Source organism: Klebsiella sp. JN_Kp126, from assembly GCF_033843325.1.
Classification (GTDB): Bacteria; Pseudomonadota; Gammaproteobacteria; order Enterobacterales; family Enterobacteriaceae; genus Klebsiella; species Klebsiella michiganensis.
The window spans coordinates 1-55426 of the sequence record NZ_JAWXQV010000077.1 but is presented as its reverse complement, the minus strand read 5'-3'; the positions used below and the strand labels follow the sequence as shown (position 1 = coordinate 55426).

Genomic DNA, 55426 nt, shown 5'->3' with positions numbered 1-55426 from the left:
CGGGGTATCCCCGGGTTGCGGCGTAAACGCCTTACCCGGGCTACCGCCCGCAGACCGCACAACCCCGTAGCCCGGCTAAGCGCAGCGCGAGCCGGGGAGAAACCGCGTCGATATATATATCCCGGGGTATCCCCGGGTTGCGGCGTAAACGCCTTACCCGGGCTACCGCCCGCAGACTGCACACCCCGTAGCCCGGCTAAGCGCAGCGCGAGCCGGGGGGCAACCGCGTCGATGTATAAATCCCGGGGTATCCCCGGGTTGCGGCGTAAACGCCTTAGCCGGGCTACACAGCCCGCAGACCGCACAACCCTGTAGCGCATCGCCTCCGGTTTTTTATCAGCCAAATACCGGCAGCAGCAGATAGAGCTTAATCACCAGCGCGTTAACGATATCGATAAAGAACGCGCCCACCATCGGCACCACCAGAAACGCCATGTGCGACGGACCGAAACGGTCGGTAATCGCCTGCATGTTGGCAATCGCCGTCGGCGTCGCGCCGAGGCCGAAACCACAGTGGCCGGCTGCCAGCACCGCGGCATCGTAGTTTTTGCCCATCATCCGGTAGGTTACAAACACCGCATACAGCGCCATAGCCACTGCCTGAACCGCCAGAATAATAATCATCGGCAGCGCCAGCGACGCCAGCTCCCACAGCTTCAGGCTCATCAGGGCCATCGCCAGGAATAGCGACAGGCTGACGTTACCCAGCACCGACACCGCGCGGTCGAACACGCGGTACAGGCCCAGCGCCGACAGGCTATTGCTCAGGATCACGCCGATAAACAGCACGCAAACGAAGGTGGGCAGTTCAAATACGGTTCCCGCCAGCAGTTGCGCAACGATCTTCCCTACCGTCAAACAGATGGCGATCAGCGCGATGCTCTCAATCAGCACCAGCGATGTGATCATGCGCCCCATATCCGGCTTTTCAAACGCGGTCGGCGCGAGCTGATCGTCCGGCGTACCGTCCGGGGAGGAAGAGTGCTTAACCAGATAGCGCGCCACCGGTCCGCCGATCAGGCCGCCCAGGACGAGGCCGAAGGTTGCGCAAGCCATGGCCACTTCGGTAGCGTTGGCAAAGCCATAGCGTTCAACAAACAATTTACTCCACGCCGCGCCGGTACCGTGGCCGCCGGAAAGGGTAATCGAACCGGCCAGCAGCCCCATCAGCGGGTCGAGGCCAAGCAGCTTCGCCATGCCGATTCCGAGCGCGTTTTGCAGCAGCAGCAGCCCCACCACCACAATCAGGAACGTCCCCAGCACTTTGCCGCCGGAGCGCAGGCTGGCGAGGTTGGCGTTCAGGCCGATAGTGGCAAAGAAAGCCAGCATCAGCGGATCTTTGAGGCTCATATCGAAATCGATTTCGATATCCATGCTTTTCTTTAATACCAGCAGCGCCAGCGCGACCAGCAGGCCGCCCGCAACGGGTTCAGGAATGGTGTATTTCTTCAGGAAAGGGACGGTTTGAACGAGTTTTCTACCCAGTAGCAACACGAGTGTTGCGGCAACGAGCGTCGATAAGGTATCGAGATGAAACATAAAAAAGAGCTCCTTATAGGCGCATGATCCATTCACACGCGACGGTATTCCCGGTGTCGATTGCTTCTCATCATGAGTAATCGGGAAGGGATTTTAAGCAGAAGTACGGAAAAAAGGACAGGAAAAGATATTTTGTAGGGATAATGATGCGATCAAGCATACAAAATGTTAATAAATATTTGACACTTATTCCCTGCTTAAATATTTGCCGCTAAAGAGTGGCAAACGTTTGCTTTTGGTCTACAGTCCGATAAAATCCCCGCTTTGCCACCTTTGGGATTGTTGTGATGTCCGTTAACACCGCAGAATCAGAAAATGCGCAACCGGTTGCGCATAAGCAAACCAGCGAATTAATCTACCGCCTTGAAGACCGCCCGCCGCTACCGCAAACCCTGTTCGCCGCTTTCCAGCACCTGCTGGCGATGTTTGTCGCGGTCATCACTCCGGCGCTGTTAATTTGCCAGGCTCTGGGCCTTCCGGCTCAGGATACGCAACACATCATCAGCATGTCCCTGTTCGCCTCCGGCGTGGCCTCCATCATTCAAATTAAAGCCTGGGGCCCGGTGGGGTCTGGTCTGCTCTCGATTCAGGGCACCAGTTTTAACTTCGTCGCGCCGCTGATTATGGGCGGGACCGCCTTGAAAACCGGCGGCGCCGATGTTCCGACCATGATGGCCGCGCTGTTCGGCACCCTGATGCTGGCCAGCTGCACAGAGATGGTTCTCTCCCGCGTTCTGCATCTCGCCCGCCGCATTATTACCCCGCTGGTCTCCGGTGTGGTGGTGATGATTATCGGCCTGTCGCTGATTCAGGTTGGTCTGACCTCCATCGGCGGCGGCTATGCCGCCATGGCCGACCACACCTTCGGCGCGCCAAAAAACCTGCTGCTGGCAGGGATCGTGCTGGCGCTGATTATTATCCTTAACCGCCAGCGCAACCCGTACCTGCGCATCGCTTCGCTGGTTATCGCGATGGCGGCCGGCTACCTGGCGGCATGGCTACTCGATATGCTGCCGGCCAATACCGCGCCGACGGAAAGCAGCCTGATTATGGTACCCACGCCGCTGTACTACGGGCTGGGCATCGACTGGAATCTGCTGCTGCCGCTGATGCTGGTGTTTATGATTACCTCGCTGGAAACCATCGGCGATATTACCGCCACCTCTGACGTCTCCGAGCAGCCGGTTTCCGGCCCGCTATATATGAAGCGTCTGAAGGGCGGCGTGCTGGCCAACGGTCTGAACTCGTTTGTTTCGGCGGTATTCAACACCTTCCCGAACTCCTGCTTTGGCCAGAACAACGGCGTGATACAGCTGACCGGCGTCGCCAGCCGCTATGTCGGTTTCGTGGTCGCGCTGATGCTGATCGTACTCGGTCTGTTCCCGGCGGTAAGCGGCTTCGTGCAGCATATTCCTGAGCCGGTGCTCGGCGGCGCGACGCTGGTGATGTTCGGCACCATTGCCGCCTCCGGCGTGCGTATCGTCTCCCGCGAGCCGCTGAACCGCCGCGCGATCCTGATTATCGCCCTGTCGCTGGCCGTCGGCCTCGGCGTTTCCCAGCAGCCGCTGATCCTGCAGTTCGCCCCTGACTGGCTGAAGAATCTGCTCTCCTCCGGCATCGCTGCTGGCGGCATCACGGCGATTATTCTGAATCTGATTTTCCCGCCAGAGAAAAACTGATCCTTTCTGACGCTCCGGCCACGCGATGCTGGCCGGAGCGTCAGCATCATCAACCTCACATCATCTCATTACACAATTCCTGTCTTGAGGATTGCGCATAATTCGGGCATAACAGCCTTATGTGCCTCGCTCAGGATCGAAGACCATGAAATTTCTCAGAAAGCTGATTCTCTGGCTGCTGATTGCCCTGCTGGTGGTGATTATTGCCGCTTACTTCCTGCTGCAAACCCAGTGGGGCGGGCGCCAGGCCAGCGCCTGGCTAAGCGACGGTACCGGCTGGAAGGTCTCTTTCAACAAGATGGACCATAATTTCTCCTCGCCACTGCACCTGCAGCTGCAAAACGTCACCCTCGGACGCGACGGCAAACCCGCCACGCTGGTGGCGCAAACGGTGGATATCGGGTTTAGCAGCCGCCAGTTTAGCGACCCGCTGCATGCTGACGAAATCGTCCTCAGCGACGGCACGCTGAACTTCTCCCCTTCTTCCGCGGCGCTGCCATTCGCCGCCGACCGTCTCCAGTTGCGCAATATGGCGTTCAACAGCCCGGAGAGCGACTGGGATCTGAGCGCGCAGCGCGTCACCGGCGGCGTCAGCCCGTGGGCGCCGGAAGCGGGCAACGTGCTCGGCAAGAAAACGCAGATTCAGATGAGCGCCGGGTCGATGACGCTCAACGGTATTGAAGCCAGCAACGTGCTGATTCAGGGGAATATTGATAACGGCGAAGTGTCCCTCTCGACCATTGGCGCGGACGTCGCCCGCGGTACGCTCACCGGCACGGCGAAACGCAGCGCCGACGGCGGCTGGCAGGTCGATAATTTGCGGCTCAACGAGATTCGCCTGCAAAGCGATAAATCACTCGCCGACTTTTTCGCGCCGCTGACCACCCTGCCGTCACTACAGATTGGCCGCCTTGATGTGACCGACGCCAGCCTGCAGGGGCCTGACTGGGCGATCGCCGGCCTCGATCTTAACCTGCGCAACCTCACCCTGAGCCGCGGCGACTGGCAAAGCCAGGAGGGTACGCTGTCGATGAACGCTAACGAATTTATTTACGGCTCGCTGCACTTCCTCGACCCGATCCTTAACGCCGGATTCTCGCCGCAGGGCATCGCGTTGCGCCAGTTCACCTCACGCTGGGAGGGCGGCATGGTGCGCACGTCCGGCAACTGGCTGCGCGCCGGCCATGCGCTGGTGCTGGATGACGCGGCGTTCGCCGGGCTGGAATATACGCTGCCAACCAACTGGAAGCAGCTGTGGATGGCGCCGCTGCCCGACTGGCTGCAAAGCCTGACGCTGAGAAAGTTCAGCGCCAGCCGCAACCTGATTATCGATATTGAACCGGCGTTCCCGTGGCAAATCACCGCGCTCGACGGCTACGGCGGCGAGCTGCAGCTGGTGAAAAACCGCAGCTGGGGCGTGTGGAGCGGTAGCGCGACGCTGAACGCCGCCGCCGCGACCTTTAATCGTATTGATGTCCGCCGCCCGTCGCTGAAGCTGAGCGCCAATGCCTCCACGGTAAACGTTAACGAGCTCAGCGCCTTTACCGAGCGAGGGATCCTGCAAGCCACCGCGGCGGTGTCGCAGCTCCCGCAGCGCCTGGTCAACCTGAGCCTCAACGGTCGCGGCGTGCCGCTGAATATTTTGCAGGCCTGGGGATGGCCCGCGCTGCCGGTTTCCGGCGACGGTAACCTTCAGCTGACGGCGACCGGCAGCGTGCTGGCGGATGCGCCGCTGAAGCCGACCGTCAACGGCCAGCTGAGCGCGATAAATATGGAGAAACAGCAGGTGGCGCAGGTGATGCGCAACGGGGAGGTCACCAGCACCCAGCCCCCTTCAGCGCCGGCGACAACGACTCCCTGACTTCTCCTCTCCCTCTCCCCCCACGGGAGAGGGGCCTGTTCCCTTCGCGAAACCTGTTGCCATTAAGCGGCTGTTTGTACCTATTTCCCGCAACCTGTTCCTTTCAAATAGCGGACTTGCTATAACAAAAATACTGGAAGTTAAAAAAATAATTAAAGTCCCTGAACCTACAAAAATAAAGGAACGACCATGTCTGTAATACGTCAACGTATTCTGGAGAATATGCAAAAATTCTCCAGAGCAATGATCGGTGCAGTATTGTTCTTGCCGGTCATCGGCTTAATTTTGGCACTCAGTTCAGTCTTAACCAACCCAACATTAATTTCGGAGACCAGCTTTTTACACCAGCTCGGCCAGCTGCTCGGCGATACCTTCTGGCCTTTATTCGGCAATCTGGGATTACTTTTTTGCGTCGGCATCAGCTATGGCCTGGCAAAAGATAAAAAAACCGAAGTGGCGCTGGTGTCGGTGATGTGTTTTATCATGTTTCTTGGCGCCAACCACTCGTGGCTGGAGCATACCCACGGACTCGCGGAAAAAATTAACGGCGAATATTACGGTACCGGGCAGACTCAGCTGCTGGGGTTTGTGGTAGTCGATATGGGGGTCTTCCTCGGGATTATTCTCGGCTGCACCATCGCCTGGGTGCATAACAAAGTGTCGACGATTGAACTACCCGGCGCGCTTTCCATGTACGGCGGAGCCAAGCTGACGCTGGTGGCGATGACCCCGGTCGTCATTTTCTACGCCATCGCCTTTACCTGGATCTGGCCGTTTATGACCCACGGCATCGCGGCGCTGACCGGCTTTATGAAAAACGCCGGCGTGGCGGGGGTCTTCGTCTACGGCTTCTTTGAAAAATTCCTCATCCCCACCGGCCTGCACCACTTCGTCTGGTCGCCGTTCCAGCTCACGCAAATCGGCGGTACGCTGAACGTCGACGGCCAGGTCGTCTCCGGCACCCAGGCGATTTTCCTCGCCTATATGCGCCACCCGGATTTAACCCCGGTGATGAACGAGGCGCTGCGTTTCTCGCAGCAGGGGATGACCACTATCTTCGGCCTGGCCGGCGCCTCGCTGGCGTTCTACCACACGGCGAAACCGGAGAAAAAAATGATGGCCAAAGCGATTCTGCTACCGGCCATTATCACCTCTATGCTCACCGGCATCACCGAGCCGATTGAGTTTACCTTCCTGTTCGTTTCGCCGCTGCTGTGGGTGATCCACGCCACGTTAACCGCGGCCTCGCAGGCGATTTGCGACATCTTTACCGTGCGTCCCTGGGGCGCTTCCGGGCTGATTGAGTTCCTGATTTACAACCTGCCGCTGCCGGTCTCCCTGACCCGCTGGCCCGGCTACGTGCTTATCGGGATTGGTCAGTTCGCCGTTTACTACGTTATCTTCCGCACGCTGGTCGTTAAGTTGAATCTTAAAACGCCGGGTCGTGAAGACGATGAAAATGTGAAGTTATATAGCAAAGCTGATTACCGAAAAAAAATGGGCGAACCGCAGTCGGTGACCAACGAGATTATTAATGGTCTGGGTGGTAAAGAGAACATTATTTCCGTCGACAACTGTTTTACCCGCCTGCGCGTCGCTATTCATAATATGGATCTGGTTGACGATTCGATATTAAAAAGCACCGGCGCAAACGGCGTAGTACGAAATCGAAATGAAGTTCAGGTTATTTACGGCGTCAAAGTGGGACAGGTTCGTTCCCGGGTTGATAGCTGGCTAGCAGAAAATTAATTGGGAGTGATTTATGAAATTAACCGTATTAGGCGGGGGCGGCGTTCGCTCTGCGTTTCTGGCAAAATCTCTGGCATATAACGCGCATCGCATTGGTTTAACGGAAGTGGTCTTTCTCGACAGCTCCGCGGAGAATCTGACAATATTCGGCGAGATCGCCCGCTATGTGTTTAATGCCATTCGCCCGGATATTCATTTCAGCGTAACCAGCGACCCGGTGCCGGCGCTAAAAAATAGCCACTATGTGATAACCACCCTGCGGGTGGGCGGCGATGAGAGCCGGATCCGCGACGAGCGTATCGCCCTGGCGCACAACACGCTGGGCCAGGAGACCACCGGCGCGGGCGGTTTCGCCATGGCGATGCGTTCCATTCCGGCGATTCTTCACTACTGCCGCCTGATTGAAGAGCACGCCGCCGAAGATGCCATTCTGTTTAACTTCACCAACCCGTCAGGGCTGGTCACCGAGGCGATTATCAAATCCGGCTTTAAGCGTCGGGTGTACGGCATCTGCGATGCCCCGTCGGAGCTGATTCGCGAGCTGCCCGAGATCCTCGGCTGCGACGAGCGCGATCTCGGCGTCGAGTGCTACGGGCTGAACCACTTCTCCTGGTTTACCCATTTCACCGTGCGCGGCGAGGATGTCACCGAGCGCCTGATCGCCAGCCCGGACCTGTATCGCAAGACGGCGATGCAGTACTTTTCGCCGGAGCTGGTTCAGCTATGCGATAAGCAGCTGCTTAATGAATATCTTTACTACTACTACTATCGCGAAGTGGCTTTGAAAGCGATTCAGAACGCGCCGGAAACCCGCGGCGAGCAAATTGCCCGCATCAATCACGATATGCGCGAAGCGCTGCTGACCGTTGATGTCAAAGCCAACCCGGAAGCGGCGTTTACCATCTGGATGAAGCACTATCTGCGCCGGGAAAATAGCTATATGCAGAACGAGTCGCAGCAGGAAAAATTCCATACCCGCGAGCCGTTGACCTTAAAGCAGTTTATCGAGGAGCCGGATACCGGCGGCTACGCGGGCGTGGCGCTGGATATTCTGGAGGCGGTCAACAGCACCACCACCAAGCGCATCGTGGTATCGATGCCCAACAACGGCACGCTGGACTTCCTGCGCCCGGACGATGTGATTGAGATCAGCTGCGACCTGAGCAAAGAGGGCCTGAAGCCGGTGACGCCGAAGCATGTGCCGACGGCGCAGAAGAATATGATCGCCAGCGTGAAAGAGTATGAGCGGCTGGCGGTGGCGGCCATTCTGCAGCGCGATAAATCGCTGGCGGTACGGGCGCTGATGGCGCATCCGCTGATCGGCTCTTATTCGCTGGCAAAAACGCTGGTTGAAGCCTATCTCGACGATAAGCAGTTCGCCGACTGGCAATAAACGCCCGGTGAAATCCCCCGGATGGCGGCTAACGCCTTATCCGGGCTACCGGATCGCAGCCGGTAGCCCGGACAGGCGCCTCAGGCGCCGCCTCCGGGGATCCCCGTCTGCACAAACCACATCTTCAGCAGCCGCTCAAAGCCGAGTATGCAGTAGCCAAAAAAGGGGTTACTCCAGTAAATATCATCATCGAACTTCTGCGGATCATAGATGATAAACGCCGTATCCGCCGCCTGCGCCAGCGGGCTTTGATAATCGCCGGTAAAGCAGACCAGGTTAATCTCTTTCCCTTCCAGCGCCTTCACCCAGTTCAGCGCCGAACTGCTGCGTCCGGATTTGGAAATAATCCAGATCGAATCAAATTTGGCGGCGTTCTTCTGCTCGAGGATTTCGTAATCCGGCCACAGCGCGAGGCTGGCATTCACCCCGGTCACCAAAAATTTATTATAAATATACTGGGCGATCAGCTGCGAAAAGCCGCTGCCGTGAATCAAAATGCGGTGATGTTGCAGGCTTTCCAGCAACGGCGTTATCCGCTCCACCGGCTGAATGCTCATATAATCGATGTCGTTGGTCACATCGAGTTTGGGCATAGTGATATTGAATTTAATAAAATAGACCAGCTCCAGCCAGCCGCTGAATTTCAGCTTCTTCGCCAGGCGTACCAGCGAAGAGGGATTGCTATAACAGTGCTCCGCCACGGCGCGGATCCCTTCGCGAACGCATTGCTCAGGATCGTTCTGAATAAAACGCAGCACGGTCATTTCCGTTTTGCTTAGCTTAACGTCACGAAAGATGTTTTCTAAATCCATACCGGGCTCCTCTCAGCGCTAAACTACGCTATCACCCGGCGGCGCTGGCGTCTGTGGCATCAATCACCAGAATGAAATGAACGTTACTTTTTTAGACAAAATGGAATAAAAAAACCCTCCGGTAAGGAGGGTGGTGGATTCGACAACGTCTATCTCTTTTCAGCGCCCGTATTCACTGCACAATAACCATTTTTTCGGTTCATCTTCCTGAATCATCGGGAAGCGGCCGCTATCTTCCAGAAAACGGTTGTCGCGCTTATCATCGTTCACCATCGAAATTTCCCAGCCCATCACCAGCGCGTTTTCAGCCCAAAAACGGTGGTACAGCGTGGGCGGCAGGCAAACGCCCTGCCCGGGGTTAAGAACCAGGGTTTCTCCCGGTTTCAGCGTGCGCTGGCGGCCATCAACCGCGACGCTCACGCTGCGCTGCATATCCAGCCGTTCATCTTCTGTCGCCCATGCCAGCTGCAGACAGAGCCGGCCGCCGCCGCGGTTCAGAATATCTTCCATTTTGTGATAATGAAAATGCCAGGGGGTTTGCTGATCCTGCTGAATCTGCAACATCTTCTCGGCGTAGGGCTTGGGATAGCGCGAATCGCCCGGCGCGCCGTTACGCAGGGTCAACAGCGTCAGTCCGGTTTCCTGAAAACGGCCGCTGCCAAAATCGGTAATATCCCAGCCAAGCTGTAGATCCCGAACTTCTCGCCACTCTTCAAACCGCTTTTTCGCCCAGATATCGGCGGTAAAGCAGGCAAACTCGGGTAAGCAAATGCGAAAGGACTCGGCGATAGCATGCGCTTTATCAATCGCGTAGTTAATCTGTGAACGTTTCATTTTCGACTCCGCTGCGGACGGCCAGCCAGGCTGCGCCGCGCATGCCGCTACTGTCACCATGTCGGGCAGGCACGATGGGGGTGGTGAAATGGTCGGTAAACACCAGCGGGGCGACATCCGCCTCCAGGTCGTTCACCAGCAGCGCTACGTTAGACAGACCGCCGCCGAGAACAATCACGCCGGGATCGATAAGATTCACCACCGTCGCCAGCGTCCGCGCCAGCTGCTGGCGAAAGCGCAGCACCTGCTCGCAGGCGGCATGCTCGCCCTCCAGCGCCCGGGCGATAATAGCCTGACTGCTGAGCGCCTGCCGGGTCATCAAACGATAGCGCGCGCTCAGCCCGGTGCCGGAAATAAAGGACTCGACGCAGTTATATTTTCCGCAGTAGCAGCGCTCGGGCGGCCCATCGTTGACCTCCTGATATCCCGGCAGCGTGATATGCCCGCACTCCGCCGCAATCCCTGACGCGCCGGGGAAAATCTGGCGATTAAGCGCAATACCGCCCCCGCATCCGGTCCCCAGCGTCATGCCAAATACCAGCGAATAATCGGCACCTGCGCCATCGCAGGCTTCTGATAACGCGAAACAGTTGCCATCGTTCGCCAGCACAACCGGCTGGCTCAGGCGCTGCTCAAGCTCATCCTGTAAGCGGCAGCCGTTGATGACCTGAATATTGGCATTGCGGATCTTGCCGGTCTGCGGGGAAATACTCCCCGGCAGGGCGATACCGATAGCCAAAGGCTGAGCCAGCTCATCCCCAATCGCGGTGATTAACGCCACCAGCGTTGCGATAAACTGCTGCCGGGTCTGTTTTCGCGTTTCAATGCGAAAACGCCTCCATTCATGGCCTTGTTCATCCATCACTACGGCGGCGATTTTGCTCCCGCCGATATCCAGCCCCAAATACTTCATACCGGCCTCCTTATTCATAGCGAGGCAGGTTTCCCCGCCCCGCCGGGGGATTAGTACAGGCTGGCCTTGCCGGTAGAGCCAAAGAGCTTCATTTTGTGGCGAATCACCTTCCGCGCGGCGTTAATCGGTTCCGGATAAATGACATTCGGATCCCACCATGTCTCTTTTGTCAGAATTTCGCGCACTTTCTGGAAATAGGCATATTTCATATCGCTGGAAATATTGATTTTGCCGACGCCAAGCGTAACGGATTCCGCAATTTCCGCATCCGGATTAGCCGAGCCGCCGTGCAGCACCAGCGGAATCGACAGACGCCCGGCGATATCGCGCAGAATGTGCATCTGCAGCTCCGGCTGCATCCCCTTCGGATAGATACCGTGCGCGGTGCCAATCGCTACCGCCAGCGTATCCACGCCAGTACGGGCGACGAAATCTTCCGCCTGCGCCGGGTCGGTATAGGTGACTTCTGACACGCCGCCTTCCACAGAGGTTCCGGTCTGGCCGATGGTCCCCAGCTCACCTTCGACCGACACGCCCACCGCGTGCGCCAGCCGCACCACTTCGCGGGTCAGGGCCACGTTTTCTTCATAAGGCAGCAGCGAACCATCGATCATGACCGAGGTGAAGCCACACTGAATGGCGCGCAGGACATGTTCCACCGAGGCGCCATGATCCAGATGCAGGGTGAAAGGCACGCGGCTGCGCTGGGTGATATCCCGCACGTAGCTAAAAAACGCGTCGCCCACAAAATCGTGCTCGCTGGGGTGAATGGAAATAATCGCCGGCGTATTTGTCGCTTCCGCCTCTTCCACCACGGCGCGAATAAAACAGCTATCCGCCACGTTAAATGCGCCGATAGCAAAACCATGTTCACGGGTGGGTTTAAGTAATTCGTGCATTGAAACTAACATCGTTATTCTCCAGTTTCAGGGTGTGGTAAGCCCTGCCAGGGCATACGGGCGCCGGCATGGAAGGCCTTACTGAGATTTAATCAGGCTTTGTTGATTGAGCCGGATGCGTGTAAATAGGGAACGATGGCGTCAGCGCTGGCCTGCTCCATCACCGATAGCGCATCGGCCAGCTCAATGGTGCTGTCGTGGCACAGGGTGTGCAGCAGCGCCGCTTTCCCCGCTTCAAATACCGCCGCCCCAACGTTGATTTTTGCGACCCCGAATTCCGGGCAACGTTGCAGCTGCTCGAACGGCGTACCGCTCCCGCCGTGCAGCGCCAGCGGCACGGATGACGCGCGCTGTATCTGCGCCAGGCGGTCGAAATCGAGCATCGGTTTTACGCCGGGGGCGTACATACCGTGGGCGGTTCCTACGGAGACCGCCAGCAGGTCAATCCCGGTCTGTTCGATAAAGGGAGGGACGTCCTGCGGCTGGGTCATTAAATCGGCATTGCTGGCCTGGTCGTAGCGCGGCGCATCCGCCAGGTGCCCCAGTTCGCCCTCCACGCACAGCCCAACGCTGGCGGCCAGTTCAGCGACCTCTCGGGTCTGGCGGATGTTCTCCGCCAGCGCGAACGCCGAAGCATCGATCATTAACCCGCTAAATCCGGCGCGGAAAGCCTGACGTATTTTTATCGGATCTTTGCCGTGATCGAGACTTAACGTCACGGGTACGCTCGCCTCCTCCGCCAGTACCCTGACTACCGCCGCCGTCGTCGCCGCCGGAAAGTGCGACAGATGCCCCTGATACAGGTTGAGAATAATCGGCGCGCGATGTTTTTCCGCCACGCGCACCGCCGCGCGTGCGCTTTCCAGGTTCATGCAGTTAATCGCCAGCAGGGCATACCGTTCACGCCAGGCTTTGATCACCATACTTTTCATATCGGCAAACATAGGGCCTCCGTTTATTCGAGGGTAAAGGTGATTTCGTCGTCTTTGACCTTTTGGTCGTTCAGCTCATCAAACTCTTCATCGCGCTCGGTTACCGGCTTTTTCCACAGCGAGAGCATCACACCGCAAATCACGGTGCCAATCGCCAGAGAGAGGCAGAACAGCAGGGGATGCGTAAAGAGCGGCACCACAAACATTCCACCGTGCGGCACCGGACTCTCCACGCCCCAGGTCATGATCAGGCCACCGGCCACCGCTGACGCCACCACGCAGGATCCCACGACGCGCAGCAGATCGCGGGCGGCGATGGGGATCACCCCTTCGGTGATCATGCAGATCCCCATCGGGAACGCGGCCTTCAAGGCTTCGCGTTCAGCACGGGTATATTTATGGCGGGTCAGCAGGAACGAGAGGGTGATACCGAACGGCGGGATTATCGAACCCACAAACTTCACCGCTTCCGGGCCGTAAACGCCGCTGACCAGCAGACCATCGGCAAACAGCGACATGGTTTTATTCACCGGACCGCCGAAGTCGAAGGTCGCCATGGCGCCAAGGATGGCGCCCAGCAGGAAACGCGAGCCGCCCTGCATCGACTCCAGCATGTGAATCAGCGCGTCCTGCAGCCAGGCAATGGGCTTGCCGATCAGGGTCATCATCAGCAAACCGCTAATGATGGTGCTTAATACCGGCAGCACCATAATCGGCATCAGCCCCTGCATCGACTTCGGCAGCCGAATATAGTGTTTTAGCGCCAGTACCGTGTAGCCCACGAGGAAGCCGCCCAGCATGCCGCCAATAAAACCGGTATGAATTTGCCCGCAGACAAAACCCACGATCAAACCCGGAGCGAATCCAGGACGATCGGCAATGGAGTAAGCGATAGCGGCGCAGATCAAGGGCACAATCAGCCCCATTCCCCAGCCGCCGATTTGGTTTAACATCCACGGAATGGTGCCGGTTTTCTCGCCAACGTTCGTCCCGCCAAGGACTTGTCCCAGCGCGATGCAGATCCCGGCGGCGACGATCAGCGGTATCATCCATGAAATACCGGTTAATAAATGCTTCTTAATTTCCTGTGAGACGGGAGTTTTATTCTCACTCATGGTAGATCCCTCCAGATTAAGGATCAGGCATTCGCTAAGGATTTTTCGACCTTTTCGATAAACTGAATCGGCGACTTAATCACGACTTCCGTTTTTACTCTGACAATCCGTTTATTTTTAAAACGCTCTTCACCTTTAATTTTCACATCAATGGCAAGAATAACGACATCCGCAGCGTCAATATCTTCCGCCGCCAGTTCATTTTCAGTACCAATGGTTCCCTGGGTTTCGACTTTGACATTGTGGCCCAGCGCTTTCGCGCCTTTAATCAGCTTCTCACGTGCAATATAAGTATGAGCAATACCTGCGGTACAGGCAGCAACACAGACAATATTCATCTCGGACTCCGCTAGTTATTGTTAGTAAATGTCCGACTCGGCATATTGGTTAAACAGATCAATAATCCTCTGCGGACTGGTTTCTTTGAGCAGTTGTTCAATAATGTCATCATCCGCCAGCGCTCCGGCGACCTGGGACAACAGGCGAATATGGGTGGTATTTTGATCTTCCAGACGAACGGCAAATAAAATAATGCAGCGTACCTGGCTGCCGTCCAGCGTTTCCCAGGCGATATCCTGCCGGGTGCGACCAATGGCAAGGGTGGTATTAACAACGGCGGACGACTTTCCATGCGGGATCGCAATATGATTTTCAAACCCCGTTGAGCCTTCCGACTCACGCTGCCAGACATCCTGAATAAAGGTTTCTCGACAGCTTATCGCCCCGTCTTTTTGTAATAAGTCGGTTAACTCCTCGATGGCTTCCGCTTTATTCGTAGCGTGCATATCTAACAAAACGCGTTTGGTGTTTAAAATCCTGGTTATGTCCATATTCTTTACCTCATGGATATAAAACTTCATTATCTACAGCAGATATTGCCGCACGATGTAATTTGTCGGTAACGATTTTTTCCGTAACCCGTCGGATATCGGCATCATTAAAAAATGCGCTAACATAGACTACCGGCAAAGCTATTTCCGGCAGATTGATCGTCGAAATAACCAGTTCAATCTTGTCCTGCGGCTGAAGGGTATGCAGGCTGCTTGCCGAAACCACGCCGACGATGGTCCAGTCTGGAAACGCTCTCAACACTCTACTTTTCAACAGGTGAGATGTGCCGATTCCGGTAGAACAAACCAGCAGAACTCGCTTGCTGGCGACCTGTCTTTCCATCGCCGCCTGGAAATGAACGGTGAGATAGCCAATCTCGTCGTCGGAAACCGCACGCTCGCCCCAGCGGCTAAAAACCTGATTGACCGCCCGCTGGGTGAGCGGCCACACGTCCGTCAGCTCGCCCTTGATATCCTCAAGCAGAGGGTTACGAATATAAATCCGAAAATTAAGGCGGTTAATGAGCGGCTTGATATGAATGAGCAGGCCATCGTATAACGCGCGATCGGCGGTTAAATCGAGATCAATCATGGTGGAAAAAGCGCTAATCAGACGATCGGTAATTTGTCGGGCCTCATCGCTAGAATGCATATAGCGCACCATGCTGACATCATCTCGCTCTTCCACCACAACGCCAGAGGAGATGATGTACTGATAAATAAACCAGACTTCATCTTCCGGCAGCGAATGGTCAATACGGTGTTCAATTTTTCGCAGCATATTCTGGGCAACGCTAAATATCGTCTCATCAAAAATCTGCTGCCCCTGCTCACGCCGCGGTAAGGCATTCCCACGGGTAATGCGATACATCATAATGAGGATATGGGTAAAAATATTCACATAATACGGTTCGCCTAATGACCAGCACAGCTTGCGCTCCATTTCCTGTAATAATGACTGAACAAATAAAACGTCATCCTCACCAAAATAATGCACCAGCGCTTTATAGCTTCCTGAGTCCAGCCGGGAATGGATAATACAGCCGGGCTCATTATGATTAATCACTCCATTAATTAACGACGCCATCGCCTGGCGGACGCTGTTTTCGCTGCCTTCAATATGCGTCCCGCTCTGGCTACGAATCAGCGTTAAGCCGAGCGGAGCAATCCATGACTCAATAATTTTCAGATCATTAACGATAGATGCACTACTGATAAAATAACGCTCAGAGAGCTTATTAATTGATGTCTCCCGCGGAGTCTCACTTAAGAGCTGCGAAGCAATTTTCACACGCCGGGAGTTATTCATCATGACATCGCTGTCCTCCCCCTCGTTACTGAGTAATTGGTCTAATTGCAGCAGATCCGTGACATTATCAGCGATCAGCATCACGCCGGTACCTGAGCGTTTGTCGATAGTCATTTTCCACTCAGATAACCACTGTTCTAAAAAGCGTAAATCACGCTGAACCGTTTTTTCTGACACATTTAAATATTCAGCAATTTTCAGCAGCGTAACGTATTCTCTGCGGGGCAGGAGAAATTTCAATAATCTGTTCTGTCGTGAGGTAATCATTTGCATTATTTACCCTTATTGCATACCAGATTAATGTCTGGAGGCCAGCGCGATACCACGCGAGCGCTACATAAATCATTGAGGATAAATATAAGTAGCAGAGGCGTAAACAACAATACTAAATTTTGTCCAGACATCCGGACAGAAATAAAACGAAGAGAGGGATTGAAGAATAATTATAATTCAGATCACATTTCAGGAAGAAATATACGTGATAGCGATCTCAATTCATCATAAGAATATACCCGGGAATGGTTAACCGCCTTTAGCCTGACAGCATTCCCGGAGGCGGCGCTTGACGCGCCTTGTCCGGGCTACGGCGTGCAGACGGCTGGAAACCTGTAGCCCGACTAAGCGCAGCGCGAGCCGGGAAGCAGCTGCGCTGATGCAGCAGGTTTGGCACCTTCTTCCCGGAGGCGGCGCTTGACGCGCTTTGTCCGGGCTACGGCGTGCAGACGGCTGGAAACCTGTAGCCCGGCTAAGCACAGCGCGAGCCGGGAAGCAGCTGCGCTGATGCAGCAGGTTTGGCACCTTCCCCGGAGGCGGCGCTTGACGCGCCTTGTCCGGGCTACGGCGTGCAGACGGCAGGAAACCTGTAGCCCGGCTAAGCGCAGCGCGAGCCGGGAAGCAGCAGCGCTGATGCATCAGGTTTGGCACCTTCCCCGGAGGCGGCGCTTGACGCGCCTTGTCCGGGCTACAAAGCGCTTACAGCGTAATCGTCAACGCATTGCTCTGCGCGGTCACCACCACGCCCAGCTCGCTACCCGCCTGAGCGCCGCCCTGCACGCCCGCCACCTGCTGGATGTTGCGCAGGCACAGCGTCCAGCCGCTGGCCTCGCCGTCACCGCTGACGGTGATGACGTTGCCCTGGCGTTTCGCCGTCAGGGTAAAGACCACCGACCCGTCCGCGGCCGGCACCTGACAGACGGCTTCGCGACCATCGTCGAGGCTAAACAGCTGGAAGGCGGTACCTTCGTTCCACGCGTAGTCCGGCTTCTGATCATTGTTTCCCAGCGCCAGCAGAGTGTTGTCACGCACGTACACCGGCAGGCTCAGCACATCGTGATTCTGCTTATGCCAGCGGCTACCCTGCGCTTCATCGTTGTGCCACAGATGGGTCCAGCGGCCTTCCGGCAGCCAGAACTGGACGTCTCCCGCTTCGCTAAACACCGGCGCCACCAGCACGGAATCCCCCAGCATGTACTGCCGATCCAGATAGTCGCAGGCCGGGTCGTGCGGGAACTCCAGCATCATCGAACGCAGCATCGGCGTACCGAACTCATTGGCCAGCGCCGCCTGACGGTACAGATACGGCATCATGCGGCATTTCAGCTGCGTGAAGTGGCGCACCACGTCGCAGGACTCGTCATCGTAGGCCCACGGCACGCGATAGGATTTGCTGCCGTGCAGACGGCTGTGGCTCGACAGCAGGCCGAAGGCGCACCAGCGCTTGTAGACGTGAGCGGGCGCGGTGTTTTCGAAGCCGCCGATATCGTGGCTCCAGAACCCAAAGCCGGACATGCCGATCGACAGGCCGCCGCGCAGGCTTTCCGCCATCGATTCATAGTTGGCGTAGCAGTCGCCGCCCCAGTGCACCGGGAACTGCTGCGCGCCCACCGAGGCGGAGCGCGCGAACAGCACCGCTTCTTTCTCGCCGACGGTCTCTTTCAGTACGTTCCACACCAGCTCGTTATAGATGAAGGCGTAGTGGTTGTGCATTTTCTGCGGATCGGAACCATCAAACCACTGCACGTCGGTCGGGATACGCTCGCCGAAGTCGGTCTTGAAGCAGTCAACGCCCATCGCTACCAGGCCTTTCAGCTTGTCGGCATACCACTGGCAGGCTTGCGGATTAGTGAAGTCATAAATCGCCAGGCCCGGCTGCCATTTATCCCACTGCCACAGCGAACCGTCCGGGCGTTTCAGCAGATAGCCTTTCTCCTGCAGCTCTTTAAACACCGGCGAACGCTGGCCGATATAGGGGTTAATCCACACGCAGACCTTCAGCCCTTTCTCTTTCAGGCGCTTAATCATGCCTTCCGGGTCAGGGAAGGTCACCGGATCCCATTCAAAATCGCACCACTGGAAGGCCTTCATCCAGAAGCAGTCAAAGTGGAACACGTGCAGCGGCAGGTTGCGCTCCGCCATGCCGTCGATAAAGCTGTTAACCGTCGCTTCATCGTAGTTGGTAGTGAACGAGGTGGTCAGCCACAGGCCAAAAGACCAGGCCGGCGGCAGCGCCGGACGCCCGGTAAACCGGGTATAGCGGTTCAGCACCTCTTTCGGGGTCGGGCCGTCGATAACGAAGTACTCCAGGTATTCACCTTCGACGCTGAACTGCACCTTAGAGACTTTCTCGGAGCCGATTTCGAAAGAGACGCGCTCAGGATGATTCACCAGCACGCCGTAGCCGCGGTTGGTCAGATAGAACGGGATATTTTTGTACGACTGTTCGGTGCTGGTGCCGCCGTCTTCGTTCCAGGTGTCGACCGTCTGGCCGTTGCGCACCAGCGCGGTAAAGCGCTCGCCGAGGCCGTAAACGGTGTCGCCGACGCCGAGATCCAGGCGCTCAAACATATAGTTACGATGCGTTTTCGTATCCTGCACGTAGCCGTCGTTTTTCAGCTGGCTACCGGTAATCCGCACGCCGTCGCGCAGGAAATCCAGCGACCAGAAGTCGCCTTTCGTGACGCGCGCGGTCAAATTGCCGCTCTTCAGCTCGGCATACTCAGCGCCGTTGTTAATCTCCACCTTGACGTCTTTCAGCACGTTCAGCGGATAGTGTGGGCCGTTGTTCAGCGCGCCCTGGAAGTGCTCCATACGTACGCCAATCACCCCTTCCTGCGGAGAGAAGAAGCGCACGGTAAATAGCGGAACGTCCAGCTGGGCGGCACGCTCGCGCACTTCGCGCGACGCGACGTAGACCACCATGTCATTGCCCTGTTGCTCAACTTCGTACACCTGTACGGGTTGGATCAGATTGAGCCCTGGTTGAATAAGCCAGTTTCCATCACTGATTTTCATGAATAGCTTCCTCTTAGTTTTGCAATTCTTTGCCTGTCGGCGCTGAAATGAATTCCTGTTCGTTGCGGCGCGCGCCCTGAGCCAGCTCCGCCATCATCTTTTTCAGGAACGGGGTTTTCAGGGTGTAGTAGCGTTTCGCGATAACCGCGCTCAACAGATAACAGACCGCCGGAGCGAGGGTGAACAATGAGATGATGATGGTGATAGTGGCGCTGTTCTGGGTTTTGGCCGCGGCATCGTAACCGCCGCCCGCCAGCATCCAGCCAATCAGCGCGCCGCCCAGCGCCAGGCCCAGCTTGAGCACGAACAGGGTGCCCGCAAAGCTGATGCCGGTCAGGCGTTTGCCGTTACACCATTCGCCGTAGTCGACGGTGTCGGACATCATCACCCACTGAATCGGCGTCACCAGCTGGTGCAGCACGCCAATCACGAAGATAAAGGCGAACATGGTGATTTCGGCGTCCATCGGCACGAAGAACATCGCCACGCTCAGCGCCGCCAGCAGGGCGTTAGTCCACCAGAAGACGCTGACTTTGCATTTCCAGTCGGTGAGCGGCTTCGCCAGCGCCGAGCCAATCAGGTTGCCGACGCAGTAGGTGGTGAGGAAGGCGGTGAACAGACCCGCGGACCCCATGATCCAGGTGGTGTAGTACATCATCGCACCGCCGCGAACGCAGACCGCGAGGATGTTGAGGATGGTCAGCAGACCAACGACACGCCACTGATCGTTACGCCAGATATCGCGCAGGTCTTCCCGCATTGAGGTAGAGCTCGGCGGCGCTTCGACGCGCTCTTTGGTGGTGAAGAAGCAAAACGCCAGCATCAGGAAAGCGATCGCCGACAGCACCGCGATGCCGCCCTGGAAACCAAACGCTTTATCTTCGCCGCCGATAAAGTTCACCAGCGGCATCATCAGGACGGTGGAGAGCATGCCGCCCGCCGTCGCCAGCACAAAGCGCCAGGACTGCAGGGAGATGCGCTGCGTTGGGTTGTCGGTGATGACCCCGCCCAGCGCGCAGTACGGGATGTTGACCACGGTGTAGAGCAGGGTCAGCAGCGTGTAGGTGACCGCGGCGTAAATCAGCTTGCCGTTATGGCTCAGGTCCGGCGAACTGTAGGCCAGTACGCAGACGAGGCCGAACGGAATCGCGCCGAACAGGATCCACGGGCGGAATTTGCCCCAGCGGCTGCGGGTACGGTCGGCCAGCAGCCCCATGCAGGGGTCGGATATCGCATCCAGCGCGCGGGCCAGCAGGAACATGGTGCCGACATAGCCAGCAGGAATACCAAAGATATCGGTATAGAAAAACATCATATACAACATGACGTTATCAAAAATGATGTGGCTTGCGGCATCGCCCATGCCGTAGCCAATCTTCTCTTTGACGGACAAAATATGATCTTTCATCGCACACTCTTCTCTCAGCGCTGCCGCGGGTTGGTACCGGTTACATGCTTTGTAAACCATCCGCGCAGTAAGATGAATTGCGATATCTCATATTCAAATTACGTTTCTTGTTTTATGTGATCCCGGTAGCCTGAAAGAGTGTGTAAAAGTGTAAGCCACGGATTTTGCAAGGAATTGTTTAAGAAGGTTCTGTAAAGTCCAGTTTTAACAGTAAAAAAGTGCGTTTGGGTATGTGGTTAATGCAGGAAAGTAGCTATAATGCGCCCCGCCTCCATGTAGCAATCGAGGCGCGGAAGATCGTCATCTCCGGTGAGGTGGCTGGACTTCAAATCCAGTTGGGGCCGCCAGCGGTCCCGGGCAGGTTCAACTCCTGTGATCTTCCGCCAAAATTATTATCTTCTTTTTTACTTATATCTCTTCCAAGTTTTTCTTTAAAATTAAAAGTAAGATATGATGTATAGTTATCAAACTGTAGCGTAAATGATAATATTTTTAACGACTATCATTTAAATTCAAAAAAAGTTACTATTTATTCCGGTATAAAGGAGGTATTTATGATAAATGGTATTGGCGTTGCTAACTTTAGAAGTTTTAAGAAAAAAACATTAATTGATTTAAAACCTATAACTGTTTTTGTTGGCAAAAATAGTAGTGGTAAAAGTTCTTTACTTAGAACCTTCCCTCTATTTCGTCAATCTGTAGAAGAAAATACAACAGGCCCAATTTTATGGTACGGACGCTATGTTGATTTTGGTGATTTTGATGAAATAAGATCTAATGGTAGTGGGAATAGCAACATTAACTTCTGTTTTAATGTAACCATCAATACACAAAAACAAAGCCGTTACTCTCCTTATAGATATTGGAATATACCACTTACAGAAATGAATTTGTCGGTTGATTTAACCGTTTATTCTAAGGATAGGAAAACAAAGACAAGAGAGGTACTAATAACACACCCTGATTTTTCTATTTCTCTGTATATAGATGATAATGAAAATGCTAAGCTCACAATTAAATCTGGTTCTGTTATTTTAGAAAGGGATGGTCTAACCGCTCGCAATCTTGGGCAATTTATACCTAGCATAATACAAAAGAAAAATAAAGATGACCAAATTTTAAGCACAAACAAAGGATATTTATATGGGCCAAATATTGATAGAGCACTAGAAATGTCTTTTTTAGAGTCGGCGACCAAAATAATACAAGAACATTTTCATAGCAAAACAGATATAACAAGGATAACACATACTCTTAGCAGATTATCGTTCCTTCCATTTAGCGATGCTAAAATGATGTTAGAAACACTATTTAAAGAGCAGAAAACATTTATAAAGCATTTTAATCAAGATAAAGATGCTATTACAGAAAGTATTTACCCCTATATTCTAGGATACAACGTAAATCTAATATCTGATATGCTCAATAGAACACTATCAGAGACATTCAATAAAGTTAAATATATTGCACCACTAAGAGCAACATCAGAGCGTTTTTATCGTTTCCAAGATCTACAAATTAATGAGATAGATCACACTGGTTCAAATCTTGCAATGCTTCTAAATTCATTAAAACCGTATGAGAAAAATAAATTTGAAGAGTGGACAAAAGAAAACTTTGACTTTATTGTTAAAGTAAAACAAGTTGGTGCACACTTCGCTGTTACTATTTCAACCAATAGTAAAGATGAATTTAATATTAGTGATATGGGATTTGGATATTCACAAGTATTACCAATTGTCACAGCTATTTGGCTTGAAACGGAAAGAAGATCTAATAACTATCTAAAAGCGCCAATTACGTTTATTATTGAACAACCAGAATTACATCTTCACCCATCATACCAATATAATCTTTCAAAAACTTTTGCTAAGGTCATTTCAAAAGCTAAAAATAGCGACCTTGATCTTAAAATAATATTTGAAACTCACAGCCAAAATATGATTGAAGCACTCGGAGAATGTGTCGAAGATGATAGTATTGACATCAAGGCTGAAGACATTTCAATATTAGTTTTTGATAAAAATGAGGATAATAGTACTAAAGTAACCAAATCTTACTTTGATGAGAATGGTTTTCTTGAAAACTGGCCTATTGGATTTTTCTCGGGGCAATAATTATGCTTATTAAATTAGAGAATTGTGATTCTCACCATACGCTGATACCGGAAATATCTATTTCAATAGATAATATGCTTCGGTCATTTCAAGAAAAAAAACATATATTAATAACTGACAAATCATTTTTTAAAAGCATTACTACCGAAACGCTCGGCCTTTATAACCAAAACACTAAACAAATAGCTCTTGAAGCTATGAAAGGTCAGGCAGAATATACTGCACTGCTTAAAATCATTAATTTTTATATTATAGTTGATTTCAATGTCATTGATAACTCAACAAAATGGGTCGATAAAGGTTCTACTGTGACATTTATCGTAGGTCCAATATATTTTAAAGACTCTTCAAGGCTACAATACCCTAATATCATTTTTGAAAATTTAACTGATAACGATTTCTACCAAGTAATTATTGGTTATTTTTCAAAAATAAATAGAATTAACAAGTGTAATATAAATTGTACCCCAATCAATGGAGGAGGCGGTACAACAAAAGAGGTTTTCGATCGATACATACAAAAAAATGAATTAATATTATGTTTACTCGATAACGATAAAAAACATCCTAAAGGTCCTTTAGGGAGCACATCAAAAGCCTTTGGAAAGGCTAAATTTAACAAGACTGGAATGGTTAAAATTCTTGATGTGCACGAAATAGAATCTCTAATCCCAATAGAAACTATCGAGAAATCTACTATTATTAATGAAGAACGAAATAAGACCATCGATTTTTTAAAATCATCAACAATAAAAGATGAAACTATCAAATTTTATTTCGATCATAAAAAAGGGCTTGAATTAAAAAATGCACTCGAGTTAGATAAACTACATGGCGCATACTGGATACCATTTTTAAAATCATCAAATAGTGTTAATAAGTCAGAGTGTCTTGATGAAGGAATATGTACTTGTAAGTCACCTTGCATGAAAATTGAAGGGTTTGGAGATAATATCCTTGGTAATGCTATTGATTTTATTCATAAAGGAAATTTACATGCTTATACACCTACATTACCCCCAAGATTAGAAAATCAGTGGTCTGATATCGGACGACTCCTTTTTAGTTGGTGTTGTGGGCCTTATAAAAAAACAAGATTAACTTAATTACTAATATTTAAAAATTCACTACCCCTTTGGTTCAATGCCTCTTTTACGCAAAGCCTCCCTCGCCAGCTCCTTCAACCAACTGGCGAGACTCACCCCCTCTTCCGCCGCCACGGCATCCAGTTGTTCCTTTAATGCCGGATCAATGCGCATTTTAAACTGCGGAGACTGGCCGCCGCCCTTTGGTTTTTTTTCGCGCGCTATGATTGACATGAGGCCACCTATCCAACTAATCTTAACATATAGGAGGCCACCTAAAAGCCTCTTGTACAAACAACGCTCCGAAGTGCGGGAACACAGCCGGAGCGTCTAACCACACCAACTATCAAGGAGTTGATTATGGCTGATTCGCATTCTACCTCAGACTTTGCCGTTTCCGGAACCGAGCGTCACCTGATTGTGGGATATCGTCCGCAAGGTCGGGACACCAGTACACCAAGTCTTACCCTTTCCGGCAAGTGGTTACGCGCAGCGGGGTTCGATACCGGAAAGCGCTTCACGGTTAAGGTAATGGATGGCTGTATTGTTCTGCTGCCGCAGAGCGATAAGGAAGAAATGCTTAAAGCGGAGCTACTGCAAATTCAGCAATCCTTTAAAAGCGTCAACAATACGCTTCATCTCGTCTGACTCCCGGACATGTTCGCCTTCTGGATAGCCGCTCCCAAATGACGCCGGGTTAATCGTCCGGCTAATGAAATTTATGCTCTTCTGACATACTATGCGAGCCAAAGCAGGTTAACCCGGAGGCTATATGGCAAATAAACATTTAACTTCGCCCCCAATAGGTGAATTCGTTATGTTTGCCAGCGGTGATGGGAAAGTACGTGTTGAATGCCGCTTTGAAAGCGATACGCTTTGGCTCCCTCAGGCATCCATCGCAAATCTTTATCAGATCACTCCCCAGGCAGTTACACAGCACATTAAAGCGATCTATGAAGAAGAGGAACTTGATCAAAACGCAACCTGTAAGTCTTACTTACAAGTTCAACAGGAAGGTCGTCGCCAGGTAAGCCGCAACCAGCTTCACTACAGCCTGCAAGTCATCCTTGCCGTTGGCTATCGCGTTCGCTCCCCTCGCGGCACTCAGTTCCGCCAGTGGGCAACCCAGACGCTCCAGGAATACCTGATCAAAGGTTTTGTGATGGATGATGAGCGGTTAAAAAATCCGCCTGTTGGTTCATCGGCTGTACCCGACTATTTCGATGAGATGCTGGAGCGCATCCGCGATATTCGCGCCAGCGAACGGCGGGTTTATTTGCGCGTGCGAGAGATAATTGCCTGTTGTTCGCGCCTTTCTGCCAGGCGGCGCCTTGCCCGGCCTACGCGATGCGAGATTATCTTTGGGCCTGTGTAATTCCCACCGAGCCGCGCTGCATGGCGTTTAGTTATACAATCCCAGCTTCTGTGACAGCTCGCTCAGCTCACGCATCGCCGCCAGGCTTTTTTGTTTCCGCTGTTCCGCAGCAAGCTTCTCCCGCACCAGCTCCGCCACCCTCTCTGGCTCCTCAGACGAAACCACCCGGCAATCGTCTAATGCACAATATTCCCTAAAGCGCTGGCGGAACTTCATCTCTTCTTTTTCGCTGACCAGACCAAAGCCGCGCATCAGCTGGCGCGCGACCACTATGCGCGTAGCGATATTAATATCCTCTGAAGGCAGCAGCAGGATGGAATACCCGGACTGCCGCACAAGCTGTCGATTCCCGGCGACAATCTCCGGGCAGACATCGGCGGCAAGAAATCCCGAGGAGAGCACCACCACTCGTTTTTCATGCGGATTCTCCGCCAGCAGGCGAGAGCATAGCGCGGCGTTCTCACGCACATAGCGCTCATATCCATTGCGCTGAATATATTGGCGAATATTTAAAATCTGCTCGCAAAATTCGCTATCGAGATCGATAAGCCGGTAGCTCATCGCCTGCGCCAGCAGCGCTCCAACCGTGCTTTTCCCCACCCCGCCAGGGCCAATCAGAAATAGCGTATTCATCTTTATTCCTCGCGTCCGTGTGAAAGCATTATGTCAGCAGAATACGCCAAATAATTCCGCGGTCGCGGCCGTTTTTTGTTCACTTCCATCTCCCCAGCCAATCATTTCCATCCAATGTTTGCGTTATTCCCTTCACCTTTAAATCCTTACACTAACGGGATAACGTGGCTTAGAAAGGAGACCAATGATGACACCCGAACTCGAACACAGCTTCTCTCTCACCATTCAGGTAGACAAACCGATCATCGTCTCCCGCAGCCCGCAGAGCGGGAAACGTCAGCTGATCCCTATTCTCAGCGGAACCGTACGCGGTGAGCTTAACGGCCACGTCTTACCCGGCGGCGTCGACAGCCAGATCGTCGAACCTGACGGCACCTGCCGCCTCTCTGCCCGCTATGCATTACACGTGGAAGAAGGCACGGTATACATCGAAAACAACGGCATTCGCCGCCTACCCGAAGAGTACAAAGAGCGTCTTTTCGGCGACGATATGCGCTTTTTTAGCGATATTCCGCCGGAAGCTATCTATTTTCGTACCGTACCGACTTTTGAAGTGGATGCGCCTGCGCTGCGCTGGCTGACCACCTCGCTGTTTATCTGTTCCGGCGGCCGCACGCAGGACGGCGTGATGCTCGATTTTTATCGCGTCCGCTGATTTTCACTTTTTCAATATAACTGTTATCGCCGTCGGGCCATTTTTCCCCCGCGTGCCGCGGTCTATCCTCAATACATTCAAACGATGAACCTTATTCAAAACCGGAGAGTGTATGAAAGCGATCGCCATTACCCGCGCGGCGGCAGAAGGCAGCAATATTCCTTTTTTAACCGACATCGAGCTGCCGCAGCCGGTTGCCGAGGGACATGACCTGCTGGTTGAAGTGAAGGCTATTTCCGTCAACCCGGTGGATACCAAAGTCCGCGCCGGGTTTAACGCCGATACCCCGCGCGTGCTGGGCTGGGACGCGGTCGGCGTGGTGAAAGCCGTCGGCAGCGCGGTGACGCTGTTCGCCGCGGGAGATGAAGTGTGGTACGCCGGCGCGCTGGGCCGTCCGGGCAGCAACAGCGAATTTCAGTTAGTGGATGAGCGCATCGTCGCCCGCAAACCGCGTTCGCTGGATAATGCCGCCGCCGCCGCGCTGCCGCTCACCGCCATTACCGCCTGGGAGCTGCTGTTCCACCGTCTTGGCGTAGAGGAAGGCGGCAACGCGGGTGACACGCTGCTGATCGTCGGCGCGGCGGGCGGCGTCGGTTCGATACTGACCCAGCTCGCCAGCAAGCTCACCGGTATGACGGTCATTGGCACCGCCTCGCGCCCGGAAAGCCAGAAATGGGTACGGGAAGCGGGCGCGCATCATGTTATCGATCACAGCAAACCGCTCGCCGAAGAGCTGGCGCGGATTGGCGTCAAAGCGGTGACCCACGTCGCCAGCCTGACCAATACCGACCAGCACTATCCGCAGCTGATCGCCGCTCTCGCACCGCAGGGCAAGCTGGCGCTCATTGACGACCCGGAAACCCTCGACGTGGTGCCGCTGAAGGCGAAAAGCATCTCCCTGCATTGGGAATTTATGTTTACCCGCTCGATGTTCGACACGCCGGACATGATCGCCCAGCATCAGCTGCTGACCCGCGTGGCGGCGCTGATTGACGACAACACCATTAAGACCACCCTCGGCGAGCACTACGGCGCCATCACCGCCGCCAACCTGCAAAAAGCGCACGCGCAGCTGGAAACCGGGCGTTCGGTGGGCAAAATCGTGCTGGAGGGCTTTTAAGATGAGCGGCGAGGCGATTTCACTTCTCGCGGTGCTGACGGCGAAACCGGGCCACAGCGACGCGCTGCGCCAGGCCCTGCGGGCGCTGCTGCTGCCGACGCGTCAGGAGCCAGGCAACCTTGATTACGCCCTGTTTCAGCTGCGCGATGCGCCGGATACGTTCTATATGCGCGAATCCTGGCACAATCAGGAAGCGCTGGACGCGCATATCGCCCTGCCGCACTTCCAGGATTTTATTGCGCAGATGGATAGCCTGCTTGCCGGGCCGCTGCGGCTGGATTATCTGACGCCCGTCGCGCCCTGATATTTTCTACATTCCATTTGCAGGGGTGAGCCCATCTTTAACCCTTTGAGCTCTCCCCCACCCATCGCGCCTCAACCAGGCTACGCTTGATCCTGCCGCTCAAAAAACGCTCTCCCCCCTCCGTTTTATTCAACGCCGTTATGTAGAAGAGGTTTTGCTATGCAGATCAACGCTATTGGAACGAACTCGGCCAGCCAGCCGTTGGGGTCTATGGCCATCACCCGCCGCGAACCGGGGCCGGACGATGTGCAGATCGCCATTGATTATTGCGGCGTCTGCCACTCGGATGTACACCAGGCCCGCTCCGAGTGGGCAGGGACACTCTATCCCTGCGTGCCGGGCCATGAAATCGTCGGCCGGGTGACCGCTGTAGGCAGCCGGGTCTCCGGCCACGCCGCTGGCGATCTGGTGGGCGTCGGCTGTATGGTCGACAGCTGTAAAGAGTGCGAGGAGTGCCGGGACGGGCTGGAAAACTATTGCGATCGTATGGTGCTCACCTATAACGGCCCGACGCAGGACGCGCCCGGCCACACGCTCGGCGGTTACTCCCAGCAGATCGTTGTGCATCAGCGCTACGTGCTGCGCGTCCGCCATCCCAAAGAGCAGCTGGCCGCCGTCGCGCCGCTGCTGTGCGCGGGCATCACAACTTACTCGCCGCTACGCCACTGGAACGTCGGACCGGGCAAAAAAGTCGGCATCGTGGGCATTGGCGGGCTGGGGCATATGGGCATCAAGTTGGCCCACGCCATGGGCGCCCACGTGGTGGCCTTTACCACCTCGGAATCCAAGCGTGACGCGGCGCGGGAGCTGGGCGCGGACGAAGTGGTGGTCTCGCGCAACGAAAACGAAATGGCCGCCCACCTGAAGAGCTTCGACTTCATACTCAACACCGTGGCGGCGCCGCATAACCTCGATGCCTTCACCACCCTGCTCAAACGCGACGGCACCATGACGCTGGTGGGCGCGCCCGCCACGCCGCATCCCTCGCCGGAAGTGTTTAATCTGATCTTCCGCCGCCGGTCAATTGCCGGGTCGATGATCGGCGGCATCCCGGAAACCCAGGAGATGCTCGATTTCTGCGCCGAGCACGGTATCGTCGCCGATATAGAGCTGATTCGCGGCGACCAGATTAACGAGGCCTGGGAGCGGATGATTAAAGGCGACGTGAAATACCGCTTCGTCATCGACAGCGCCACGCTCGGCGGCTAAGCCCCGCGACGAAAAGTGCGCCGCCACTCCGCCGGGCTGACGCCAAAGCGCGCTTTAAACTGCTGGCGCCAGGTTACGGCGGAGCGATAGCCCACTTCCTCCGCCACCTGCCCGACCGGTAAATCCCCGGCCTCCAGCAGGATCTGGCTGCGCCGCAGGCGCTCGGCGGCCAGCCAGTCGGCGATGCCCATGCCGGTCGCTTTGGCGAAATGGCGGGTCAGGGTCCGGCGGCTCATCGCCGCGACCTGCGCCAGCGAGTCGAGATTATGCGGTTCGCGGATGTGCTGCTGGAGATACTCAAGCAGGCCGTTTATCCGCGCGTCGCGGGTGTTTTTGGGTACCGGCTGGGCGATAAACTGCGCCTGGCCGCCCTCACGGTGCGGCGGGACGATCATCCGCCGGGCGATCTGATTGGCGACAAGGCTGCCGAAGCGCTGGCGAATGAGATACAGGCAGCAGTCGAGCGCCGCCGCGGTGCCCGCCGAGGTAATGATCCCTTCATCGTCAACGTACAGCGCGTTGATATCCAGCCGCACCTGCGGAAACCGGCGCTGAAAATCCTGCTCAAACTCCCAGTGGGTCGCCGCGCGCCTGTCGTCCAGCAGCCCGGCGTAGCCGAGTACAAACGCCCCGAGGCACAGGCCGACGATCTGCGCGCCGTTATTGCGCGCGCGAACCAGGCCGTCAAGCAGCGGCTGCGGTGGGCGCTGATTCACCGCCCCCCAGTAAGGCACCACCACGATATCCGCCTGCGCCAGGAGGGAAAAATCGCCGCTGGCGTTCAGCGCGAAGCCGTCGCGGGCGCTGAGCAGCCCCGGCCGTTCGGCGCAAATATGCAGGTTAAAGCGTTTGGTTTCCGAGACCGTATCGCCAAACAGCATACAGGGCACCGAGTAGTGAAACGGGCTAAACCCGTCCACCGCCACAATCGCCACTTCCGTGAGTTTCATCGCCCGCTCCGCTTCTAAAAGACCATGCTTTCCCCATCCTGCGGGATGCTGACCGCTTCGGCAATCTGATTGTCAGCCACGTACTGGCGCAGCTCATCGCGGCTCAGCAGACAGTGGTTCACCGCGTCCATATGGCTGGCGACGATTTTGGCTTCCGGCAGGACGAAGTGCGCCTTCAGCACATCCTCTTTGCCCATGATGATCGGCCCAAAACCGATGACGTGCGCATACCCGGCATTCAGCACCACCACGTCAGGGCGCAGCCTGAGCATGTCGGCTTCCACTGCATCGCGCCAGATAGTGTCCCCCACCAGCCATAGGGTTTTCTCCTGCGGATGGCGCAGCACCACGCCGCAGGCTTCGCCCAGGCGCTCGGCCATTGCCGGCACCGCATAGGTGCGGTCGCTGCCGTGCTGGCCCGAGGTGGTTTTCACCAGCGCAACGTCAGCAAACGCGCTGTCCTCAGAGAGTAGACGAATATCGCGAAAGCCCTGGCCGCGCAGCAGCTGTCCGTCGGCATCATGCTGGACATAAACCGGCAGGGTTTTGGGGATCGCGGCGATCGCCGCCTCGTCCCAGTGATCCTGATGAGTGTGGGTGACGATAACCGCATCCACGTCAACGATCGCTTCGATGGAAAAAGGCAGTTCCACCAGCGGGTTACGCAACTCGCTGCGCGCGGTACCGGCAAAGCCCGCCCAGGCGCCTTTGGCAGAAAGCATCGGGTCAATCAGAAACTTTTTACCCGCATAATCAATAAGCTGGGTGGCATTACGCACATGGGTGATTTTCATGATGTTCATTCCTCTTCGCGGTTATCTGCTGAACATCGTACGTCCCACAAGCCTGGCGCAACATGGGCGTTTGGGCAATGAACGATGAAATCGGGCCAATCTGCGACGGTTGCCATCGGCTCCCGGCTATGGTGTGCTGAACGCTCAACTTTGAGGAACAGTGGCTACGATGAAAAAGAAACTCACCTCCGCCGATATGCACGATGTCGAGGTTCTGGCAGACACCCCATGGTTCAGCATGCGCAAGGTCGGAATTGATATGGCCCCCGGCGATCGGCGGGATTTTTTCTCCATTCACTATCCTCGCCCGGCGGTGGGAATTGTGGCGATGCAGGATGACAAAGTGCTGCTGATTCGCCACTACCGCTACCTGATCGATCGGGTGGTGTGGGCGATTCCTTCCGGCGGCGTCGATGAAGGCGAAGACCCGCGCGAGGCGGCCCTGCGCGAGCTGCGGGAAGAGACCGGCTGGCAGGCGCAGCGCGCCGACGAAATTATCCGCTATAACCCCTCCTACGGCAGCAGCGACCAGTTGTTTATTACCTGGCTGGCCCACGATTTGACCTGGGTGGGAATGGATGAAGATCAGGACGAAGTGATGGAAACGGGCTGGTTTACCCTCGAAGAAATAGGCCAGCTGATCGTCCGCGGCGAGATGCCGGACGGGCTATCGCTGGTGCCGCTGCTGCATCTGATGGCGCAGCGGCGCACCGGTTTAGCGTAGCGGCTTCAGCATCCGCCAGCGGAACCACAGCTGAGCGACGAGGATCAGCAGGCCGCCGATAATTTTCTGCAGCGGTAGCTGTTCGCCGTACCACAGCGCGGCGGCAATCACCGTGAGCAGCGGTTCCAGCACCATAATAATCGCCGCGCTGGCGACCGCCGCGTACTTCTGCCCCTTCATTTGCAGGCCGAAGCGCAGGCTGGTGGCGATAACGATGCTGGCGAGCAGCCAGCCGAAGGTCGGCAGGGTAAACGGCTGAGTCCAGCTTTCAACGGCGGCGGAGATCCCCAGTCCGACAATGCCGGTAATGCCGAGCTGCACGGTGGTCAGCGGTATCAGCGGCACCTCGCGGGCGCTTTTGCTGGTGTAGCAAAACCAGATCGATTGCACCAGCGCGGTCAACAGGAACCAGCCCTGGCTGGGGTGAAACGCAATCGGCATATGCAGGCTGAGTAAGCCGAGACCGACAACCGCAATCGGCAGGCACTCCCAGTAGGCCCGCGCCGGCCGCGCCTTCATCATCACCCATGCGGTAAGCGGCACGAACAGCATCGACAGGCTCATGATAAACGCCCCTTCGCCCAGCGACGGGGTCGTTGATACCGAGTAGATCCACAGGCACAGGTTTAGCGCAAACCACAGGCCGCTGATAATCATGCGCGGCCACTGCTGCCTCTCGACGCGAAGGCCGCGGCAGAAAGGCAGCAGCAGCAGCGCGGCGAAGAAAAAGCGCAGGCCGAGGAAAGCGAAAACCGGCATGCCGGCAATCGCTTCCCGGGAAAAAATCCATCCGCAGGCGGCGATAACCGTCGCGGCTATGAGCAGCAAATCAGCCTGGCGTTGCCGGGTCATCGCCACGTCTCCTTGTGTGAGTGATTACCAGCCGGGCACCGCGCCGCCGTTAAAGATCGTCTCCGCCGCCTTCGCCACCTCTGGCGACTGGTAGGACTGGATAAACGCTTTGACGTTTTCCGCGTCTTTGTTGTCTTCGCGGGTCACGATGATGTTCACATAGGGCGAGTTTTTATCTTCAATAAAGATGCCGTCGCGTACCGGGGAGAGGCCGGTCTGCTGCAGGTAGGTAGTGCTGATGATCGCCACGTCGACCTTCGGGTCGTCGATGACGCGCGGCAGCTGCGCTCCTTCCAGCTCCATAATTTTCAGGTGATGCGGGTTGTCGATGATATCAACCGCCGTCGGCAGCAGGCCGGTGCCCGCTTTGAGGGTAATCAGCTTTTCCTGCTGGAGCAGAAGCAGCGCGCGGCCCAGGTTGGTCGGGTCGTTCGGAATGGCGATGGTCGCGCCGTCTTTCAGCTCGGCGACGGATTTTATTTTGCGCGAGTAGCCCGCCATCGGGAAGACGAAGGTGTTGCCCACCGCCACCAGGCGATAGTTGTGGGCTTTATTATCCTGTTCGAGGAACGGGCGGTGCTGAAAGACGTTGGCGTCCAGATCGCCGGCGTTGGTGGACTCATTCGGCAGCAGCGAGCCGCTAAAGCCCACCAGCTCCACGTCGAGGCCATATTTCTCTTTAGCCACTTTCTTCGCCACTTCCGCCACATCCTGTTCCGCGCCGTTAATCACGCCGACTTTAATGTGTTTCGCATCGCTGCCCTTCTGGTCGCAGCCCGCCAGCAGCAGGCCCGCCAGCACCACGGCGGCGGCTGTCCGTAAACGCAATTTCATTGTTATCACCCCGTCAGTCCATAGAAATCGTTATTATTTTTTCGTCTGAAACTATAACGACTTTGTGCTGGGGTTTTAAACGCAAAAACCGCAACCGGAAATAAAATCATCTTCCCCCTTTCTCCCGGGGGCGGCGCGATGCGCCTGCCCGGGCTACGGGTTCACCGCCGGCTGCGATCGAGTAGCCCGGACAGGTGCGCAGCGCCGCCTCCGGGGATCTCTTCAACGGTGAGGCTCGTTCCGCAGAACGGCGCCTTACAGCCCCAGCTCACTCAGCCCCGGGTGATCGTCCGGGCGACGGCCCTGGGGCCAGTGAAACAGACGCTCGCTCTCCGTAATGGGCAGATCGTTGATGCAGGCGTAGCGCGTCTGCATCAGTCCGTGCTCGTCGAATTCCCAGTTCTCGTTGCCGTATGAACGAAACCAGTTGCCGCTGTCGTCGTGCCACTCATAGGCAAAGCGTACCGCAATACGGTTATCGCTCCACGCCCACAGTTCCTTAATCAGCCGGTACTCCTGCTCTTTACGCCATTTGCACTGCAGGAAGTCGATAATCTGCGTTCTGCCGTGAACAAATTCGCTGCGGTTACGCCATTCGCTCTCGACGGTATAGGCCAGCGCGACCTTAGCGGCATCGCGGCTGTTCCAGCCATCTTCCGCGGCACGGACTTTTTGCGCGGCGCTCTCGCGGGTGAACGGCGGCAGAGGCGGACGTTGTTCGGTCATCATGAATCTCCTGTATGAATACCCTTCATACTTCAAGTTGCTTATGTGTTGGCTACACTCGTTCACCCCAGTCACATAGTTATCTATGCTCCTGGGGACTCACTCCCTTGCCGCCTTTAAGCAACTCGAATTATTTTGGGTATATAAGCTGCTGCAGGCGCTGATTTTCCCGCTCCAGTTCGTCAATACGCTGTTGCAGCGTCTGGCTATACTCCGCCACCTGCCGGGCGGTGTAGCGGGGGGTAATATGCTGCGGGCAGTTCCAGTCAAAAGCCTGTAAGTGGAAACGGTAGATGCGCTCAATCCGGGCCCGATAGTTCTCCGGCGCGACCTGCGCCAGCAGCTGCGGGTCGGCATCCACCGCTACAACCTCTACGGTGGCGTAGATTTTCAGCCTGGCACGGCGCGGGTAATCCATCAAAAACAGACAGGCCCGATCGCTGCCGCGCAGGTTGCCGGTGGTGATGTACTGGCGATTACCGGAAAAATCCGCCATCCCAAGGGTGGTTTCATCCAGCAGATGCAGAAAGCCCACCGGGCCGCCGCGATGCTGAATATAGGGCCAGCCGGTTTGCGAAAGGGTGGCCAGATAGAAGCTGTCGCGGGTGGCAATCATCGCCTCCTCGCTGGCGCCGAAGCGCTCACCCCGGCGCTGGCGATGCGGCGACTGCCACAGCTCATCGCTGCCCATTTCATGCTGGACATCCATCACGTCCGGCGTCATGGCGATATCAAGAAATTCTGCTGGCATAGGTCCTCCCGATGCGTTGCGGCGTAACTCATCATGGACTGTGCTGGCAGAAAAGATAATAGTGGCAATATGACAATCATCTTTCCGTAAAACGGGATAATTATGGACCGACTCAGCGCGATGGCGCTGCTGGTGAAAGTGGCCGAACTCGGCAGCATGTCGGCGGCGGCGCGGGCGCTGAATATGCCCCTGACCACCGTTAGCCGCCAGATTGGCGAACTGGAAAATACCCTCGGCGTGCGCCTGATGATCCGCACCACCCGCAAGCTGACGCTGACCGATGCCGGCGTCGATTATGTCGCCGCCGCGCGGCGCATTCTCGAAGAGGTGGAGAACGCCGAGCGCCAGGCGGCGGGCGAATATCAGGAGCCAAAAGGCGAACTGGTTCTCTCAGCCCCCACCATGTTCGGTCGTCAGCATGTTTTGCCGGTGGTGACGGATTTTCTCGCCCGCTACCCGCAGATTCGCGTCCGTTTACTGCTTAGCGACCGCAACGCCGATCTGGTGGGCGATCATATTGATTTAGCGGTGCGTATCGGTACGCTGCCGGACAGCGGGATGGTGGCCACCCGGCTGGGCGAGATGCGTATTGTGACCTGCGCGCACCCGGCTTTGCTGGAAAAACACGGCATACCCGAACGCCCGCGCGAGCTGGCCGCGCTACCGATCATTCGTATTGAATCGCCAATGCCTTATCGCGGCTGGCGCTTTAACGCCGAAGAGGCGGAGGACCGGCTGGTGGCGCTGCAGCCAGTGCTGTCGCTGACCACGCCGGAGAGCGCCGCCGACGCCGCCCGTCTGGGGGCCGGCGTGGCGCGCCTGCTGCATTACCAGGCGATCGACGGCCTGGCCCGCGGCGAGCTGAAGCTGCTCCTGCAGGCGATGGAACCAGAGCCTGCACCGGTGCACCTGCTGTACACCTCGCGGGATCTGGCTCCGCTTAAGCTGCGTAAATTTATCGATTTCGCCGCGCCGGCTCTCCGTCGGGCGCTGCGGCGTATTGCCGCCGCCGTCTAGCGTATGCCGGTTTTCAGCGGCGCTTCTTTCAGTAGCCAGGAGAGGGCAAACGCCACCGCCATAATGCAGGCCGCCATCAGAAACGCCGCATGGATAGCGGACCCGAAGGCGTCCAGATAATCGAGGCGGATCTCCGCCGGGAGATTCTGCACCGCCGCCGGGTTCAGCGCCCTCGGCAGCTGCGCCCCTTCCGGCAGCAGGCGCTGGAGATTGCTTTGCAGCACGTGAGTAAACACCGCCCCAAACAGCGCCACGCCGATGGAACCGCCAATCGATCGAAACAGCGTGACCCCGGAGGTCGCCACGCCGTACATCTGCGCGGGCATCGCGTTCTGTACCGCCAGCACCAGCACCTGCATCACCAGCCCCAGGCCCGCCCCCAGCACGCCGGTAAACAGGTACAGCTGCCACATCGCGGAGTGGATGGTGATGCGCGTCAGCAGCACCATGCCGACGACCCCCAGCAGGGTGCCGATAATCGGAAATACGCGATACTTGCCGGTGCGGCTGATAATGCGCCCGCTGACGATCGAGGTTAGCAGCAGGCCGCCCATTAGCGGGATCAGCTGCAGGCCCGCCTCGGTCGGCGTCGCCTCTTTGACCACCTGCAAATAGAGCGGCAGGAAGGTCACCGAGCCGAACAGCGCCATGCCGATAACAAAGCCAATCAGGCTGCACAGCAAAAAGCTGCGGTTGCGGAATAAGGAGAGCGGAATAATCGGCTCGCTGGCCAGCCGCTCTTCATGAATAAAGCCGACAATCCCGACCAGGCCAAACGCCAGGATGCACCACAGCTGCGGGTCGCTCCACGCGCGGACGCTGCCGCCCTCTGAGGTAAACAGGATGATGCACAGCAGCGCCATGCTGAGGTAAATCGCCCCCAGCCAGTCGATCTGGTGCTGGCTGCGCTTGTTGCTGCTGTGAAAAACCGCACCGATCACCAGCAGCGCAAACAGCCCCAGCGGCAGGTTGATGTAAAAAATCCAGCGCCAGGAGGCGTGCTGCACCAGGAAGCCGCCGATTAACGGCCCGATTACCGTCGCCAGGCCAAAGACGCCGCCGAACAGACCCTGATAGCGGCCGCGATTCGCCGGCGGGATGACGTCAGCCACCGCCGCCATGCTGATCACCATCAGGCCGCCGCCGCCCAGCCCCTGCAGGCCGCGCATCAGCACCAGCTGGGTCATATTTTGCGCCAGCCCGCAGAGGGCGGAACCGGCAAGAAACAGCACAATCGCCACCTGCAGAACGATTTTACGCCCGAACAGATCGCCGAATTTGCCGTACAGCGGCACCGCGATGGTGGAACTGAGGATGTAGGCGGTGACCACCCAGGAGAGCTTATCCAGCCCGCCGAGCTCGCCGACGATGGTCGGCAGCGCGGTGGAAACGATAGTCTGATCCAGCGCCGAGAGCAGCATCACCAGCAGCAGGGCGCTGAAGAGCAGGCGGATCGAGGGCACCGCCGGTTGGCTGGCGATTTCAGATGTCATAGCATCACTCGCTTGAAATTAATTAAATGCATAATTAATATTTAGGGAAATGATGAATCTGGTCAAGGGATCGCCACAGGATGTCAGCACAAAAAGACAACGAAGCCCCGCGTCGTCCCGGTCGCCCGCGCGGGCAGAAATCCGGCTCCGCCAACCGCGAACAGCTGATGGATATTGCCCTGGCGCTGTTTGCCCGCCACGGGATCGCCCGCATTTCGCTGAACGCCATCGCCAAAGAGGCGGGGGTAACGCCCGCGATGCTGCACTACTACTTCAGCTCGCGCGAAGCGCTGGTGGAAAAGCTGGTCGAAGAGCGCTTTATGCCGCTACGCAGCGAGATCGGACAAATTTTTGTCGCGCACGGCGACGATCCGGTCACCGCTTTTACGCTGCTTATTGAAACCCTGGCGGCCATGGCGGAGAAAAACGCGTGGTTCGCGCCGCTGTGGATGCAGGAGATCATCGGCGAGATGCCGGTGCTGCGCCAGCATATGCACGCGCGTTTTGGCGATGAGAAGTACCACAAGATGCTGGAGACGGTGCGCCGCTGGCAGCGGGAGGGTAAGCTTAATCCGGCGCTCTCCCCGGAGCTGCTGTTTACCACCCTGATAAGCCTGGTGCTGGTGCCGTTTTCCCGCACCCACACCGATCCGCGGTTGCAATCGGTAGACCGGAAGATGATTGTCAGCCACGCCCTGGCCCTGATAGGCCGGGGGATCGGCGGCTAATTCCCCCGGCTCGCGCTGCGCTTAGCCGGGCTACAGGTTCACAGCCGTCTGCAATCCGGGGAATACAATCCGGTTCACAACCGCCTGCGATCGGGTAGCCCGGATAAGGCGACAGCCGCCATCCGGGGGATTCAATCCGCTTCACAGCCGCCTGCGTTCGGGTAGCCCGGACAGGCGCACAGCGCCGCCTCCGGGAGGGTCTCCTGAGGCCCGGCTTACAATACTTTCGACAAATAATGGCGCTGCATACCCGCGTGCGGGAAGTCCGGCAGCGACATCTGCAGCTGATAGCCCAGCTTCTGATAAAACGGCAGCGCCTGAAAGCTGAACGTATCCACCAGCACGTGGCTGCAGCCGCGCGCCCGCGCCTGGTTTTCCGCTTCATGCATCAGCTCGCTGCCAAGGCCGCTGCCGCGCGAGGCTTCGCTGACCCACAGATAGTCAATACACAGCCAGCTGCCCTTGCGTTTGCCGATCAACCCGCCGCGCATCGCGCCAGCGTCATCGCGTGAATAAACGCCCAGCTCGCCGAACTGAGCCGGGTCCAGAAAGCGCAGATTGTATTCCCGTAGCCCCGCCAGCAGCTCTTCTTGATCGGCGGGATTAATGTTCTCTGTTATTATTAATGTCATTGATTATCTCCATCTTTTATTTTTCACAGACCATTCACCACCCTACTTTCACAAAATATCCTTTTTTTCTCCATTATTTCCTGACTAAATTCCCTGCACTAAATTTTGTGTAAAAAACCTTCCCATCATTCGGTACGGACGTATAATGGGGAAAATGAGAACGATCATTCTCAAAACCAAAAACCATGGAGAACCCCACAAGTAATGCCCTGTAGCAGGCGTTATCGCTCGGTTCAGAGCCTGTAACCGCCGTCTGATGCCGTATTCGCCGCACGGGAAAATCTCGGAAAAACCGCTTAATCAATAGCGGTATTCACCGAGTTATTTACTGCAAACAGGAATATTTATTTCCCATTGGGTTATTTGTGCTTGCCCGGAGATGCATCATCGCCCGGCCCATCACCCCGCCAGTGAATTTGCGGGGCGGACGTCGTTCATCCTGAGAAAATATAATGAAATATACTTTAGCCCCCATCGCAGCAGCATTATTTCTCCTTAGCGGGTGCGATAATGCGCAAAACGCTTCCCCGCAGCAGATGACGCAGGAAGTGGGTGTCGTTACCCTGCACGGCCAGCCTGTCCCTGTGGTGAGCAGCCTGACCGGACGCACCACCGCCTCGCTTAGCGCCGAAGTGCGCCCGCAGGTCGGCGGGATCGTGCAAAAACGCCTGTTTACCGAGGGCGATATGGTCAAAGCCGGACAGGCGCTGTACCAAATCGACCCGTCAAGCTATCGCGCGACGTTTAACGAAGCCGCCGCATCGCTGAAACAGGCCCAGGCGCTGGTCATCGCCGATTGCCAAAAAGCCCAGCGCTACGCGGTGCTGGTCAAAGATAACGGCGTCTCCCGTCAGGACGCCGATGACGCGATAGCGACCTGTAACCAGGATAAGGCCAGCGTCGAGTCGAAAAAAGCGGCGCTGGAAAGCGCGCGCATTAACCTGAACTGGACCACCGTGACCGCACCGATTGCCGGGCGCATCGGGATCTCTTCCGTCACGCCGGGCGCGCTGGTGTCCGCCGATCAGGATATCGCGCTGGCGACGATCCGCGGCCTGGATACGATGTACGTCGATCTCACCCGATCCAGCGTCGATCTGCTGCGCCTGCGTAAGCAAAGCCTGGCGAGCAACAGCGATACCCTTAACGTCACCCTGACTCTTGAAGATGGCAGCACCTACAGCGAAAAAGGTCGCCTGGCGCTGACCGAAGTGGCGGTGGATGAATCGACCGGCTCGGTCACGCTGCGCGCGGTCTTTCCCAATCCGCAGCACGTGCTGCTGCCGGGGATGTTCGTTCGCGCCCGCATAGACGAAGGCATCATGAACGATGCGATCCTCGCCCCGCAGCAGGGCATCACCCGCGATGCCAAAGGCGATGCCACCGCGCTGGTGGTTGACGCTAATAACAAGGTTGAACAGCGCAGCGTGGAAACCGGCGAAACCTACGGCGACAAATGGCTTATCGTCAACGGCCTGAAGAGCGGCGACAGGTTGATTGTCGAAGGAACCGGCAAAGTGGCGCCGGGCCAGCAGGTCAAAGCCGCCGAAGTCAAAAATGACGGAGGCAACGCCTGATGTTCTCCCGTTTCTTCGTGCGACGCCCGGTCTTCGCCTGGGTTATCGCCATTCTGATTATGCTCGCCGGGATTCTGGCTATCCGCACCCTGCCGGTCGCCCAGTATCCTGACGTCGCCCCGCCGGCGATAAAAATCTCCGCCACCTACACCGGGGCCTCTGCGGAAACCCTGGAAAACAGCGTCACCCAGGTTATTGAGCAGCAGCTCACCGGACTGGACAACCTGCTCTACTTTACGTCCACCAGCAGCTCCGACGGCTCGGTCAGCATTACCGTCACCTTTGAGCAGGGTACCGATCCGGATACCGCCCAGGTTCAGGTGCAGAACAAAGTGCAGCAGGCGGAATCCCGTCTGCCGAGCGAAGTTCAGCAGTCCGGCGTAACGGTGGAGAAATCGCAGAGCAGCTTCCTGCTGATCCTCGCGGTGTATGACAAAAACAACAAAGCCACCAGTTCCGACATCTCCGACTGGCTGGTCAGCAACATGCAGGATCCGATGGCGCGTATTGAAGGCGTCGGCAGCCTGCAGGTGTTCGGCGCCGAATACGCCATGCGCATCTGGATGGACCCGACCAAACTGGCCTCCTATTCGCTGATGCCATCCGATGTGCAATCGGCCATTGAGGCGCAGAACGTGCAGGTGTCCGCCGGTAAAATCGGCGCGCTACCCGCCTCCAACGCGCAGCAGCTGACCGCCACCGTGCGTGCCCAGTCGCGGCTGCAAACCGTCGCCCAGTTCAAAGAGATTATCGTCAAGAGCAAGAGCGACGGTTCGGTGGTGCGCCTGAGCGACGTCGCCCGCGTTGAGATGGGCAGCGAAGATTACACCGCCTCCGCCAATCTCAACGGCCATCCGGCTGCCGGGATCGCGGTGATGATGGCGCCGGGCGCTAACGCCCTGAATACCGCGACGCTGGTGAAAAACAAGATTGCCGAGTTCCAGCGTCAGATGCCGCAGGGTTACGATATCGCCTATCCGAAAGACAGCACCGAATTCATCAAAATCTCGGTGGAGGATGTGATTCAGACGCTGTTCGAGGCGATTATCCTCGTGGTCTGCGTGATGTATCTGTTCCTGCAAAACTTCCGCGCCACGCTGATCCCGGCGGTGGCGGTTCCGGTCGTGCTGCTGGGCACCTTCGGCGTGCTGGCGCTGTTCGGCTACTCCATCAACACCCTGACGCTGTTTGCGATGGTGCTGGCGATAGGCCTGCTGGTGGATGACGCCATCGTGGTGGTGGAAAACGTCGAGCGTATCATGCGCGACGAGGGGCTGCCCGCCCGCGAAGCCACCGAAAAATCGATGGGCGAAATCTCCGGCGCGCTGATCGCCATTGCCCTGGTGCTCTCGGCAGTGTTCCTGCCGATGGCCTTCTTCGGCGGCTCAACCGGGGTGATTTATCGCCAGTTCTCGGTGACCATTATCTCGGCGATGATGCTCTCCGTGGTGGTCGCCTTAACCTTAACCCCGGCGCTGTGCGGCGCGCTGCTGAGCCATTCTAAACCGCATACCAAAGGCTTCTTCGGCGCCTTTAACCGCCTGTGGGGACGCACCGAGCAGGGCTATCAGCATCGTGTTGTTGGCGGCCTGCGCCGCTCGGCGATGATGATGGGCGCTTTTGTCCTGATTTGCGGCGGCATGGCGCTGGCGATGTGGAAACTGCCGGGCAGCTTCCTGCCGACGGAGGATCAGGGCGAAATCATGGTCCAGTACACGCTGCCCGCCGGGGCGACGGCGGTACGTACCGCCGAGGTTCGCCGCCAGGTCACCGACTGGTTCCTGACGAAAGAGAAAGCCAATACCGACGTGATCTTTACCGTCGACGGCTTTAGCTTTAGCGGCAGCGGACAAAACGCCGGGATGGCCTTCGTGTCGCTGAAAAACTGGTCCGAACGTAAAGGCGAAGAAAATACCGCTCAGGCCATCTCCCTGCGCGCCACCAAAGAGCTCGGCAGCATTCGCGACGCCACCCTGTTCGCCATGACCCCGCCGTCGGTAGATGGCCTGGGGCAGAGCAACGGCTTCACCTTCGAACTGATGGCCAGCGGCGGTACCGATCGCGATAGCCTGATGAAAATGCGCAGCCAGCTGCTGGCCGCGGCGAATCAAAGTACCGAGCTGCAGTCGGTACGCGCCAACGATCTGCCGCAAATGCCGCAGCTGCAGGTGGATATCGATAATAACAAAGCCGTGTCGCTCGGGCTGTCGTTAAGCGATGTCACCGATACCCTTTCCAGCGCCTGGGGGGGGACCTACGTTAACGACTTTATCGATCGCGGTCGCGTGAAGAAGGTCTATATCCAGGGCGAAAGCGACGCCCGCGCCGTGCCGTCCGACCTCGGTAAATGGTTTGTGCGCGGCAGCGACGACAGCATGACGCCGTTCTCCGCCTTCGCCACCACCCGCTGGCAATACGGTCCGGAAAGCCTGGTGCGCTACAACGGTTCCGCCGCCTTTGAAATCCAGGGTGAGAACGCCAGCGGCTTCAGCTCCGGCGCGGCAATGGACAAGATGGAGGCCTTAGCCAATAACCTGCCCGCCGGTACCACCTGGGCATGGAGCGGCATGTCGCTGCAGGAAAAACTCGCCAGCGGCCAGGCGATGAGCCTCTACGCTATCTCGATTCTGGTGGTCTTCCTGTGCCTCGCGGCGCTGTATGAGAGCTGGTCGGTACCGTTCTCGGTGATCATGGTGATCCCGCTTGGGCTGCTCGGCGCGGCGCTGGCGGCGTGGATGCGCGGTCTGAGCAATGACGTTTACTTCCAGGTGGCGCTATTAACCACCATCGGCCTGTCGTCGAAGAACGCCATTCTGATCGTCGAATTCGCTGAATCGGCGGTGGAAGAGGGCTACTCCCTGTCGCGTGCCGCCATGCGCGCCGCGCAGACCCGTTTACGCCCTATTGTGATGACCTCGCTGGCGTTTATTGCCGGGGTGCTGCCGCTGGCGATCGCCACCGGAGCCGGGGCCAACAGCCGCGTGGCGATCGGTACCGGGATTATCGGCGGCACCCTGACGGCGACGCTGCTGGCGGTGTTCTTCGTGCCGCTGTTCTTTGTGCTGGTGAAACGTTTCTTCACCCGCCATCGTTCTTCTCAGGAGTAAGTTATGTTTCGTTTTACCTTAGTTTTTGTTGCGCTCCTGACGGCGGGCTGCGTCTCTCTCGACCCGCACTATGAACGTCCGGCCGCGCCTGTCCCGGCGACCCTGCCGGGTAGCCACGGCGAGGCAACCGCGGTAGTCAGCGACTGGCAGCAGGTAGTGAATGACGCTCGCCTCAAAAAAGTGGTGAACATCGCCTTGACCAGCAACCGCGACGTGCAGAAAGCGCTGGCCGATATCGAAGCCGCGCGCGCCCAGTTTGGCGAAACCCGCGCCTCGCTGTTTCCGACCCTCGACGCCGAGCTGAGCCATACCCGCAGTAAAACGGTGGCCAGCGGCCTCACCTCGTCAGCGGAAGCCGACGGCGCGGTTTCCAGCTTCGAGCTGGATCTGTTTGGCAAGAACCAAAGCCTGACGCGCGCGGCGCGGGAAACCTGGCTTGCCAGCGAATTCACCGCCCAGAATACGCGTCTGACGATGATCGCCGATCTGACCACCGCGTGGATAACGCTCGCCGCGGACAACAGCAATCTGGCGCTGGCGCAGGACACCATGGCCAGCGCGGAGAACTCGCGCCGCATCGTCACCCGCCAGATGGAAGTCGGCACCGCCTCGGCAGGCGACCTGAGCGATGCCGAAAGCGTTTATCAGCAGGCGCGCGCCAGCGTCGCCAGCTACCGCACGCTGGTGGCGCAGGATAAAAACGCGCTCAACCTGCTGGCCGGAGAAACCGTGCCGGATAGCCTGCTGCCCGGCACGCTGGAAAGCCTTGGCGATCGGAGTATCACCCTGGTGCCGGCGGGCGTCTCTTCATCGGTACTACTGCGCCGCCCGGATATCCAGGAAGCGGAGCATAATCTGAAGAGCGCTAACGCCGATATCGGCGCGGCGCGGGCCAATTTCTTCCCGTCCATCTCGCTGACCGCCAGCGCCGGGGTCGGCAGCGACTCGCTCTCGTCGCTGTTCAGCCACGGCATGCAGGTGTGGTCATTCGCTCCGTCCATCAGCCTGCCGCTGTTTACCGGCGGCAGCAACCTGGCGCAGCTGCGCTATGCTGAAGCGGAGAAAAAGGGGCTGATCGCCACCTATGAGAAGACGATTCAGAGCGCCTTTAAGGATGTCGCCGACGCGCTGGCGCGCCGGGAAACGCTCAGCGAACAGCTGGACGCGCAGAATAAATACGTCGCGGCGGAGCAGAAATCGTTGAATATCGCGATGAAGAGCTATCAGGCCGGGGTCGGAGATTATCTGTCGGTGCTGACCGCCCAGCGAACGCTGTGGTCGGCGCAGGCCACGCTTATCTCCCTCCAGCAAACGGATCTGGAAAACCGCATTACCCTCTGGCAGTCGCTGGGAGGCGGCGCCAGCTAACGCTTTTGCCGGGCGGCAACGCCCGGTTTGATGACAAGGAGCCCGTTGATATGTCCCGAATTTCCCTCTCCTGGGTCGTGGTTCTCGGTTTGCTCAGCGCCATTGGGCCGCTGTGTACCGACTTCTATCTGCCCGCGCTGCCGGAAATCACCCAGCAGCTCAGCGCCACCGGCACGCAGACCCAGCTTTCGCTGACCGCGGCGCTGATTGGCCTCGGCCTTGGACAGCTGTTTTTTGGCCCGCTGAGCGACCGCATTGGCCGTAAAAAGCCGCTGGCGCTCTCCCTGCTGCTGTTTATCTTCTCCTCGGCGATGTGCGCGATAACCTACGATATCCATATGCTGATCGCCTGGCGCTTTCTGCAGGGCTTCGCCGGCGCGGGCGGCTCGGTGCTGTCGCGTTCCATCGCCCGCGACAGGTATCAGGGTACGCTGCTGACCCAGTTTTTCGCCCTGCTGATGACCGTTAACGGCATTGCGCCGGTGCTTTCACCGGTACTCGGCGGCTGGATCATTACCGCCTTCGACTGGCGTATCCTGTTCTGGGCGATGGCGGCGATCGGCGTTGTCTTGCTGCTGCTCAGCCTGACGGTGCTGCACGAAACGCTGCCGGCCAAAAGCGCCGCCTCGGCTACGCGGCAGCAGGCTGATGCGCCGGTGCTGAAAAACCGCCGCTTTATGCGCTACTGCCTGATTCAGGCCTTTATGATGGCCGGGCTGTTTTCGTATATCGGCTCGTCTTCGTTCGTTATCCAGAGCGAATATGCCATGAGCGCGATGCAGTTCAGCCTGCTGTTCGGCCTTAACGGTATCGGGCTGATTATCGCGGCGCTGATCTTTTCCCGCCTGGCGCGCCGCTTCAGCGCCGAAGCCCTGCTGCGCGGCGGCCAGCTGCTGGCGGTGGCGTTTGCCGCCATCACCCTGCTCTTCGCCTGGCTACCGCAGCCGACGCTGGCGCTGGTCGGCCTGTTTTTTACCGTTTCCATGATGAGCGGTATCAGTACCGTTGCCGGCTCGGAAGCGATGAACGCCATTCACGCCCGCCAGTCCGGCACCGCTTCCGCCCTGATGGGCACGCTGATGTTTGTGTTCGGCGGTATTGCCGCGCCGCTGGCCGGTCTCGGCGGCGAAACGATGCTCAAAATGAGCTTCGCGATGACCCTTTGCTATCTGGCCGCGCTGCTGATTGGCCTGAAAAAGCCGCGCCCCATCGCATAACCTCCTCCAGGGTAATAAAATATTCCAATTTTATTACCCCTATTTTTCCCGCCAGTACTGTAATCTCCTATTATTCCTTCAACACCAATCGTGATAACCTTCACAGGAAAGGAATAATTAATTCCTTATACTGCCCGCCACCGTGACTAAAGAGGTTCCTATGAGTATCGATCTGAGCAAACTGCTGACCGAGCGCCGCAACGCCAATAGCGCCAACATTGATATCCTCACCACCGAAGAGATGCTGACGGTGATTAACCAGGAAGACCAGCAGGTGGCTCACGCCATCACCCCCTATCTGCCGCAAATTGCCCAGGTGGTGGATAAGGTCGCGGCGGCGCTGCAGGCGGGTGGTCGACTGATTTACATTGGCGCGGGCACTTCCGGGCGTCTGGGGATCCTTGATGCCAGCGAGTGTCCGCCGACCTTCGGCACCCGCCCGGAGCAAGTGGTGGGCATTATCGCGGGCGGCCATAAAGCCATACTGAGCGCCGTAGAGAACGTCGAAGACAACAAAGCGCAAGGGGCGATGGACCTGCAGAACCTGAACTTTAGCAGCCGCGACGTGCTGGTCGGCCTGGCCGCCAGCGGACGCACGCCGTACGTCATCGGCGCGATGGAGTATGCCCACAGCCAGAACGCTTTTGTCGCCATCGTCAGCTGTAACCCGCACGGCGAAATGGCCCAGCTGGCGGACGTCGCCATTACGCCGGTCGTGGGTCCGGAAGTGGTGACCGGCTCAACGCGCCTGAAGGCGGGCACCGCGCAGAAGCTGGTGCTGAATATGATTTCTACCGGGGCGATGATCCGCATCGGCAAGGTCTACAGCAATCTGATGGTGGACGTGGAAGCGACCAACGCCAAGCTTATCGAGCGCCAGGTGTCCATCGTCATGGAAGCGACCGAATGCGATCGCGCAACCGCCCAGAGCGCGCTGGAAGCCTGCGATCGCCACTGCAAAACGGCGATTGTGATGGTGCTGGCTGATTTAAGCGCCGCGGATGCCCAGGCGCTGCTGGCAAAAAACAACGGCTATATCCGCAAGGCGCTGAGCCACTCCTGACCGCTGACTCACGGGTAATCTGCAATGGCAAAAATAAATAAAGAGATGATAGCGCGGATCCTGCAGCACGTTGGCGGAGCCGGGAACGTCGCGCAGGCGGGCAACTGTATGACCCGGCTGCGCCTGACCCTGCGCGATGAATCACGGGCCGATAGCGCCGCCATCCGCCAGATTGACGGCGTAATGGGGGTGATCGTTAGCGATGAACAGTTCCAGGTCGTCCTTGGGCCCGGCAAGGCGCAAAGCGCGGCGGAAATGATGAATGCGTTACTGGAAGAGGCCCCGGCGGATGCGCCATCGCTGGCCGATGTCGCCGCCGAAAAGAAACAGGCGCTGAAGAGCAAGCAAACCAGCGGTATTCAAAAATTCCTCGCGAAATTCGCCACCATCTTCACCCCGCTCATTCCCGGCTTTATCGCCGTCGGCCTGCTGTTGGGGTTCGCGACCCTGGCGGAGCAGATATTTGTCCTCGAAAACGCGCATCCGAACGCGACATTGATGGCGCTGATCGGCTACATGAAGGTGTTCAGCAAAGGGATGTTTACCTTCCTGAGCATCCTGATCGGCTATAACGCCCAGAAAGCCTTCGGCGGCTCCGGGGTCAACGGGGCCATCATCGCTGCGCTGTTTGTTCTCGGCTATAACCCGGAAGCCACCAGCGGCTTCTATTCCGGGATTTCCACCTTCTTCGGCCACGGTATTGACCCGCGCGGCAATATTATCGGCGTGCTTATCGCCGCGATTATCGGCGCGTGGGTGGAACGACAGGTACGCCGCATCATGCCTGCCAACCTCGATATGATCCTCACCTCGGCGGTGACGCTGCTGATCATGGGCGCGATCACCTTTACCGTCATTATGCCTATCGGCGGCTGGCTGTTCACCGGGATGTCATGGCTGTTTCTGCACCTTAACGGTAACCCGTTCGGCTCTGCGGTACTGGCCGGCCTGTTCCTGCTGGCGGTGATGTTCGGCGTCCATCAGGGCTTCGTGCCGGTCTATTTCGCGCTGGTGGATGCGCAGGGGTTTAACTCGCTATTTCCGATCCTGGCCATGGCCGGTGCCGGACAGGTTGGTGCGGCGCTGGCGCTGTTCTGGCGGGCGAAGCACGGTTCTCTGCTGCGCACGCAGATTAAAGGGGCGATTATTCCCGGCTTTCTCGGCATCGGTGAACCGCTGATTTACGGTGTGACGCTACCGCGCATGAAGCCCTTTATCACCGCCTGTCTCGGCGGTGCCTGCGGCGGTTTCTTCCTTGGGCTCGTCGCCTGGCTGGGGCTACCGGTCGGCCTGAATACGGTGTTTGGCCCGTCGGGGCTGGTGGCGCTGCCGCTGATGACCTCCGGCAGCGGCATCTACGCCGGAATGGCGGTGTATGCCGCCGGGCTGGCGGTCTCTTACCTGTGCGGCTTCGCCCTGACCTGGCTGTTCGGCAGTAAAAACGTTGATTTGAGCTAAGAGGCGCGTCCGGCGCATAAAAATTGAATCTTTTTTAACCCGCCGAATGGCGGGTTTATTTATTTCTGTGTAATCTACACGTGTAGATTACACAGGAGATTCCCTATGCCAGCCGCAAAACGCAATAAGCAGAACGTCAGCGTGACACTGGACCCAGGCCTGGTCAAACAGGCTCGTGAGGTCGGCATCAATCTGTCTCTAACGTTGACTAACGCTCTAAAAAGCGAAATCCACAGCCTCGAAATAGCCCGCTGGCAAAAAGAAAATGCCCAGGCAATCGACTACCTCAATAATTTAACTGAGGAAAATGGACTTCTCTCTGATGAATACAGTACGTTCTAAATATGCAGTATTACGTTTATAAGAATACAGGTCGAATTGCTGCGTATCCTTACCTCCTTGATGTACAGAGTGACATTATCGGCAAGCGCAATACTCGGGTCGTGATTCCACTGTTTCCACTGAAAAACTATAAAGGTCCACGCGCCGATCGTTTAACACCGCTTGTCACCGTAGAAGGGGAAGAATACGTCGTGATGACTCACGAACTCGCCAGCATCCCACATCGTGTTCTGGGTGAAGAAGTTTGTAATCTGAATCACCAGCGCGAAGTCGTTAAAGCTTCAATGGATTTTCTTTTCGACGGGATCTAACTCGCTACAAGCTTACGCGTCAGATCGCCAAACCCAACGATCTTCCTCCGCAAGGGGCACGCAAATACTCCGACTCCCCTTTCCTGCCCCGCTTCCCGCGCGTACTCATGCTATGATACTGCTTTCGCGCTATTTTCACCTGAGGGAAAGATGGGCTCCAGCAAAAAAGGGATGCTGAACGTACTGATCGCCGCCGTGCTGTGGGGCAGCTCGGGCGTCTGCGCGCAATATATTATGCAGCAAAGCCAGATGTCATCGCCGTTTCTGACCATGACGCGCCTGCTGTTCGCCGGCCTGATCCTTCTGATGCTCTCGTTCTTCCACGGCGATAAGATTTTCCGCGTCCTGCAAAACCGCAAAGACGCCGCCAGCCTGCTGATCTTTTCGCTGTTCGGCGCGCTTACCGTGCAGTACACCTTTCTGATGACTATCGAGCAATCCAACGCCGCCACCGCGACGGTGCTGCAGTTTCTGTCGCCGACGATTATCGTCGCCTGGTTTGCCATCGCCCGCAAAACGCGCCCCAGCCCGCTGGTGCTCGCGGCCATCGCCACCTCGCTGGCGGGCACTTTCCTGCTGGTGACCCACGGCAACCCGACGACGCTGTCGATTTCCCCCACGGCGCTGTTCTGGGGGATTGCTTCGGCGTTTGCCGCCGCTTTTTATACGACTTATCCTTCGACGCTGATTGCCCGCTACGGCACGCTGCCGATTGTCGGCTGGAGCATGCTGCTCGGCGGCGCCATGCTGCTGCCGTTCTACGCCGGACAGGGCAACCATTTTGTGGTGACCGGCGGCCTGCTGCTGGCCTTTTTCTACCTGGTGGTAATCGGCACCTCGCTGACCTTCAGCCTCTACCTGAACGGCGCGCAGAAGATTGGCGGCGCGAAGGCGGGGATCCTCAGCTGCGCGGAGCCGCTGAGTAGCGCCCTGCTCTCCCTGCTGCTGCTCGGCATCACTTTTACTCTCCCGGACTGGCTGGGCACGTTGCTGATTCTCTCGTCGGTGGTGCTGATCGCCATGGATTCGCGGCGGCGGGTTAAAACGGCCTGACGATTATCGGCCAGGAGAGGCTGCGACCGGCGTTTGCAGCCTCTTCAGGTCGTCATCCGTCAGCTCGCAAGCCACCTGCACCAGCTCGCGCTCAAACCCCTGCTCCAGAAGTGAACGGGCAATACGCAACGCTTCTTCTAGTCTACCCTCTTGTTTACCTTCTAACTTGCCCTCCAACTTGCCTTCTTGTCTCCCTTCCTGCCGTAGCCTTTCCGCAATCGTCATGAGTACCTCCTTATGTTGAGGAACGCGCCGCTCGACCTCGTGAAGAAACTCACCAAAATGAGGCGCATCGCCGCACTGCAGCATGTAATTAAACAGCGCTTTCAACTGGCTGTCATTAGCGCAACCTTTAACCAACAGCTCGGCTAATCGCTCCACCAGGCCAAGTAAATCGCGCTGGCGAATATGCTTTTGAATCAGCTCCAGCAACGCCACGCGCCGGTGCTGCATAATGTCGTCATCCGGCACCACCGTAATATCCACCAGCGGGAAAGCGGCGGCATAAAGTCGTCGCGCTGTCTGCGTATCAGTAAACTCATCCAGCCAGCAAAGCGAGAAGGGATAGGGGCTTTTCGCGCCGTGATAAAACAGCATCGGCACCACCAGCGGCAACGTTTTATGCCCGGCATCCAGATGACGCTGCATCGCCGCCAGCGCGTAGCGCATCAGCCTGAAGGCCATATGCGCATCCGGCGTGCTCTGATGTTCAATCACCACATAGATATAGCCGTCACCGTCGCGGGTTTTCAGCGACCACAGTACGTCGGAGTAGCTGGCGCGCAAATCGGCCTCAATAAAGCTGCCGGACTCCAGCTTGAGCGTTTGCAGATTACACAGCTGGCGCAGCGAAGCGGGCAGATGAATCTCGATAAAATCCCTGGCGCACTCGGGATGCGATAAAAACTGTTTAAAAACCGCATCGTGCGGCGTCGAGGGGGTTCCTTTTTGCGTCATGGTCCGCCATCCCTGAAACGTAATGGCTGGAATATATCCGTCCCAAAAAGCGCAAACACCTGCGCATCAACGGCTTTGCTTGCCGCTACGAAAGATAAATTTCAGCGGCTGAAACAGACTCATTCTTATGGAAACCAGCGCGCAAAATGTTGGTTCAGGAATGCGTCTATAGTTAGAGGAACCCTTTAATAAAAATAAGGATATCCGTAATGAAGAGAATGAGTTTTGCGCTTTCGCTGGCAGCCAGTCTGATGTTCTCCAGCGTGGCGACAGCTGCACCGCTCTCCGGGCTGAAGTTTGAACAGCAAAAGCAGCAGATAGTGAAAGATGTGAGGAGAAATTGCCCTGCCAGCAGCGCGCTGGATGATACGCAGTTTGCTAACCGCGTGCTGGAATCAGCGGAAAATAAGACCGCCGTACAAAGCGCGACGCGGGCGCTGGATAAAAACAACAGCGCCGCTTATCAGAAGGCCATTAGCGGCATTCAGTGCCCAACGCCCTAGTACCGGGCGCGGAGGCGTCGCCATTAGCGGTTCGGAATGATCAAATCTCCACGCAGCGGGCTGCTAGCGAGCATTTGCGTCTTCTCGGTCAGCCAGTTGACTATCTGGCTGGCCATCGCGTCCATGGAATATTCAATCGCCGGAATCGTCGGAATACCGGGCAGCTGTAACGAGCCCGCCAGGCTGAACACCATGACTTTTTCCGGCACCGCGCGATTAAACGCCTGGAGCTGCGGCACCACCAGCTGCGCCTGCTGCTCGTTGGCAACCAATAACGCATTAAAATTCAGGGTGGTTGCGTTGTTCACCAGCTCCTGAACCGCCACGGACGGCGAATGGCTGTCGAGAAAAACCAGGTTGCGATTGAACGGCAGAAAATTCTTTTCCAGCGCGTGCTTGTAGCCCAGCAGAACCTGGTCAGCAAAGCCGCTGGCCTGAGGATGAATCAGCGCAATCTGCCGCCGCCCCTGGCTTATCAGATAGTTGCAGGCCGTTTCCGCCGCAAAGGCGTGGTCAAACTGAATGCTATTCGTTGCGTCGCTTTCCAGGCAGTCAATCAGCACTACGTCGGGCCGGTCGATATTGAGCGGAAACCGCGCGCCGATGATTAACACATTATCGCAGAGGCCGCAGGTCAACTCTTCCAGCGAATGGAGCACTCTGCCGCGGCTATTGGCAAAACGCAGCAGCAGATGCATCTGGTGCTGGCTGAGCTGTTTTTCCAGCGCGTAGAGATAGCTGGTGGTTTGATTAATGTTGTCCTGGGCGCAAATGACGCCGATGCAGCCGGTGGTCTGACTCAGCAAAGATTGCGCGATCATATTCGGCCGGTAGTTAAGCGCTTCCGCCGCCTGCAATACCGCCTGTCGGCTGGCTTCCTTTACGCCGCGCGAACCACTCAACACCCGAGAGACTGTGGCTTTAGATACCCCAGCTAACCGTGATACATCGTTGATTGTAGACATTATTTTCCCCTGACAGGGCCAATCCGATCCCTGTAAATCCTTAAACCTGAATCGCTTCAATAATAACCAGCGGCAGTATATCCGTTTCCCTTTTTATTTGGAAACCGATTTTCCGTTTCATGGAAAATCGTAGCAAAAACCAGGAAAATTTGTGAGCCAAATCTAATTAACACGCCCTTTGACTGACAGATCTTGACGGTTATCACAGTTCTGTTTTTTATAAATGGAAACCGGTTTCCGTCTGATATCAAATCATCCACGCAATAACTTTTTACATTTTGAGGACGATCGTCGATGTACAAGATTATGCTGTGCTGCTCTGCCGGAATGTCCACCAGCCTGTTGGTCAGAAAGATGGTTGACGCCGCGAAGGAACGTAACCTGCCGGTGCAGATTGACGCCTACGGAGTTTCCGAATTTGACATGCAGTTTCCGCAATACCAGGTGGTGCTTCTTGGACCACAGGTGAAATACATGCTGAAAAACTTAGCTGAGAAAGCCGCTCCCCTGAATATTCCGGTCCAGCCGATTAACGCCATGGATTACGGAATGCAGCGGGGAGACAACGTCCTGGATTATGCCCTGTCGCTGATTGAAGCGCATTAAGAGGTGTGCAAATGAGTTCTCTGTATCAGTCCATGATTGCCGCGATCGAGCAATCAATTACCCCGCTGGCAGGACGCCTTGGGCAGCAGAAATACGTTATCGCGATTCGCGATGGTTTCACTGCCGCATTGCCGTTTATGATCATCGGCTCATTCATGCTGGTATTTATCTTTCCACCTTTTTCCCCGGATACCACTAACGGTTTCGCCCGCGGCTGGCTGGATTTCTCCCAGCAGTATCGCGAACAGCTGATGCTGCCGTTTAACCTCAGCATGGGCGTGATGACGTTCTTTATTTCGGTGGGGATCGGCGCCAGCCTGGGACGCCAGTTCCAGCTCGACCCGGTGATGTCCGGTCTGCTGGCGTTTATGGCTTTCTTACTGGTTGCCGCGCCGTACGCCGATGGCAAAATCTCCACCCAGTACCTCTCTGGTCAGGGTATTTTTACCGCCTTGATCACCGCCATCTATTCCACTCGCGTTTACGCCTGGCTAAAGCAGAACAACATTACGATTCGCCTGCCGAAAGAAGTGCCGACCGGCGTTGCGCGTTCGTTTGAAATCCTTATCCCGGTGCTGGTGGTGATCGCGACCCTGCATCCGCTGAATCTGTTTATCGAAGCGCAGACCGGTATGATCCTGCCGCAGGCGATTATGCATCTGCTGGAGCCTCTGGTTTCCGCCTCTGACTCCCTGCCGGCGATCCTGCTTTCCGTCCTGATGTGCCAGATCTTCTGGTTCGCCGGGATCCACGGCTCGCTGATCGTGACCGGCATTATGAACCCCTTCTGGATGGCCAACCTGTCGGCGAACCAGGCAGCGCTGGCGGCCGGTGCGGCTCTGCCGCATGTCTATCTGCAGGGTTTCTGGGACCACTACCTGCTGATTGGCGGCGTCGGCTCCACGCTTCCGCTGGCGTTCCTGCTGCTGCGTAGCCGCGTCACCCACCTGCGCACCATTGGCAAAATGGGTATCGTACCGAGCTTCTTTAATATCAATGAACCGATTCTGTTCGGCGCGCCGATTATCATGAACCCGATGATGTTTATCCCGTTCGTCTTTGTGCCGATGATTAACGCCGTTCTGGCTTACGGGGCGACGCGCCTCGGCTGGCTCAGCCAGGTCGTTTCGCTGACGCCGTGGACGACGCCGGCGCCTATCGGCGCATCATGGGCTGCAAACTGGACGCTAAGCCCGGTGGTGATGTGTTTAATTTGCATGGTGATGTCGGCGGTAATCTACCTACCCTTCCTGCGCGCCTATGAACGCTCGTTAATGAAAACTGAAGTTGAAAAAGCAAAAGCCGCAGTGCCGGTTGCCGAAACGGTCAGCCAATAATTAATCTCTATATTTAATATTATATTTAAAATGACGGCATAAATAATGTGGAAAAGGGACTTTCACTGCATTATTTAAAGAATAAAGTTAATGACCTCAGGATCTATCATGATTGAATTAGAAGATGCGGTAATGGAAATTATCGTTAATGCGGGCCAGTCACGCTCATTATGTTTTGAAGCGCTCCATTGCGCCCGCAACGGTAATATAGATGAAGCGCGCTTGCTTCTGAATGAAGCCGATGGCTACGCCCGCCGGGCGCACCAGATGCAGACCCGGCTTATCGAGCAGGACGCTGGCGAAGCGCGCCAGCAGATGACGTTAATTATGGTCCATGCTCAGGATCACTTAATGAATTCACTGCTCGCCCGTGAATTTTCGGAAGAGTTAATTCATTTATACCAGCGTTAATTTATATCAATATTTAGCAACTGTACCCGAACTAAATATACCAGCTTATCCTGGCGGGATAGCTATTATCTAAATATATCCGTCATATTTCAAGCTGCATGTACGTTGGCTGCGCTCGCTTACCCGAATCACTTACCAAAGTAAGCTCATCGGGATTCACTCCCTTGCCGCCTTCCTGCAACTCGAACTATTTAGGATATATATAAATTATTAAAAGCGAGATAATGATGAAAACTGTAAAAATGCTGCCATTAACCATGGCGGTCGTCGCCGCGCTGTGCCCAATTTCCGTATTCGCGCAAGAATTTACTCAAGAACAGATCGACGCCATTGTGGCGAAAGCCGTCGATAAAGCCCTGGCCGAACGCCAGGCGAAAATCGACGCCGCGGCTGATAAAAAAGTGGATGTTATCACCAACCCGCAGACCACCGCGGCCACGCCGGATATGGCGATCCCCTTCGGCCTGAAGTTCAGCGGCTACGCCCGCTACGGCGCGCAGTTCCAGACCGGCGATCAGAAGTTTGTCGGCGTCGATGGCTCCTATAACGGCGCTTCGGCGATCGGCCGTTTAGGCAACGAAGGCAACG

Annotated in this window: 51 protein-coding genes, 1 tRNA gene and 2 pseudogenes; 30 read left to right on the top strand and 24 right to left on the bottom strand. The window is 56.3% G+C overall.

All coding sequences use genetic code 11. From position 1 onward, the window contains the following. Positions 1–336: 336 nt before the first annotated feature. Positions 337–1539 (bottom strand): sodium/glutamate symporter, encoded by a 1203-nt coding sequence (gene gltS, locus SIK97_RS18320; protein ID WP_014227262.1) that lies wholly within the window; start codon positions 1537–1539, stop codon positions 337–339. Positions 1540–1826: 287 nt separating this feature from the next. Between gltS and SIK97_RS18315 the strand changes: the two genes are divergently transcribed. The 4 genes from SIK97_RS18315 (at position 1827) to SIK97_RS18300 (ending at position 8221) form a co-directional block, all read left to right on the top strand. Next, entirely contained in the window at positions 1827–3218 is a 1392-nt protein-coding gene (locus tag SIK97_RS18315; RefSeq protein WP_004855527.1) for a nucleobase:cation symporter-2 family protein, read from the top strand. A 145-nt stretch (positions 3219–3363) separates the two neighbouring features. Beyond that, positions 3364–5079, top strand: a complete 1716-nt coding sequence (locus SIK97_RS18310) for an AsmA family protein (RefSeq protein ID WP_014227263.1) — start codon at positions 3364–3366, stop codon at positions 5077–5079. 189 nt (positions 5080–5268) lie between these two features. Continuing rightward, complete coding sequence (locus tag SIK97_RS18305; RefSeq protein ID WP_032751722.1) at positions 5269–6828, top strand: PTS transporter subunit EIIC; 1560 nt, start codon at positions 5269–5271, stop codon at positions 6826–6828. A gap of 13 nt (positions 6829–6841) precedes the next feature. Next, positions 6842–8221, top strand: a complete 1380-nt coding sequence (locus tag SIK97_RS18300) for a glycoside hydrolase (protein ID WP_048262757.1) — start codon at positions 6842–6844, stop codon at positions 8219–8221. A gap of 80 nt (positions 8222–8301) precedes the next feature. Here SIK97_RS18300 and SIK97_RS18295 read toward each other — a convergent pair whose 3' ends face one another. The 11 genes from SIK97_RS18295 to SIK97_RS18245 form a co-directional block, all read right to left on the bottom strand. Next, positions 8302–9033, bottom strand: coding sequence for a MurR/RpiR family transcriptional regulator (locus tag SIK97_RS18295; protein ID WP_057173998.1), 732 nt, complete (start codon positions 9031–9033; stop codon positions 8302–8304). A 159-nt stretch (positions 9034–9192) separates the two neighbouring features. Next, the gene (locus tag SIK97_RS18290; protein ID WP_057173999.1) at positions 9193–9867 is read right to left on the bottom strand and encodes a D-lyxose/D-mannose family sugar isomerase; all 675 of its coding nucleotides are present in this window, start codon (positions 9865–9867) and stop codon (positions 9193–9195) included. Then, positions 9848–10780 carry an ROK family protein gene (locus SIK97_RS18285; RefSeq protein ID WP_057174000.1) on the bottom strand — a complete coding sequence of 311 codons (933 nt, stop codon included), beginning with the start codon at positions 10778–10780 and terminating at the stop codon, positions 9848–9850. Before SIK97_RS18285 ends, SIK97_RS18290 begins: the two co-directional genes overlap by 20 nt. A gap of 50 nt (positions 10781–10830) precedes the next feature. Then, entirely contained in the window at positions 10831–11691 is an 861-nt protein-coding gene (locus SIK97_RS18280) for a ketose-bisphosphate aldolase (RefSeq protein WP_004855534.1), read from the bottom strand. 80 nt (positions 11692–11771) lie between these two features. Continuing rightward, positions 11772–12623 carry a class II fructose-bisphosphate aldolase gene (locus SIK97_RS18275; RefSeq protein WP_057174001.1) on the bottom strand — a complete coding sequence of 284 codons (852 nt, stop codon included), beginning with the start codon at positions 12621–12623 and terminating at the stop codon, positions 11772–11774. Between the two features lie 11 nt (positions 12624–12634). Next, on the bottom strand, positions 12635–13726 hold the full coding sequence (locus SIK97_RS18270; RefSeq protein WP_025107610.1) for a PTS fructose transporter subunit IIC: 1092 nt from the start codon (positions 13724–13726) through the stop codon (positions 12635–12637). Between the two features lie 23 nt (positions 13727–13749). Continuing rightward, entirely contained in the window at positions 13750–14064 is a 315-nt protein-coding gene (locus tag SIK97_RS18265; RefSeq protein WP_004126741.1) for a PTS fructose transporter subunit IIB, read from the bottom strand. Positions 14065–14085: 21 nt separating this feature from the next. Beyond that, entirely contained in the window at positions 14086–14556 is a 471-nt protein-coding gene (locus tag SIK97_RS18260; protein WP_004126743.1) for a PTS sugar transporter subunit IIA, read from the bottom strand. Positions 14557–14566: 10 nt separating this feature from the next. Beyond that, entirely contained in the window at positions 14567–16138 is a 1572-nt protein-coding gene (locus tag SIK97_RS18255) for a BglG family transcription antiterminator (RefSeq protein ID WP_032751857.1), read from the bottom strand. A 699-nt stretch (positions 16139–16837) separates the two neighbouring features. Then, entirely contained in the window at positions 16838–19156 is a 2319-nt protein-coding gene (yicI, locus tag SIK97_RS18250) for an alpha-xylosidase (RefSeq protein ID WP_038423873.1), read from the bottom strand. 13 nt (positions 19157–19169) lie between these two features. Further along, positions 19170–20564 (bottom strand): glycoside-pentoside-hexuronide family transporter, encoded by a 1395-nt coding sequence (locus tag SIK97_RS18245; protein ID WP_057174002.1) that lies wholly within the window; start codon positions 20562–20564, stop codon positions 19170–19172. 291 nt (positions 20565–20855) lie between these two features. Here SIK97_RS18245 and SIK97_RS18240 point away from each other — a divergent pair. The 3 genes from SIK97_RS18240 to SIK97_RS18230 all read left to right on the top strand — a co-directional run bounded on the left by SIK97_RS18240 (position 20856) and on the right by SIK97_RS18230 (position 23787). Beyond that, a tRNA-Sec gene (locus tag SIK97_RS18240) sits at positions 20856–20950 on the top strand. A gap of 168 nt (positions 20951–21118) precedes the next feature. Continuing rightward, positions 21119–22681, top strand: a complete 1563-nt coding sequence (locus SIK97_RS18235; RefSeq protein ID WP_057174003.1) for a DUF3696 domain-containing protein — start codon at positions 21119–21121, stop codon at positions 22679–22681. Positions 22682–22683: 2 nt separating this feature from the next. Beyond that, positions 22684–23787 (top strand): hypothetical protein, encoded by a 1104-nt coding sequence (locus tag SIK97_RS18230; protein ID WP_241183172.1) that lies wholly within the window; start codon positions 22684–22686, stop codon positions 23785–23787. A gap of 21 nt (positions 23788–23808) precedes the next feature. Here the strand turns inward: SIK97_RS18230 and SIK97_RS18225 are convergent, their stop codons facing one another. After that, complete coding sequence (locus tag SIK97_RS18225) at positions 23809–24000, bottom strand: toxin-antitoxin system HicB family antitoxin (RefSeq protein WP_057174132.1); 192 nt, start codon at positions 23998–24000, stop codon at positions 23809–23811. A 126-nt stretch (positions 24001–24126) separates the two neighbouring features. Here SIK97_RS18225 and SIK97_RS18220 point away from each other — a divergent pair, with 126 nt between their 5' ends. Beyond that, positions 24127–24414 (top strand): SymE family type I addiction module toxin, encoded by a 288-nt coding sequence (locus tag SIK97_RS18220; RefSeq protein ID WP_016809967.1) that lies wholly within the window; start codon positions 24127–24129, stop codon positions 24412–24414. Positions 24415–24538: 124 nt separating this feature from the next. Continuing rightward, a pseudogene (locus SIK97_RS18215) lies at positions 24539–25066 on the top strand (virulence RhuM family protein); the annotation flags it as partial. Between the two features lie 102 nt (positions 25067–25168). Here the strand turns inward: SIK97_RS18215 and SIK97_RS18210 are convergent. After that, positions 25169–25774, bottom strand: coding sequence for a shikimate kinase (locus SIK97_RS18210; protein WP_057174130.1), 606 nt, complete (start codon positions 25772–25774; stop codon positions 25169–25171). 187 nt (positions 25775–25961) lie between these two features. Here SIK97_RS18210 and SIK97_RS18205 point away from each other — a divergent pair, with 187 nt between their 5' ends. The 4 genes from SIK97_RS18205 (at position 25962) to SIK97_RS18190 (ending at position 29062) form a co-directional block, all read left to right on the top strand. Beyond that, complete coding sequence (locus tag SIK97_RS18205) at positions 25962–26429, top strand: DUF3237 domain-containing protein (protein WP_057174129.1); 468 nt, start codon at positions 25962–25964, stop codon at positions 26427–26429. Positions 26430–26541: 112 nt separating this feature from the next. After that, complete coding sequence (locus SIK97_RS18200) at positions 26542–27549, top strand: zinc-binding alcohol dehydrogenase family protein (protein WP_047722808.1); 1008 nt, start codon at positions 26542–26544, stop codon at positions 27547–27549. A gap of 1 nt (position 27550) precedes the next feature. Then, a complete protein-coding gene (locus SIK97_RS18195; RefSeq protein WP_057174128.1) occupies positions 27551–27853 on the top strand; it encodes a putative quinol monooxygenase in 303 nt (100 codons plus the stop codon). 159 nt (positions 27854–28012) lie between these two features. Next, a complete protein-coding gene (locus SIK97_RS18190) occupies positions 28013–29062 on the top strand; it encodes an NAD(P)-dependent alcohol dehydrogenase (RefSeq protein ID WP_047722806.1) in 1050 nt (349 codons plus the stop codon). Here the strand turns inward: SIK97_RS18190 and SIK97_RS18185 are convergent. Then, a complete protein-coding gene (locus tag SIK97_RS18185; protein ID WP_057174127.1) occupies positions 29059–30012 on the bottom strand; it encodes a GlxA family transcriptional regulator in 954 nt (317 codons plus the stop codon). The two genes, SIK97_RS18190 and SIK97_RS18185, sit on opposite strands and share 4 nt — an antisense overlap. Before the next feature lie 14 nt (positions 30013–30026). Beyond that, the gene (locus tag SIK97_RS18180) at positions 30027–30806 is read right to left on the bottom strand and encodes an MBL fold metallo-hydrolase (RefSeq protein ID WP_057174126.1); all 780 of its coding nucleotides are present in this window, start codon (positions 30804–30806) and stop codon (positions 30027–30029) included. A 169-nt stretch (positions 30807–30975) separates the two neighbouring features. On the opposite strand from SIK97_RS18180, the gene SIK97_RS18175 reads away from it, so the two are divergent. After that, the gene (locus SIK97_RS18175; protein WP_047722804.1) at positions 30976–31530 is read left to right on the top strand and encodes an NUDIX hydrolase; all 555 of its coding nucleotides are present in this window, start codon (positions 30976–30978) and stop codon (positions 31528–31530) included. Here the strand turns inward: SIK97_RS18175 and SIK97_RS18170 are convergent. The 4 genes from SIK97_RS18170 to SIK97_RS18155 form a co-directional block, all read right to left on the bottom strand. Next, a complete protein-coding gene (locus SIK97_RS18170) occupies positions 31522–32382 on the bottom strand; it encodes a DMT family transporter (protein WP_014839817.1) in 861 nt (286 codons plus the stop codon). The two genes, SIK97_RS18175 and SIK97_RS18170, sit on opposite strands and share 9 nt — an antisense overlap. Positions 32383–32406: 24 nt before the next feature. Beyond that, positions 32407–33216, bottom strand: coding sequence for a lipoprotein NlpA (gene nlpA, locus SIK97_RS18165; protein WP_025107595.1), 810 nt, complete (start codon positions 33214–33216; stop codon positions 32407–32409). A 255-nt stretch (positions 33217–33471) separates the two neighbouring features. Next, positions 33472–33942, bottom strand: coding sequence for a DUF1348 family protein (locus SIK97_RS18160; protein WP_057174125.1), 471 nt, complete (start codon positions 33940–33942; stop codon positions 33472–33474). A 130-nt stretch (positions 33943–34072) separates the two neighbouring features. Further along, positions 34073–34693 carry a pyridoxamine 5'-phosphate oxidase family protein gene (locus SIK97_RS18155; protein WP_014227288.1) on the bottom strand — a complete coding sequence of 207 codons (621 nt, stop codon included), beginning with the start codon at positions 34691–34693 and terminating at the stop codon, positions 34073–34075. Between the two features lie 102 nt (positions 34694–34795). Here SIK97_RS18155 and SIK97_RS18150 point away from each other — a divergent pair, with 102 nt between their 5' ends. Next, complete coding sequence (locus SIK97_RS18150) at positions 34796–35710, top strand: LysR family transcriptional regulator (protein WP_042946134.1); 915 nt, start codon at positions 34796–34798, stop codon at positions 35708–35710. Here SIK97_RS18150 and SIK97_RS18145 read toward each other — a convergent pair. Continuing rightward, positions 35707–37203 carry an MDR family MFS transporter gene (locus tag SIK97_RS18145; protein ID WP_047722802.1) on the bottom strand — a complete coding sequence of 499 codons (1497 nt, stop codon included), beginning with the start codon at positions 37201–37203 and terminating at the stop codon, positions 35707–35709. The two genes, SIK97_RS18150 and SIK97_RS18145, sit on opposite strands and share 4 nt — an antisense overlap. 80 nt (positions 37204–37283) lie before the next feature. On the opposite strand from SIK97_RS18145, the gene SIK97_RS18140 reads away from it, so the two are divergent. Beyond that, a complete protein-coding gene (locus SIK97_RS18140; RefSeq protein WP_025107591.1) occupies positions 37284–37931 on the top strand; it encodes a TetR/AcrR family transcriptional regulator in 648 nt (215 codons plus the stop codon). Positions 37932–38146: 215 nt separating this feature from the next. On the opposite strand, the gene SIK97_RS18135 is transcribed toward SIK97_RS18140, so the two are convergent. Then, positions 38147–38563 (bottom strand): GNAT family N-acetyltransferase, encoded by a 417-nt coding sequence (locus SIK97_RS18135; RefSeq protein ID WP_047722801.1) that lies wholly within the window; start codon positions 38561–38563, stop codon positions 38147–38149. A 452-nt stretch (positions 38564–39015) separates the two neighbouring features. Between SIK97_RS18135 and SIK97_RS18130 the strand changes: the two genes are divergently transcribed. The 9 genes from SIK97_RS18130 to SIK97_RS18090 all read left to right on the top strand — a co-directional run bounded on the left by SIK97_RS18130 (position 39016) and on the right by SIK97_RS18090 (position 50059). Beyond that, positions 39016–40140, top strand: a complete 1125-nt coding sequence (locus SIK97_RS18130; protein ID WP_057174124.1) for an efflux RND transporter periplasmic adaptor subunit — start codon at positions 39016–39018, stop codon at positions 40138–40140. Beyond that, positions 40140–43247, top strand: a complete 3108-nt coding sequence (gene eefB / locus SIK97_RS18125) for a multidrug efflux RND transporter permease subunit EefB (protein WP_057174123.1) — start codon at positions 40140–40142, stop codon at positions 43245–43247. Before SIK97_RS18130 ends, eefB begins: the two co-directional genes overlap by 1 nt. Positions 43248–43250: 3 nt before the next feature. After that, positions 43251–44615 (top strand): efflux transporter outer membrane subunit, encoded by a 1365-nt coding sequence (locus SIK97_RS18120; protein WP_014839827.1) that lies wholly within the window; start codon positions 43251–43253, stop codon positions 44613–44615. A 50-nt stretch (positions 44616–44665) separates the two neighbouring features. After that, positions 44666–45832, top strand: a complete 1167-nt coding sequence (locus tag SIK97_RS18115; RefSeq protein WP_014227296.1) for a multidrug effflux MFS transporter — start codon at positions 44666–44668, stop codon at positions 45830–45832. 160 nt (positions 45833–45992) lie between these two features. Beyond that, on the top strand, positions 45993–46895 hold the full coding sequence (gene murQ, locus SIK97_RS18110; protein ID WP_009654080.1) for an N-acetylmuramic acid 6-phosphate etherase: 903 nt from the start codon (positions 45993–45995) through the stop codon (positions 46893–46895). 24 nt (positions 46896–46919) lie between these two features. After that, positions 46920–48353: a PTS N-acetylmuramic acid transporter subunit IIBC gene (gene murP / locus SIK97_RS18105; RefSeq protein WP_032751833.1), complete on the top strand. Its 1434-nt coding sequence runs from the start codon at positions 46920–46922 to the stop codon at positions 48351–48353. Positions 48354–48458: 105 nt separating this feature from the next. Beyond that, a complete protein-coding gene (locus SIK97_RS18100; RefSeq protein WP_057174122.1) occupies positions 48459–48695 on the top strand; it encodes a type II toxin-antitoxin system CcdA family antitoxin in 237 nt (78 codons plus the stop codon). Between the two features lie 2 nt (positions 48696–48697). Then, a complete protein-coding gene (locus SIK97_RS18095) occupies positions 48698–49006 on the top strand; it encodes a CcdB family protein (RefSeq protein WP_014227299.1) in 309 nt (102 codons plus the stop codon). A gap of 150 nt (positions 49007–49156) precedes the next feature. Further along, on the top strand, positions 49157–50059 hold the full coding sequence (locus SIK97_RS18090; RefSeq protein WP_014227300.1) for an EamA family transporter: 903 nt from the start codon (positions 49157–49159) through the stop codon (positions 50057–50059). A gap of 3 nt (positions 50060–50062) precedes the next feature. On the opposite strand, the gene SIK97_RS18085 is transcribed toward SIK97_RS18090, so the two are convergent. Then, a complete protein-coding gene (locus SIK97_RS18085; RefSeq protein WP_032751828.1) occupies positions 50063–51016 on the bottom strand; it encodes an Rpn family recombination-promoting nuclease/putative transposase in 954 nt (317 codons plus the stop codon). Positions 51017–51225: 209 nt separating this feature from the next. On the opposite strand from SIK97_RS18085, the gene SIK97_RS18080 reads away from it, so the two are divergent. After that, positions 51226–51519, top strand: a complete 294-nt coding sequence (locus SIK97_RS18080) for a YicS family protein (protein ID WP_047722799.1) — start codon at positions 51226–51228, stop codon at positions 51517–51519. A 23-nt stretch (positions 51520–51542) separates the two neighbouring features. Here the strand turns inward: SIK97_RS18080 and SIK97_RS18075 are convergent, their stop codons facing one another. Next, entirely contained in the window at positions 51543–52484 is a 942-nt protein-coding gene (locus tag SIK97_RS18075; protein WP_014227303.1) for a LacI family DNA-binding transcriptional regulator, read from the bottom strand. Between the two features lie 294 nt (positions 52485–52778). On the opposite strand from SIK97_RS18075, the gene SIK97_RS18070 reads away from it, so the two are divergent. The 4 genes and pseudogenes from SIK97_RS18070 to SIK97_RS18055 form a co-directional block, all read left to right on the top strand. Continuing rightward, positions 52779–53090: a PTS sugar transporter subunit IIB gene (locus SIK97_RS18070; protein ID WP_014227304.1), complete on the top strand. Its 312-nt coding sequence runs from the start codon at positions 52779–52781 to the stop codon at positions 53088–53090. An 11-nt stretch (positions 53091–53101) separates the two neighbouring features. Further along, complete coding sequence (locus SIK97_RS18065) at positions 53102–54427, top strand: PTS sugar transporter subunit IIC (RefSeq protein ID WP_014227305.1); 1326 nt, start codon at positions 53102–53104, stop codon at positions 54425–54427. A gap of 108 nt (positions 54428–54535) precedes the next feature. Beyond that, positions 54536–54838, top strand: coding sequence for a PTS lactose/cellobiose transporter subunit IIA (locus SIK97_RS18060; RefSeq protein ID WP_032751827.1), 303 nt, complete (start codon positions 54536–54538; stop codon positions 54836–54838). A gap of 227 nt (positions 54839–55065) precedes the next feature. Continuing rightward, positions 55066–55426, top strand: a pseudogene (locus SIK97_RS18055) (carbohydrate porin); the annotation flags it as partial.

Coding starts and splice junctions, on each gene's coding strand:
- gltS (WP_014227262.1), bottom strand. CDS start 1,539: ATGTTTCATCTCGATACCTTATCGACGCTCGTTGCCGCAACACTCGTG.
- SIK97_RS18315 (WP_004855527.1), top strand. CDS start 1,827: ATGTCCGTTAACACCGCAGAATCAGAAAATGCGCAACCGGTTGCGCAT.
- SIK97_RS18310 (WP_014227263.1), top strand. CDS start 3,364: ATGAAATTTCTCAGAAAGCTGATTCTCTGGCTGCTGATTGCCCTGCTG.
- SIK97_RS18305 (WP_032751722.1), top strand. CDS start 5,269: ATGTCTGTAATACGTCAACGTATTCTGGAGAATATGCAAAAATTCTCC.
- SIK97_RS18300 (WP_048262757.1), top strand. CDS start 6,842: ATGAAATTAACCGTATTAGGCGGGGGCGGCGTTCGCTCTGCGTTTCTG.
- SIK97_RS18295 (WP_057173998.1), bottom strand. CDS start 9,033: ATGGATTTAGAAAACATCTTTCGTGACGTTAAGCTAAGCAAAACGGAA.
- SIK97_RS18290 (WP_057173999.1), bottom strand. CDS start 9,867: ATGAAACGTTCACAGATTAACTACGCGATTGATAAAGCGCATGCTATC.
- SIK97_RS18285 (WP_057174000.1), bottom strand. CDS start 10,780: ATGAAGTATTTGGGGCTGGATATCGGCGGGAGCAAAATCGCCGCCGTA.
- SIK97_RS18280 (WP_004855534.1), bottom strand. CDS start 11,691: ATGTTAGTTTCAATGCACGAATTACTTAAACCCACCCGTGAACATGGT.
- SIK97_RS18275 (WP_057174001.1), bottom strand. CDS start 12,623: ATGTTTGCCGATATGAAAAGTATGGTGATCAAAGCCTGGCGTGAACGG.
- SIK97_RS18270 (WP_025107610.1), bottom strand. CDS start 13,726: ATGAGTGAGAATAAAACTCCCGTCTCACAGGAAATTAAGAAGCATTTA.
- SIK97_RS18265 (WP_004126741.1), bottom strand. CDS start 14,064: ATGAATATTGTCTGTGTTGCTGCCTGTACCGCAGGTATTGCTCATACT.
- SIK97_RS18260 (WP_004126743.1), bottom strand. CDS start 14,556: ATGGACATAACCAGGATTTTAAACACCAAACGCGTTTTGTTAGATATG.
- SIK97_RS18255 (WP_032751857.1), bottom strand. CDS start 16,138: ATGCAAATGATTACCTCACGACAGAACAGATTATTGAAATTTCTCCTG.
- yicI (WP_038423873.1), bottom strand. CDS start 19,156: ATGAAAATCAGTGATGGAAACTGGCTTATTCAACCAGGGCTCAATCTG.
- SIK97_RS18245 (WP_057174002.1), bottom strand. CDS start 20,564: ATGAAAGATCATATTTTGTCCGTCAAAGAGAAGATTGGCTACGGCATG.
- SIK97_RS18235 (WP_057174003.1), top strand. CDS start 21,119: ATGATAAATGGTATTGGCGTTGCTAACTTTAGAAGTTTTAAGAAAAAA.
- SIK97_RS18230 (WP_241183172.1), top strand. CDS start 22,684: ATGCTTATTAAATTAGAGAATTGTGATTCTCACCATACGCTGATACCG.
- SIK97_RS18225 (WP_057174132.1), bottom strand. CDS start 24,000: ATGTCAATCATAGCGCGCGAAAAAAAACCAAAGGGCGGCGGCCAGTCT.
- SIK97_RS18220 (WP_016809967.1), top strand. CDS start 24,127: ATGGCTGATTCGCATTCTACCTCAGACTTTGCCGTTTCCGGAACCGAG.
- SIK97_RS18210 (WP_057174130.1), bottom strand. CDS start 25,774: ATGAATACGCTATTTCTGATTGGCCCTGGCGGGGTGGGGAAAAGCACG.
- SIK97_RS18205 (WP_057174129.1), top strand. CDS start 25,962: ATGACACCCGAACTCGAACACAGCTTCTCTCTCACCATTCAGGTAGAC.
- SIK97_RS18200 (WP_047722808.1), top strand. CDS start 26,542: ATGAAAGCGATCGCCATTACCCGCGCGGCGGCAGAAGGCAGCAATATT.
- SIK97_RS18195 (WP_057174128.1), top strand. CDS start 27,551: ATGAGCGGCGAGGCGATTTCACTTCTCGCGGTGCTGACGGCGAAACCG.
- SIK97_RS18190 (WP_047722806.1), top strand. CDS start 28,013: ATGCAGATCAACGCTATTGGAACGAACTCGGCCAGCCAGCCGTTGGGG.
- SIK97_RS18185 (WP_057174127.1), bottom strand. CDS start 30,012: ATGAAACTCACGGAAGTGGCGATTGTGGCGGTGGACGGGTTTAGCCCG.
- SIK97_RS18180 (WP_057174126.1), bottom strand. CDS start 30,806: ATGAAAATCACCCATGTGCGTAATGCCACCCAGCTTATTGATTATGCG.
- SIK97_RS18175 (WP_047722804.1), top strand. CDS start 30,976: ATGAAAAAGAAACTCACCTCCGCCGATATGCACGATGTCGAGGTTCTG.
- SIK97_RS18170 (WP_014839817.1), bottom strand. CDS start 32,382: ATGACCCGGCAACGCCAGGCTGATTTGCTGCTCATAGCCGCGACGGTT.
- nlpA (WP_025107595.1), bottom strand. CDS start 33,216: ATGAAATTGCGTTTACGGACAGCCGCCGCCGTGGTGCTGGCGGGCCTG.
- SIK97_RS18160 (WP_057174125.1), bottom strand. CDS start 33,942: ATGACCGAACAACGTCCGCCTCTGCCGCCGTTCACCCGCGAGAGCGCC.
- SIK97_RS18155 (WP_014227288.1), bottom strand. CDS start 34,693: ATGCCAGCAGAATTTCTTGATATCGCCATGACGCCGGACGTGATGGAT.
- SIK97_RS18150 (WP_042946134.1), top strand. CDS start 34,796: ATGGACCGACTCAGCGCGATGGCGCTGCTGGTGAAAGTGGCCGAACTC.
- SIK97_RS18145 (WP_047722802.1), bottom strand. CDS start 37,203: ATGACATCTGAAATCGCCAGCCAACCGGCGGTGCCCTCGATCCGCCTG.
- SIK97_RS18140 (WP_025107591.1), top strand. CDS start 37,284: ATGTCAGCACAAAAAGACAACGAAGCCCCGCGTCGTCCCGGTCGCCCG.
- SIK97_RS18135 (WP_047722801.1), bottom strand. CDS start 38,563: ATGACATTAATAATAACAGAGAACATTAATCCCGCCGATCAAGAAGAG.
- SIK97_RS18130 (WP_057174124.1), top strand. CDS start 39,016: ATGAAATATACTTTAGCCCCCATCGCAGCAGCATTATTTCTCCTTAGC.
- eefB (WP_057174123.1), top strand. CDS start 40,140: ATGTTCTCCCGTTTCTTCGTGCGACGCCCGGTCTTCGCCTGGGTTATC.
- SIK97_RS18120 (WP_014839827.1), top strand. CDS start 43,251: ATGTTTCGTTTTACCTTAGTTTTTGTTGCGCTCCTGACGGCGGGCTGC.
- SIK97_RS18115 (WP_014227296.1), top strand. CDS start 44,666: ATGTCCCGAATTTCCCTCTCCTGGGTCGTGGTTCTCGGTTTGCTCAGC.
- murQ (WP_009654080.1), top strand. CDS start 45,993: ATGAGTATCGATCTGAGCAAACTGCTGACCGAGCGCCGCAACGCCAAT.
- murP (WP_032751833.1), top strand. CDS start 46,920: ATGGCAAAAATAAATAAAGAGATGATAGCGCGGATCCTGCAGCACGTT.
- SIK97_RS18100 (WP_057174122.1), top strand. CDS start 48,459: ATGCCAGCCGCAAAACGCAATAAGCAGAACGTCAGCGTGACACTGGAC.
- SIK97_RS18095 (WP_014227299.1), top strand. CDS start 48,698: ATGCAGTATTACGTTTATAAGAATACAGGTCGAATTGCTGCGTATCCT.
- SIK97_RS18090 (WP_014227300.1), top strand. CDS start 49,157: ATGGGCTCCAGCAAAAAAGGGATGCTGAACGTACTGATCGCCGCCGTG.
- SIK97_RS18085 (WP_032751828.1), bottom strand. CDS start 51,016: ATGACGCAAAAAGGAACCCCCTCGACGCCGCACGATGCGGTTTTTAAA.
- SIK97_RS18080 (WP_047722799.1), top strand. CDS start 51,226: ATGAAGAGAATGAGTTTTGCGCTTTCGCTGGCAGCCAGTCTGATGTTC.
- SIK97_RS18075 (WP_014227303.1), bottom strand. CDS start 52,484: ATGTCTACAATCAACGATGTATCACGGTTAGCTGGGGTATCTAAAGCC.
- SIK97_RS18070 (WP_014227304.1), top strand. CDS start 52,779: ATGTACAAGATTATGCTGTGCTGCTCTGCCGGAATGTCCACCAGCCTG.
- SIK97_RS18065 (WP_014227305.1), top strand. CDS start 53,102: ATGAGTTCTCTGTATCAGTCCATGATTGCCGCGATCGAGCAATCAATT.
- SIK97_RS18060 (WP_032751827.1), top strand. CDS start 54,536: ATGATTGAATTAGAAGATGCGGTAATGGAAATTATCGTTAATGCGGGC.